The sequence below is a fragment of the Cytobacillus sp. FSL M8-0252 genome (assembly GCF_038007345.1).
In the GTDB taxonomy this organism is placed as follows: Bacteria; Bacillota; Bacilli; order Bacillales; family Cytobacillaceae; genus Cytobacillus; species Cytobacillus kochii.
On the sequence record NZ_JBBOWZ010000001.1, the window covers coordinates 4,323,527 to 4,381,197 of the forward strand.

The 57,671-nt window shown below is 37.9% G+C and carries 54 protein-coding genes and 1 pseudogene (2 of these 55 running past the window's edge); 24 read left to right on the forward strand and 31 right to left on the reverse strand.

The genetic code is table 11. The features are described 5' to 3' along the window. Positions 1-499: the 3' portion of an ArsR/SmtB family transcription factor gene (locus MKX83_RS21930; protein WP_341057984.1), read on the forward strand. The gene continues 188 nt to the left of window position 1, outside the view; 499 of the gene's 687 nt are visible here — the last part of the coding sequence; the start codon falls outside the window, past its left edge; the stop codon is at positions 497-499. A gap of 371 nt (positions 500-870) precedes the next feature. On the opposite strand, the gene MKX83_RS21935 is transcribed toward MKX83_RS21930, so the two are convergent. Beyond that, positions 871-1,140, reverse strand: coding sequence for a hypothetical protein (locus MKX83_RS21935; RefSeq protein WP_095371670.1), 270 nt, complete (start codon positions 1,138-1,140; stop codon positions 871-873). A gap of 10 nt (positions 1,141-1,150) precedes the next feature. Next, positions 1,151-2,512 carry a TRAP transporter large permease subunit gene (locus MKX83_RS21940; RefSeq protein WP_233435189.1) on the reverse strand — a complete coding sequence of 454 codons (1,362 nt, stop codon included), beginning with the start codon at positions 2,510-2,512 and terminating at the stop codon, positions 1,151-1,153. 181 nt (positions 2,513-2,693) lie between these two features. On the opposite strand from MKX83_RS21940, the gene MKX83_RS21945 reads away from it, so the two are divergent. From MKX83_RS21945 to MKX83_RS21955, 3 genes are all read left to right on the forward strand, one after another. Continuing rightward, positions 2,694-3,437 (forward strand): GntR family transcriptional regulator, encoded by a 744-nt coding sequence (locus MKX83_RS21945; protein ID WP_341057987.1) that lies wholly within the window; start codon positions 2,694-2,696, stop codon positions 3,435-3,437. Positions 3,438-3,566: 129 nt separating this feature from the next. Further along, positions 3,567-4,949, forward strand: a complete 1,383-nt coding sequence (locus MKX83_RS21950) for an acyclic terpene utilization AtuA family protein (RefSeq protein WP_095371667.1) — start codon at positions 3,567-3,569, stop codon at positions 4,947-4,949. A 20-nt stretch (positions 4,950-4,969) separates the two neighbouring features. After that, positions 4,970-5,290, forward strand: a complete 321-nt coding sequence (locus MKX83_RS21955; protein ID WP_095371666.1) for a DUF4387 domain-containing protein — start codon at positions 4,970-4,972, stop codon at positions 5,288-5,290. 401 nt (positions 5,291-5,691) lie between these two features. Here the strand turns inward: MKX83_RS21955 and MKX83_RS21960 are convergent. Beyond that, positions 5,692-6,045: pseudogene (locus MKX83_RS21960) on the reverse strand (GDP-mannose 4,6-dehydratase); the annotation flags it as partial. 256 nt (positions 6,046-6,301) lie between these two features. Between MKX83_RS21960 and MKX83_RS24705 the strand changes: the two are divergent. The 3 genes from MKX83_RS24705 to MKX83_RS21970 all read left to right on the forward strand — a co-directional run bounded on the left by MKX83_RS24705 (position 6,302) and on the right by MKX83_RS21970 (position 7,217). After that, complete coding sequence (locus tag MKX83_RS24705) at positions 6,302-6,445, forward strand: oligosaccharide flippase family protein (RefSeq protein WP_445293172.1); 144 nt, start codon at positions 6,302-6,304, stop codon at positions 6,443-6,445. Positions 6,446-6,692: 247 nt separating this feature from the next. Continuing rightward, a complete protein-coding gene (locus tag MKX83_RS21965) occupies positions 6,693-6,905 on the forward strand; it encodes a hypothetical protein (RefSeq protein WP_307316257.1) in 213 nt (70 codons plus the stop codon). A 57-nt stretch (positions 6,906-6,962) separates the two neighbouring features. Then, positions 6,963-7,217: an SGNH/GDSL hydrolase family protein gene (locus tag MKX83_RS21970; RefSeq protein ID WP_328198259.1), complete on the forward strand. Its 255-nt coding sequence runs from the start codon at positions 6,963-6,965 to the stop codon at positions 7,215-7,217. 89 nt (positions 7,218-7,306) lie between these two features. On the opposite strand, the gene MKX83_RS21975 is transcribed toward MKX83_RS21970, so the two are convergent. From MKX83_RS21975 to MKX83_RS22000, 6 genes are all read right to left on the reverse strand, one after another. Next, positions 7,307-8,749 carry an SLC13 family permease gene (locus tag MKX83_RS21975; protein WP_307316261.1) on the reverse strand — a complete coding sequence of 481 codons (1,443 nt, stop codon included), beginning with the start codon at positions 8,747-8,749 and terminating at the stop codon, positions 7,307-7,309. Next, entirely contained in the window at positions 8,746-9,924 is a 1,179-nt protein-coding gene (locus MKX83_RS21980) for a glycerate kinase family protein (protein WP_341057994.1), read from the reverse strand. The genes MKX83_RS21975 and MKX83_RS21980 overlap by 4 nt, the downstream gene beginning before the upstream one ends. A 231-nt stretch (positions 9,925-10,155) precedes the next feature. Continuing rightward, the gene (locus MKX83_RS21985) at positions 10,156-10,695 is read right to left on the reverse strand and encodes a PepSY domain-containing protein (RefSeq protein ID WP_224936698.1); all 540 of its coding nucleotides are present in this window, start codon (positions 10,693-10,695) and stop codon (positions 10,156-10,158) included. A 97-nt stretch (positions 10,696-10,792) separates the two neighbouring features. Continuing rightward, complete coding sequence (locus MKX83_RS21990) at positions 10,793-11,533, reverse strand: PepSY domain-containing protein (RefSeq protein WP_224936699.1); 741 nt, start codon at positions 11,531-11,533, stop codon at positions 10,793-10,795. A gap of 77 nt (positions 11,534-11,610) precedes the next feature. Beyond that, the gene (locus MKX83_RS21995; RefSeq protein WP_224936700.1) at positions 11,611-12,993 is read right to left on the reverse strand and encodes a sensor histidine kinase; all 1,383 of its coding nucleotides are present in this window, start codon (positions 12,991-12,993) and stop codon (positions 11,611-11,613) included. After that, the gene (locus MKX83_RS22000; protein ID WP_251162269.1) at positions 12,990-13,685 is read right to left on the reverse strand and encodes a response regulator transcription factor; all 696 of its coding nucleotides are present in this window, start codon (positions 13,683-13,685) and stop codon (positions 12,990-12,992) included. The genes MKX83_RS21995 and MKX83_RS22000 overlap by 4 nt, the downstream gene beginning before the upstream one ends. Positions 13,686-13,999: 314 nt before the next feature. Between MKX83_RS22000 and MKX83_RS22005 the strand changes: the two genes are divergently transcribed. Next, positions 14,000-14,425, forward strand: coding sequence for a hypothetical protein (locus tag MKX83_RS22005; protein WP_224936702.1), 426 nt, complete (start codon positions 14,000-14,002; stop codon positions 14,423-14,425). A gap of 363 nt (positions 14,426-14,788) precedes the next feature. Here the strand turns inward: MKX83_RS22005 and MKX83_RS22010 are convergent, their stop codons facing one another. The 5 genes from MKX83_RS22010 to MKX83_RS22030 form a co-directional block, all read right to left on the reverse strand. After that, positions 14,789-17,983, reverse strand: coding sequence for a leucine-rich repeat domain-containing protein (locus MKX83_RS22010; protein WP_341058001.1), 3,195 nt, complete (start codon positions 17,981-17,983; stop codon positions 14,789-14,791). Between the two features lie 407 nt (positions 17,984-18,390). Next, complete coding sequence (locus tag MKX83_RS22015; protein ID WP_341058003.1) at positions 18,391-18,861, reverse strand: hypothetical protein; 471 nt, start codon at positions 18,859-18,861, stop codon at positions 18,391-18,393. A gap of 261 nt (positions 18,862-19,122) precedes the next feature. Then, positions 19,123-21,135, reverse strand: a complete 2,013-nt coding sequence (locus MKX83_RS22020) for a penicillin-binding transpeptidase domain-containing protein (RefSeq protein ID WP_341052419.1) — start codon at positions 21,133-21,135, stop codon at positions 19,123-19,125. Between the two features lie 102 nt (positions 21,136-21,237). Then, positions 21,238-22,614 carry an MATE family efflux transporter gene (locus tag MKX83_RS22025; protein WP_341058008.1) on the reverse strand — a complete coding sequence of 459 codons (1,377 nt, stop codon included), beginning with the start codon at positions 22,612-22,614 and terminating at the stop codon, positions 21,238-21,240. 30 nt (positions 22,615-22,644) lie between these two features. Then, a complete protein-coding gene (locus tag MKX83_RS22030; protein WP_341058011.1) occupies positions 22,645-24,648 on the reverse strand; it encodes a hypothetical protein in 2,004 nt (667 codons plus the stop codon). 118 nt (positions 24,649-24,766) lie between these two features. Between MKX83_RS22030 and MKX83_RS22035 the strand changes: the two genes are divergently transcribed. Further along, entirely contained in the window at positions 24,767-25,687 is a 921-nt protein-coding gene (locus tag MKX83_RS22035; protein WP_341058014.1) for an NERD domain-containing protein, read from the forward strand. A gap of 48 nt (positions 25,688-25,735) precedes the next feature. Here MKX83_RS22035 and MKX83_RS22040 read toward each other — a convergent pair whose 3' ends face one another. The 3 genes from MKX83_RS22040 to trhO form a co-directional block, all read right to left on the reverse strand. After that, positions 25,736-25,969, reverse strand: coding sequence for a hypothetical protein (locus tag MKX83_RS22040; RefSeq protein ID WP_341058016.1), 234 nt, complete (start codon positions 25,967-25,969; stop codon positions 25,736-25,738). A gap of 19 nt (positions 25,970-25,988) precedes the next feature. Continuing rightward, the gene (locus MKX83_RS22045) at positions 25,989-26,480 is read right to left on the reverse strand and encodes a hypothetical protein (RefSeq protein WP_341058019.1); all 492 of its coding nucleotides are present in this window, start codon (positions 26,478-26,480) and stop codon (positions 25,989-25,991) included. Between the two features lie 150 nt (positions 26,481-26,630). Next, the gene (gene trhO, locus MKX83_RS22050; protein WP_341058020.1) at positions 26,631-27,581 is read right to left on the reverse strand and encodes an oxygen-dependent tRNA uridine(34) hydroxylase TrhO; all 951 of its coding nucleotides are present in this window, start codon (positions 27,579-27,581) and stop codon (positions 26,631-26,633) included. Positions 27,582-27,867: 286 nt separating this feature from the next. Here trhO and MKX83_RS22055 point away from each other — a divergent pair, with 286 nt between their 5' ends. Both MKX83_RS22055 and MKX83_RS22060 read left to right on the forward strand, forming a co-directional pair. Then, a complete protein-coding gene (locus tag MKX83_RS22055) occupies positions 27,868-28,755 on the forward strand; it encodes a helix-turn-helix domain-containing protein (protein WP_095371653.1) in 888 nt (295 codons plus the stop codon). Between the two features lie 44 nt (positions 28,756-28,799). Continuing rightward, on the forward strand, positions 28,800-29,024 hold the full coding sequence (locus tag MKX83_RS22060) for a hypothetical protein (RefSeq protein ID WP_095371652.1): 225 nt from the start codon (positions 28,800-28,802) through the stop codon (positions 29,022-29,024). A 47-nt stretch (positions 29,025-29,071) separates the two neighbouring features. Here MKX83_RS22060 and MKX83_RS22065 read toward each other — a convergent pair whose 3' ends face one another. Then, complete coding sequence (locus MKX83_RS22065; protein WP_281203165.1) at positions 29,072-29,221, reverse strand: hypothetical protein; 150 nt, start codon at positions 29,219-29,221, stop codon at positions 29,072-29,074. A 382-nt stretch (positions 29,222-29,603) separates the two neighbouring features. Here MKX83_RS22065 and MKX83_RS22070 point away from each other — a divergent pair, with 382 nt between their 5' ends. Together MKX83_RS22070 and MKX83_RS22075 are read left to right on the forward strand one after the other, a co-directional pair. After that, positions 29,604-30,650, forward strand: a complete 1,047-nt coding sequence (locus MKX83_RS22070) for a C40 family peptidase (protein ID WP_095371651.1) — start codon at positions 29,604-29,606, stop codon at positions 30,648-30,650. Positions 30,651-30,741: 91 nt separating this feature from the next. Continuing rightward, a complete protein-coding gene (locus tag MKX83_RS22075; protein WP_095371650.1) occupies positions 30,742-31,053 on the forward strand; it encodes a hypothetical protein in 312 nt (103 codons plus the stop codon). Here MKX83_RS22075 and MKX83_RS22080 read toward each other — a convergent pair. Beyond that, positions 31,050-31,880 carry an alpha/beta fold hydrolase gene (locus MKX83_RS22080; protein WP_307318261.1) on the reverse strand — a complete coding sequence of 277 codons (831 nt, stop codon included), beginning with the start codon at positions 31,878-31,880 and terminating at the stop codon, positions 31,050-31,052. The two genes, MKX83_RS22075 and MKX83_RS22080, sit on opposite strands and share 4 nt — an antisense overlap. 20 nt (positions 31,881-31,900) lie before the next feature. Continuing rightward, complete coding sequence (locus MKX83_RS22085) at positions 31,901-32,107, reverse strand: hypothetical protein (protein ID WP_307318260.1); 207 nt, start codon at positions 32,105-32,107, stop codon at positions 31,901-31,903. 83 nt (positions 32,108-32,190) lie between these two features. Here MKX83_RS22085 and MKX83_RS22090 point away from each other — a divergent pair, with 83 nt between their 5' ends. Beyond that, on the forward strand, positions 32,191-32,535 hold the full coding sequence (locus MKX83_RS22090; RefSeq protein ID WP_095371647.1) for a hypothetical protein: 345 nt from the start codon (positions 32,191-32,193) through the stop codon (positions 32,533-32,535). A 10-nt stretch (positions 32,536-32,545) separates the two neighbouring features. Here the strand turns inward: MKX83_RS22090 and dnaN are convergent, their stop codons facing one another. Beyond that, on the reverse strand, positions 32,546-33,652 hold the full coding sequence (dnaN, locus tag MKX83_RS22095; protein ID WP_341058023.1) for a DNA polymerase III subunit beta: 1,107 nt from the start codon (positions 33,650-33,652) through the stop codon (positions 32,546-32,548). 454 nt (positions 33,653-34,106) lie between these two features. Continuing rightward, positions 34,107-34,739 carry an NAD(P)-dependent oxidoreductase gene (locus MKX83_RS22100; protein WP_322909822.1) on the reverse strand — a complete coding sequence of 211 codons (633 nt, stop codon included), beginning with the start codon at positions 34,737-34,739 and terminating at the stop codon, positions 34,107-34,109. Positions 34,740-34,893: 154 nt separating this feature from the next. Here MKX83_RS22100 and MKX83_RS22105 point away from each other — a divergent pair, with 154 nt between their 5' ends. The 4 genes from MKX83_RS22105 to MKX83_RS22120 all read left to right on the forward strand — a co-directional run bounded on the left by MKX83_RS22105 (position 34,894) and on the right by MKX83_RS22120 (position 39,186). Continuing rightward, positions 34,894-35,313: an Rrf2 family transcriptional regulator gene (locus MKX83_RS22105; protein WP_095371644.1), complete on the forward strand. Its 420-nt coding sequence runs from the start codon at positions 34,894-34,896 to the stop codon at positions 35,311-35,313. A 110-nt stretch (positions 35,314-35,423) separates the two neighbouring features. Then, complete coding sequence (locus MKX83_RS22110; RefSeq protein WP_095371643.1) at positions 35,424-37,004, forward strand: ATP-binding protein; 1,581 nt, start codon at positions 35,424-35,426, stop codon at positions 37,002-37,004. A 2-nt stretch (positions 37,005-37,006) separates the two neighbouring features. After that, positions 37,007-37,705: a response regulator gene (locus MKX83_RS22115; protein ID WP_341058027.1), complete on the forward strand. Its 699-nt coding sequence runs from the start codon at positions 37,007-37,009 to the stop codon at positions 37,703-37,705. A 155-nt stretch (positions 37,706-37,860) separates the two neighbouring features. Beyond that, on the forward strand, positions 37,861-39,186 hold the full coding sequence (locus MKX83_RS22120) for a CitMHS family transporter (RefSeq protein WP_224936721.1): 1,326 nt from the start codon (positions 37,861-37,863) through the stop codon (positions 39,184-39,186). A 60-nt stretch (positions 39,187-39,246) separates the two neighbouring features. Here MKX83_RS22120 and MKX83_RS22125 read toward each other — a convergent pair whose 3' ends face one another. Next, complete coding sequence (locus MKX83_RS22125) at positions 39,247-39,693, reverse strand: hypothetical protein (protein WP_341058031.1); 447 nt, start codon at positions 39,691-39,693, stop codon at positions 39,247-39,249. Between the two features lie 424 nt (positions 39,694-40,117). Between MKX83_RS22125 and MKX83_RS22130 the strand changes: the two genes are divergently transcribed. The 3 genes from MKX83_RS22130 (at position 40,118) to MKX83_RS22140 (ending at position 41,541) form a co-directional block, all read left to right on the forward strand. Further along, positions 40,118-40,531: a VOC family protein gene (locus MKX83_RS22130; RefSeq protein ID WP_341058034.1), complete on the forward strand. Its 414-nt coding sequence runs from the start codon at positions 40,118-40,120 to the stop codon at positions 40,529-40,531. A gap of 21 nt (positions 40,532-40,552) precedes the next feature. Next, a complete protein-coding gene (locus tag MKX83_RS22135) occupies positions 40,553-40,918 on the forward strand; it encodes a hypothetical protein (protein WP_341058036.1) in 366 nt (121 codons plus the stop codon). A 422-nt stretch (positions 40,919-41,340) separates the two neighbouring features. Beyond that, on the forward strand, positions 41,341-41,541 hold the full coding sequence (locus tag MKX83_RS22140; protein WP_224936725.1) for a hypothetical protein: 201 nt from the start codon (positions 41,341-41,343) through the stop codon (positions 41,539-41,541). Positions 41,542-41,543: 2 nt separating this feature from the next. Here MKX83_RS22140 and MKX83_RS22145 read toward each other — a convergent pair whose 3' ends face one another. The 4 genes from MKX83_RS22145 to MKX83_RS22160 form a co-directional block, all read right to left on the reverse strand. Further along, positions 41,544-42,479 (reverse strand): hypothetical protein, encoded by a 936-nt coding sequence (locus MKX83_RS22145; RefSeq protein ID WP_224936726.1) that lies wholly within the window; start codon positions 42,477-42,479, stop codon positions 41,544-41,546. Between the two features lie 58 nt (positions 42,480-42,537). Beyond that, positions 42,538-42,855, reverse strand: a complete 318-nt coding sequence (locus MKX83_RS22150) for a DUF3784 domain-containing protein (protein ID WP_341058037.1) — start codon at positions 42,853-42,855, stop codon at positions 42,538-42,540. A gap of 177 nt (positions 42,856-43,032) precedes the next feature. Continuing rightward, positions 43,033-43,425: a hypothetical protein gene (locus tag MKX83_RS22155; RefSeq protein ID WP_224936728.1), complete on the reverse strand. Its 393-nt coding sequence runs from the start codon at positions 43,423-43,425 to the stop codon at positions 43,033-43,035. Between the two features lie 384 nt (positions 43,426-43,809). After that, the gene (locus MKX83_RS22160) at positions 43,810-44,358 is read right to left on the reverse strand and encodes a hypothetical protein (protein ID WP_341058040.1); all 549 of its coding nucleotides are present in this window, start codon (positions 44,356-44,358) and stop codon (positions 43,810-43,812) included. A 303-nt stretch (positions 44,359-44,661) separates the two neighbouring features. Here MKX83_RS22160 and MKX83_RS22165 point away from each other — a divergent pair, with 303 nt between their 5' ends. Further along, positions 44,662-45,489 (forward strand): DUF817 domain-containing protein, encoded by an 828-nt coding sequence (locus MKX83_RS22165; protein ID WP_322909826.1) that lies wholly within the window; start codon positions 44,662-44,664, stop codon positions 45,487-45,489. Positions 45,490-45,832: 343 nt separating this feature from the next. On the opposite strand, the gene MKX83_RS22170 is transcribed toward MKX83_RS22165, so the two are convergent. Next, entirely contained in the window at positions 45,833-47,107 is a 1,275-nt protein-coding gene (locus tag MKX83_RS22170; protein WP_095371629.1) for an efflux RND transporter periplasmic adaptor subunit, read from the reverse strand. A 14-nt stretch (positions 47,108-47,121) separates the two neighbouring features. Continuing rightward, positions 47,122-47,784 carry a hypothetical protein gene (locus MKX83_RS22175; protein WP_095371628.1) on the reverse strand — a complete coding sequence of 221 codons (663 nt, stop codon included), beginning with the start codon at positions 47,782-47,784 and terminating at the stop codon, positions 47,122-47,124. Between the two features lie 315 nt (positions 47,785-48,099). On the opposite strand from MKX83_RS22175, the gene MKX83_RS22180 reads away from it, so the two are divergent. Together MKX83_RS22180 and MKX83_RS22185 are read left to right on the forward strand one after the other, a co-directional pair. Beyond that, the gene (locus tag MKX83_RS22180; RefSeq protein ID WP_322909827.1) at positions 48,100-49,731 is read left to right on the forward strand and encodes an SWIM zinc finger family protein; all 1,632 of its coding nucleotides are present in this window, start codon (positions 48,100-48,102) and stop codon (positions 49,729-49,731) included. Beyond that, positions 49,724-52,552: a DEAD/DEAH box helicase gene (locus MKX83_RS22185; RefSeq protein ID WP_341058042.1), complete on the forward strand. Its 2,829-nt coding sequence runs from the start codon at positions 49,724-49,726 to the stop codon at positions 52,550-52,552. The genes MKX83_RS22180 and MKX83_RS22185 overlap by 8 nt, the downstream gene beginning before the upstream one ends. 40 nt (positions 52,553-52,592) lie before the next feature. Here the strand turns inward: MKX83_RS22185 and MKX83_RS22190 are convergent, their stop codons facing one another. Both MKX83_RS22190 and MKX83_RS22195 read right to left on the reverse strand, forming a co-directional pair. Continuing rightward, on the reverse strand, positions 52,593-52,838 hold the full coding sequence (locus MKX83_RS22190; RefSeq protein WP_340976798.1) for a hypothetical protein: 246 nt from the start codon (positions 52,836-52,838) through the stop codon (positions 52,593-52,595). A gap of 1,028 nt (positions 52,839-53,866) precedes the next feature. Continuing rightward, on the reverse strand, positions 53,867-57,671 hold the 3' portion of the coding sequence (locus tag MKX83_RS22195) for a S8 family serine peptidase (RefSeq protein WP_322909828.1). Its footprint extends 125 nt past the window's final position; 3,805 of the gene's 3,930 nt are visible here — the last part of the coding sequence; the start codon falls outside the window, past its right edge; its stop codon occupies positions 53,867-53,869.

A 57,671-nucleotide genomic window follows, 5' to 3' on the forward strand; every position in this document is an offset into this window, starting at 1 on the left:
TGAAAAAAATGGCCGATTTCGCTATTTCCGCTTAGCAAACGAGGAAGTGGCCAACATACTAGAAATATTTATGTCCATCTCCCCTCCACCTGAAGTTCGCTCTTTAAAACAATCAAGCCAACTAAAAAGATTAGAAAACGCCCGAACTTGTTACGACCATTTAGCCGGACGTCTGAGTGTGAATTTAACCAATATCATGCAAGAAGAAGGATATATTGAGAAATCCAATAAGAGGTTCATCATAACAACAAAAGGCGAGCACTTTTTCAAAGAATTAGGAATAGATTTAATTGCTCTATCTAGAAAACGCCGCTCCTTCTGCCATGCTTGTCTGGACTGGAGTGAACGTACACACCATTTAGGCGGCGCTTTAGGGAATGGTCTATTTGAAAGATATATCGAATTGGGGTGGTTAGAATCTAGAGAAAACTCGAGGGAAATTGTTATAACTAGCGAGGGAAAATCTGGCTTTAAAGAATTTTTTGGACTATCAATATGACTTCTTTTCAAGTACTATTTCTCATATTATGTTCTAAATAGACAATAACTTCTAAACAAATTACGACATCATTAATCATTTCTCGGGAAATAAGGAAAAAATTTGTCAAATACAGCTCCCATTTTATATAACTAATCACTTATACAACTAAGCGCAGCTTCAGCAATAAAAAAAGTGATAGTTGTAAAGAGAATTACGGTAAACATCTAAACATCACAATACCAGTTGCGGAGAATAAAATGAAAGAGGCTGCTGGTTGGCAGCCTCTTGTAAAATATTATTGAACGTTCCTTTCCTACTATACTATCAAGGTAAGAAAGACAAAATCTCATATGGTTTGTTGGCTCTGCTTATAGGCTTCATATCAAACCTTACATATATAACTTTTCCTCCTCCTTCTTCCCCTCACTCTTCATCGTTAATGAGTGTTCTTTTCGTATATATATATCAATAATGCCGAACAATACTGCAATCGCCGCTAACTTAATGCACCAATTCATAACTTCACCAGCAAAACTGGCTATTAATTCTCCCTGATTCCCACCCATAACAATAGCTATTAGAAAAAGGATTGCCACAATGAACCCCAAAGTTAATGTAATCAATGCAATCATTCCATATATCTTTTTAAATAGACTCATATCAACACCCCTATAACCCTAAGATTGGTAGTATGCCAGTTAGTAAGATCATACACAATATTAAATGAAGAATAACCCATATTACTGAGAGTTTGACCGTTTTTGTAAAATCAGAGTTTGCTATCCCCATCGCCACATACATGCCTAATGCGAGTGGAGGAGTCATTCCCTCAAGCGCACCTGTCATAGCTGGTAATAATGCTGCAAATAGAATAGGGTCGCCTCCAAGTGCACTGGCGGCTGCAATTACGGCACCACCAAGAATAGCTACTTGCGCAGTTCCAGGTAACACCATTCCAAGAACCATAAAGAATATTGGAATAATAATAATAAGGAGCGTAATGTTTAAACCTAATGAGACAAACCATTCTTCAATTGCTTTTTCTGCACCAATTCCAGAGAAAGCCTGTGAAGTAGCATAAGCAAAATAAATGGTAACCGCAATAGGTACTACTTGTTGAAGTGAGCCTGAAAAAGTTGAAAACATTTTTGATAGAAATTCTTTTCTTTTAGCAAACGACTTTCTACCGATAAAAACAGCATAAGCTCCAGCTAAACCAGGGGTAAACATTAATACGGAACTAGAATAGGCCCCACTACCACTTTCCCCAATTCTACCTAATAACCAATCTTTTGCCTGTGCATCTAAGAAAAGGGGGAGGAATATGATGATTGGAATAAATAAAGTAGCCCAACCTGACTTTAAACTTTTACTGAATGAAGGAATTTCTGTAGCAGGAATCGGCTGTACTTTATAAACGCGACAAAGCACATACAACGTTAACCATCTTTGGACGAAGAACCAAACACCAATACTATATGCTGCCACCATCCATCCACTTAATGTGATACTACCAGGCGAAACTTTTTCAAGCACACCATATGTCAATACAATAATTCCAGCTGGAGGGATAATATTACCTAACATACTTGCTGACATCTCTGTTGTTGCTGCAAAATGCGGAGGAAACCCTGTCCTTTTCATCATTGGAATCGTAAACACACCGGTTGTTGCAACATTACCTGGACCTGTCCCCGACAATGATGCCATAAATGTACTCCCTAATAAGGCAACATAGCCTGCTCCTCCTCTAAATCTCCCAACTAAGGAAATCATAATCTGCACAATTCTATTAACAACATTTGTTGCATCGAAAAGTACAGCAATAACCATAAAGGCAAAAATCACATAAAATAAACTACTTGTGGAAGGGTACAATAAATACTCTAAAAACTTATTCCACTGTCCTGTAATCGCAATGATAAAAACAAAGGTAAGAGCCATTATTTCATACATAGGTCGCTTGAAAACAACGAAAAATACAGCTACAAAGACTAATAATGCTAATAGTATCCATAAAGCAGCAGGCATTAACATCCCTCTCTCCCCAATTTGTCATAAGTGGTTATATCAATTTATTTGATATTATAGCAGGTATTTTCAATTTTTCAACAAGTATTCAGAAGTTTCTAAATCTTATTAAAATATGGTAGTTATTTCCCTTTAGATGTTATAATCACATAAACTAAGTTGGATCAGGAAGGTGTTAAAAATGCTTAATCGTCATAGTTCTACACCACTCTACGAACAAGTTGCACAGCTTATTCAGGAAAAAGTAAATGAAGAAACTTGGCAGGCCGGTAAAAAACTCCCTTCCGAAAGGGAACTTTGCGAACTTTTTGCTGTAAGCCGCATTACCATTCGTCAAGCTATTAAACAATTGGAAGACCAAGGTATTCTTTATAGAACACATGGAGTGGGCACTTTTATTTCACGAAAAACCAAGTTACAACAACCTTTAGAGCAAATCAATAGTTTTCAACAAATGTTAGAGCAACAAGGGGTTATTGCTTCAACCAAAATATTAGCAAACAAACAAGTACTCAGTTCTGTCCAAATGGCTAAAATACTTAATCTTCAACCGACCGATTATGTAAGTAATCTTCAACTCATCGGATACGGTGATGAGCAACCAATGGTCTATTATAATAGTTATTTTTCTATACCTGTCGGTCAAACCATCATGCCAAATGCACAAGCAATGGAAACACAAGGTAAACCTTTTTCAACATTGGATCTCTATCAGTTAACAAATACATATCAGCCGACTCACTTAGAACAAACATTTGAAGCTCATACAGCAAATAAGGAACTTGCAACTACAATGCAAATTGAAGAAGGTTGGCCCATTTTCCAAGTAACTTCTATCATGTATAAAGATGCTTATCCTTTAGAATATAGGGAAGCCTACTATCGCGGTGACCAATATCGCTTTTTTATAAAAAGAAAACTGTGAAACCTCCCTAGCCAACTTTTTTGTTGGCTTTTTTTATTTGTTGATTATATTCTGAATTGACAAATAATTTTATCAGTGTATTATATTGTATTAAGTGGTTATAACAATTTTGCTCAAGGAGGAATTTTTATGACAAAAGAACAATTAAGAATTGTTAGTCCAAATGGACATTTAGGATTTGCCCCAACAAAAGAGGAGAGCTTTCATATTGCAGCTGCTACAAAACCTGATTATTATTGTTGCGATTCAGGAAGCGACGATATTGGAGCTGCAGCTTTAGGTGCAGACCGGTCAGTAAGTATGTACCAATGGCAAAAGCATGATCTTGAACTAATGTTGCTCGCCTCACGTGAACAAAATGTACCAATGATTGTCGGTTCTGCGGGTGATTGCGGTACGAAAAGCAGAGTAGATTTATATGTAGAGATCATAAAGGATTTAGCTAAGGAACATCAACTTCCACCTTTCAAGATTGCCTACTTCTACTCTGATGTAGACACAGTATATTTAGCTGACAGAATCAAAGAAGGTACTAGAATTGAAGGTTTAGATAATCGAGAGGATTTAACAAAAGTAGATGTTGAAAAGACAACTAGGGCGGTAGCGGTAGCAGGCATCCACCCTTATGTAAAGGCTTTAGAAATGGGGGCAGATGTTATTATTGGTGGTCGCTCAAGCGATTGCGCTGTTTTCGCAGCGCCAGCTATTTTTGAAGGATTCCCAGAGGAACATGCCTATTATTTAGGTAAAGTTCTCGAATGTGCATCATTTTGTGCAGAACCTTACGGGGCTAAAGAAAGTGTAATTGGTACGATTACACATAATGATGTAAAGGTCACTGCAATGGCACCGCATCAAAAATGTACCATTGCTAGCGTTGCGGGCCATGCAATGTATGAGAGGTCCAATCCTTATTTTGAATACTTTGCCGGGGGTATGCTTGACATGACCCATTGCAAGTACGAACAATATGATGAAAAGACAACAAGAATTACAGGACAAAAATATATACCTATTCAGGGAGACACAAAAATAAAAATAGAAGGCTCTGGTAAAGTCGGTGAAAAATATATTGGCATAGCAGGAGTTCGTGATCCCTATACCATTCAACATATTGATAAAGTCATACAGTTAAGCAAAGAACAAGTAAAAGAAGAATTCCCAACTACAAACTATCATCTGAACTACCGTATATTCGGCAAAAATGGGGTGATGGGTGAAATGGAACCTATTCGAGATATTCAATCACATGAACTCGGCATTGTAGTCGAAGGGATCGCAGACACAAAAGAACTAGCCGAAGCGATCACACTCATGGGCACAAGACAAATCTTCTACGCACGCTTACCAGAAGTAAAGGGAACGGCTGGTACAGCTGCATTTATTGTAGACGAGGTCCTTCCTTCCACCGCTTCTTATTCATGGACCATTAATCATACGTTACCAGTTAAAGACCCTATGTCCCTTTTCGAACTAAACATTGAAACAATCCAAGAAACCATTAAAGTGTAATGAGGAGGAGTGAGTATAACATGAACACAAAACCCTTAGCTGAATTAGCCAAGACCATTCGAAGTAAAAACGCAGGAACCGATCGCATCACATTTGACATTATTTTTCGAGAACAAGAAAACTATGATTTAGTCAAAAAAAGCGGTGTCATAAACAAAGAAAGCATTGCCGCACTCTTCCATATCAACAAAGATCGCATCACTGATTTAGTAGAGTTTGACCCTGCCTACGCCATTAAATTTACAATCAGCAGAACCGCCCCGAGTGGTAGTCCAGGTGAAGGAGATATATTTGGGTGTCAGCAGTATCCTCCTTTGTTGGGGGTGGAGGTACCGGTGTAATTATACAGTCTTATATATAACTCCAAACTTAATTTCACAGGGATATAAGGTTCTGTAGGAGCTATTGTTGCAAACAAGGGGAAAGAAATATGGCATATTAAATTTCTTTATACCAGAGATGTTAGTAAGTAGCCAACTGTAATGAGAAGACAATAGTTACTTCTAAGTTTGGAAAGGCTTGCTGTATATAATAAACCAATTACAAAATAACTCGATAGTTATGTAAACGTGTATTAATAGAGCAATTCATTCAAATTAAACGGTTCATTTAGACATTGAGGCGAATATCATTTTTCACAGGGAAGTGATAATGAGGATTGCATTTTCAGAAAACAGTAAACAACACAATTAAGCCCGCCGAGCCATTAAGGCTAGCGGGTAATTTTTATTTACATAGATATTTATTTGCTTAAATAACCATTGGGGTGAGTCTTATGCCAATTCCATGCATCAGAGATAATTTTTTCTAATGAATTAAATTGTGGTTTCCATCCTAATACCTTTCTTGCTTTTGCCGATGAAGCAATTAGTACAGCTGGATCTCCCGCTCTTCTCTCTTTTACTTCCGCAGGAATCGGATGATTTGTGACCTTTCTTGCTACCTCAATTACTTCTTTAACTGAGTAGCCACTACCATTACCTAGATTAAAAATATCACTTGTATTATCTTTTCTTAAATATTCTAAAGCTAAATAGTGAGCAGATGCTAAATCCATTACATGAATATAATCTCTGATACAAGTACCATCCTCTGTAAGAATATAAATTAGATATAATTTCTTGTGTTACATTATGAAAAATTACATGCTTAACGTCTAAATCTTCTATCTCCAAAAAAACTGTTTAAATGAACCCTCTTGTTCTTAATCTCTCCTTTTGTCGCATCCTTTTACCAAGAGCCAAAGATTCAAGAATTAATTTATTGGTTTCCGGATCATGATTTACTCCTATTTTCCACTAATCGTAGGATATTAGGACCATCAGCTTTAGGTTTAATGGGTAGGATCATGATTGTTTATAGTTGTTTCACAAGCATTTGCTGATATGGGAATGTCTAATGCAATAATTCATAGACAAAGTATCACTAAAAAGCAGCTATCAAGTTTTTATTGCCCAAATATTTTTGCTGGCTTAGTTATTTATTATATTATTTGAGGAGGAAGTCATGGTTGTATTCAGAACAAGGCGAGAGGCTATTAAAATGTATCCCCTTGTAAAGGAATTAAAATCACGAGAAAATTTGGATACTGTTGTTTGCGTTACAGGTCAACATAGAGAAATGTTAGATACCTCTTCCAGTAAATTTTTCATCTTTTCAAAATATTTATAGTCAAATCAAATAACGTAAGCTTTCTACTATACCAAGTAGGCAAAAGAACTCTAAACTACTTTAATAAAAACCTTGATTTGGATCACCATCAACGATATCGAGGAAGATAAAAGTTGGACAAATCAATTAGAACAAGAAATAAATCAAGCCTATCAAAAGACAATAACAGTCGAGATTGTTCCTTTTGATGGTATTTCAGGTGAATTTGATATCGCAGATGTAAGCAAATTTGGACCTGACCTTGTCTTATTAAAACCCTTCTTAAAGAGGGATAATGATTGGTAAGAGGATGTAGAAGCACCGATACATCACATTGAGAAGTGGCTAGAAGCTTTAGAAAAAGTGAACCCTGCAACCACTGTCATATTTCAGCCAGCTAACCCATTTTATTTACCACAAAAATATAACGAGCAAGTCAAGGCACTTAAAGCTTTTGCTGAGGAAAATCATTTAACATATCTCGACCATTGGCAAGCTTGGCCAGATACTAATGATCCATTCATACGAGAGTACTTGGAGGAAGATTACTACCCGAATGAACAAGGTCATCATCTATGGGTAGAATATTTACGAGAATATTTTATAGCAGAAGAGTGATTAAAACTGCACATACATCTCACGCTCAATGATTATAGCTTTACTAATATAATGCAAAAGGAGCCGAATAAAGGCTCCTTTTTTTACACTTATAACCCTGTCCAGTTCCAATAAGTAAAGTAAAACAAAATCATCAATATAAAATAAATCGGCATTAAGAACATATTTAACTTTAATAAAATATTGGCACGATAACTCATCGTGTCATGCTCATAGTATACTAATAATGCCTTCGAACTGACCGGGAAAGTTAAGCAATAGTTCATCCCTACTAAGCTTAAAAAGAGCATGGAGGATGGCTCTAAATTAAGTGTCATACTAAGCATTAATATACCTGGTACCATTACTACCGCCCTTGTCGTATGTGAGGTAATGTAGATGTGACTGGTTATAGCGATGAGGATAATAAGAATCACAAGTCCCCATGCAGGGATAGGGGGAAAAGCTCCTATTAACTGAAATACCCCCTGCTCTATCCAGCTTACCGCACCTGTTTCCACCAGGTTCTTACCTAATGCTGTTGCAGCAGCGACAAATAAAATCAAATTCCACGATACAGCCTGTAAACCCTTCTTCCAGGTAATGACGCCATACTTAGGCAGCATAAAAATAAAGGCACCTACAATTGTAATCAAACCTATTTCATATCCATGAAGTGCTTCTGTTAGCCACAACAAAATCAAGACAGTTAAAAGAATAAGGGTTTGCTTCTCCTTTTTGGAAACAGGCTTTACTTCATATATATTGTTGATATTGTTCGCGTCAAATGGGGCTGCAGTTAATTCCTTTGAAAAAAATAATTTAAAAACAAAATATGTGATGAAACTGATGATCAAGGTAAAAGGGAGCCCCCATATCAACCAATTTATATAAGAGATACTATCTCCTGTGGTCTTCTCTAATATTTCAATCCCGATTAAATGTGAACCCGCTCCTAATAAAGTTGAAGAGGTTGTCATTAAAATAATGACTGGTACGAACAATGCAATGATTTCTCTTTGTTGCTTATTCTTAACAAGATTCGCTATTTCTCTTACAATTGGCAACATGAGTACCGCCCTGCCGGAAGTGGAAGGAATAAAGATAGCCAATGGAAACAGAGACAACATCAAATACAATAATAGTTGGTTTGTGTTTTTAGCTTTATGAATAATCACTCGTGTCATTCGAAGAGATAGACCAGAAGAACTAAATGCTTCTCCAATAATAAAAGCACCAATCATCAACCAAATGATCTCCGAAGAAAAGGACGAATAGAGCACATCTGTATTTGCCCCATTTAATAAAATGAGTAATAGTAATGCACCTAAAGCCACATAAGCGGCAGGAAGTTTTGTACATACCCATAAAGCTAGTGTAATAATGAAAACAATCATAGAAACCTTTGCATCATAAGCTATATTGTCTGTAAAAACAATAAATGAACACACAAATGAGAGAAGAATGACGATGATTTGTGTTACATTTGGCAGCTTAGTTAAGTATGTTTTAGTAGATTGTTGCTTGTTTTCTAGTAAACGATTAGATTTCATATGATACCTTTGCCCAATTTCCTTTCAGCAATACGATAGCCAACCTGAATTTGACGTACAGCTGCCTCTGCACAATCAGCAATTAAATTTGCTGCGTCTTCCATCGCCTTTTCTAATGAAGTTGGCTTCTGAATAATGCTCATATAAGCATCAATCCCACTTGTATAGTTTACCCATGCATCCTTTCCAATGGACCCAGTAATTGCAATCACCGGTATGCCCAATTGTTTTGCTAATCTAGCAACTTCCGCAGGAATCTTCCCGTTTGGAGTCTGTCTATCTATACACCCTTCCGCTGTTAATACAAGGTCAGCACCTTCTAGATGTTCTTCAATTTGAATATATTTCATAATAATTTCATAACGCGGAAATAGTTTTGCACCTGCAAATGCCACTAAACCTGCCCCTAACCCCCCAGATGCGCCACTACCTGGTAGCGTTTTCACATCATGCCCCGTAGCCTTCTCTATTAAATTAGCAAAGTGCGATAAACCATTAGCCAATATCTCTACCTCTAGTAAGGAAGCTCCTTTTTGGGGTGCAAATACGTGCGCCACCCCCTTTGGACCACAAAGTACATTATGCCAATTACACGCGACATGCATTTGCACTTGAGATAATCTTGGGTCTATATTGGTTAAATCCATATATGCAATATCACTTAAGCAGCCCCCTCCCGTTATTTCTATTGGTTGATGATTTTGAGAATAAAATTTAGCGCCCAACGCTTGTGCCATACCCGCTCCACCATCGGATGTACCCGAATCACCACAGCCAAATAAAATATGAGTCGCTCCTGAATCTAAGGCAGCTAAAATTAATTCTCCTACACCATAAGTATGAGTATTTAAAGGGTTACGTTTGTGAAGAGGAACCATTCTAAGCCCAGCAATAGCGGCCATTTCAATTACGGCTGTTTTTACGTTGTTTTCCTCATACAACCCAAAGTATGTCTGTACTTTTTCACCTACAGGATTTGTGGCGTCAATAAATTTAAGTTCACCTTTCTTAATTTTAATAATTGTTTTGACAAAACCTTCTCCACCATCAACCATGGGAATAACATGTGTATCCACAGCGGAATCAAAACGCCTGATCCCTTTATCAATCGCACTCGCTACTTCCTCAGCTTCCAAACACTCCTTAAAACCAGATGGGATAATCACTATTTTCATTTTACTGCCTCCAAGTCATTTTTTTTTAGGAAAATGAGCCATTTCCATTTAAATCCGTCACTTCTAAGCTTTTTCACTTTCCTTGTTATCTTCTATACTAGTTTTTGAAGATGAGAACTCTATGTAAGAACCATGATAGTTAGATTAGAAATCAATAAGAATGAACCCAAATAATCAACCGAAATAAAAAAGACATGTAAATGGTTCTCACCAAATACATGCCAGGCCTCATTAATCCAAATCTTTTTTTATTATCTCTCCAGTTTTTGCATTCATCTCTATTTCCACTTCGCCTTTTTTGGAATCAGCTTCAATTTCATAAACAATGAGACCATCTTCTTCATCCAGTTCAATTTCATTCACTTTACCGTTAGAAGCCTTTTCTGCAATTGCTATCGCATCTTTTTCTTGTATGATCCGTTGCTTGATTAATTGCTTATCATCATCGTTAGCGTCGTCTCTATCTCTTTCGATATCATCATCTTCATTATCTTGATCCCTTTGGATAGAATCACCTGAAGAGGCATCTACTTTTACGTCCTGTACATCATCGTTATCGTCATCGTATCCCCTATCGTCAGATTGATTCTCCCCATCATCTTGTTTACTGATGGCAATGACATCCGCCTCTCCGGCCTGAGATACTTTTTCATCTAATTCTGTATTGATAGAAGTAGCATTTGTTTCATCATTATTTGTAGCCCCAACAGCAACCGCTCCACCCATAATTACACCAGTTATGATTAAACCAACAAAAATTTTATTTTTCATGATTAATATCCTCCTTTAATCTTCTGATTACTTATAATATAATCGCGTAAGATTAAGGAATGAGGTGAGTAACATTAGAATTTGCTAAAAAGTAAGATTAATCATCAAATGAAATAGTAGCTTTCCCTGTTAAAGTATGAACTTGTACGGTTGCCTCATTATCATCATCTGTTTCAATTTCAATGAGATAATAAGTTTGGCCTCCAATATTTTCAATTTCGATATCATCATCGACTGCCCCTTTTACATGTTCCAACGCGATTTTAATTGCTTCATCTTTAGAAATAGCCACTGGACGATCTTCTTCTTTTTGTTTGCCTTCTTCCGGGTTTTCTTCTTTAGGTTTTTCAGCTTTATCTTTTGAAACAATTGAACCTGTTACTGCATCTACTTTAACAATATACTCCTCTTTATTCTCCAGAACTTTAGCTACATAAACATCTTTCTGATTTTCGGTTTTTTTACTAATAGATAAAATATCATCGCTTGACAGTAATAAGATACTTTCTATTTCCTTTTCATTCTTTATCGTTTTATTACGATCATCACCGCCACTTGAGTTATCTCCGAGTTTCTTTAAAGATATTATATCTCCATTTTCTGCATTTAAAGAAACTTCATATATTCCGCTTTCTCTCGTCATTTTTATGTGATAAGCACTTTGTTGTAATTCGATATTTGTTACTTTGCTGCCTTTATACCTTTCCTCAATTAAGGAAAGGGCGTCATCTTTAGTAATTGTTTTCGCAGAAGTAGTTACTCCTTGCCATGTAACAATAATAATAAAGGTTGCGATGACAACTAACCCAAGAGTAATCCATAACCCTTTTCTTCTCATTATTATCCTCCATTCTATATCCCTTTCCTTTATTATCTAATAAAAAAATTAAAAGAAAATGAGAAAGCACTGATCGATTAATTAATTTTTGTTTTCCTATGTTCGTTATTAAACACCATAGTAACCGTTGTTCCTAGATTTTCAACACTTTGTAATTTTATCTCAATGGCTAAAGCGTCGGCAATTTCCTTCGCTAAAGAAAGTCCAAGTCCGACTCCTCCTGTTTTTCTGGACCTTGCTTTATCAATACGGTAAAAACGTTCAAATATTTTGGGAAGCTCATTCTCATCTATACCTATTCCACGGTCAGAAACATGAATAAGTATTTCTTCGTTACTATTCTCACTCAAAGTGATTGTAATTTCATCATTACTATACTTTCTTGCGTTATCAAGGAATATAAAAAGTAATTGCTTTAACTTTTGTTCATCTGAGTAAATGGACGCATTGCCATCAATTTCACTTTCAAAAATAATCCTTCGATTGTAGCCGTTCTGGAAAGCTTTTGCTGAATCTACCAAAAAGTCGCTTAGGCTAATTTTGGTTGTTTCTATATTCCATTGTTGATTATGTTGTGCTAGGAGTAATAGTTGTTCTGTCAAATTTTTCATTCTAATGGCTTCAGAATGTATCGCTTCAATTGATTCTTTAAAAAGTTCCTCATCATGCAATCCTCGTCTTTTTAAAAGACTGGTATAGCTTTCAATTACAGTTAGTGGTGTTTTTAGTTCATGGGAAGCACTTGAAGCAAATTGTTTTTGCTTATCAAAGTTGACTTCGAGTAAATCAATCATATGATTAAAAGTCGTACCCATTTCATGCAATTCGTCATTGGAATCTTTATTTAATGGCAGCCGTTTAAATTTCCCACTTTCTCTAATTTCACTCATCGTCTTAATCATTGAAGTAATCGGCGCAATAATAAGGTTGCCTAATAACCTACTAGAAATAATAACTGGAATCATTGCAACTAAGGTTACAATGATTAAAACCAACCGTAATACTTTTAAATTTTCTGTCGTTCTTACAATGCTTTTGGCGATTTGCAGGTTAGCTATTTCACCATTGCTCAAAATAATCGGAATCGAACCAAAAGTATATGAGGTTTCACCCTCTTTAATCTCGACATTTAATGAGGAACTAAATGATTTCTCTATGTTATGAGCCTCTTTATTAAAAGAAGGATCCACAAATGTACTAGCTGCTTTTTGGCTATCCTCATAAACGATACGAACCATACCGTCGATAGGAATATAAGCCCGAAGTAACGTGTCCATTGGTACCGTGGCAAGTGACTGATCGATTTCAGCAGCATTTCTTTCCAATTCCAGTTTCCCACGGTCAAGTTCACTATTCATCATCATATTGCTAAACAGCAAATAAATAGAGATATTCATGACGATTAGTAATATGATGAACAAGATAGAAGTATATAGATTGATTTTGTTTTTTAACTTCATTTCATCTCCCTTATTACATAACCTACACCTCGTACCGTATGGATAAGCGCAGGGAGATTTTCAACGTCAATTTTCTTCCTTATATAACGAATATAAACATCAACAACATTTGTATCACCAATAAAATCATATCCCCAGACTGCTTCAACAATTTGATCACGATTCAGTACTTGTCGTTTATTTACCAATAAATAAACAAGCAAATCAAACTCCCTCGGTGTCAATTCAATAGATGTATCCCCACGAAAAACTTCTCTTGTTTTCTCATTCACTTTTAAATTAGCAATCGTAAGCACATCTTCTTCATTTTCTACTTCCTCAGTGACTTTATTTCGGAATGCCACACGGACTCTGGCCAGCAACTCTTCTATTTGAAAAGGCTTTGTTATATAATCATTCGCACCTAAATCTAATCCAGAGACTTTGTCTTCAACTGAGCTTTTCGCAGTTAAAAGAATGACCGGTGTATGGTTATCATTAGCCCTAATTCTTCTTAACAACTCTATTCCGCTAATACCCGGAAGCATAATATCTAATAATACGAGATCCCATATTTTGCTTTTATAAGTATGGAATCCTTCTAACCCATCAAGCGCTTTTGTCACTTTATATCCTTCATATTCCAGCTCTAATTCTAATAACCGTGCAATTTTTTCTTCATCTTCAATGACGAGAATTGATTTTTTGTCCATTAAATACCCACCCTTTACAATCCACTTTATGATTGATTGTAGATTCTTTTTATTAAGATTCTATTACTTTATGAATATATTTATATTAATACCTTTCAACCCCAGTTTCTGTTAAAAATCGTGTTTATTAAACGGCCAAATGGCTCATTTCTCATCATTTTTTAAAAGAGGCAATTAAATATGAGCTTTCTTTTTTGAAAGGACTTATCTAGTACAATCGTTTGTTTTTGAATTGAGACTTTTATTGGATGAATTTAACCGGAGCATTTGTTATGGTTAATTAAAATTATATTTACAGGAGATGAAATTGCATCATGTATAAATGGCAACTTGCACTAATTACTGGGATACTGCTCCTCTCTGCTTGTAACAGTAATTCCGTTGAGGAATCGGACATGAATAAAGAGAAGACCCACGAAGTGTCTCAATCATCTGATGAAAAAGAGGCAAACTCAAACTCAGGTAACCATTCAGTCCCTGTACAAAACATAGCAAATGATAAGATTTCTAACGAAAAGGATTTGTCTTCATTACCAGAATACGGCAAAATTATAGAACTAATCGGTGATCAAGATTATCTCTTCACAAAAGAATCAGATACTGGAAGTAAACGCGTGTTTATTATTGAGCAAAATGGTGAAAAACAATATAAAACTATCTTCATCAAGAAAACAAATCGACTTAAAGTGATAAAAATTCACGGTAATGGCGGAGAAGTTTTCAATCAAATATTACCATAAAAAGAATGACAGAAAAGACACTAATAGCAGGTGGAAGTAATGAAAGTCGACTGGACCCTTTGAGGTTATTCTTTAAGTATTTATACATTTCTATGGCATGAAAGAAGTTTAAGGAAATTCGCGCCATGATTTCCTATCCGATTCAAACCAATTGTTTCTAGGTAACTTGCACATCTTCATACCTGTTGTTCGCATTTTGGCTTTGCCCATACCTTTTCCCAAAAGGTATAGGTATAACTTATGCTCATGTGTTTGGTTGTAAAGAGGCTAGAGCAAAACAAACACAATAGAAACTAATTTTCCTCACATTGTTCGCCGGAACTTAATAAAGAGTGACACCATTTTAGTGTCACTCTTTGTTCATCATTTCACTGACGGCTGTTTTTTCCTTGCAAGGAATAACATGATGGTACCTGCTAGTAAGATTGTCATACCCATTGCTAAATAGTTATAGCTGTTGGTTGACGTATTTGGTAGAGACTTACCTGTTTTCTCCTCTGGTTTGGCGCCAGATTTCATTTGTTCTTTTTTCCCTTTGATGACATCTGCTGGTGTTTTACCATCATTTGGTTTTTTATTGCCATTGCCTGGGTCTGGTTTTTTCGTTGGTGGAGGAGGGGTGTTGCCCTCGCCCGTTCCATCTTCATCTACTGTTGTTGTTGCTTCTGCATAAGTATAGCCAAGGATTTCATATTCTTCGTCATATGCCATCAATTCAATAGTATATGTTGTATCTTTTTCAAGTTCTGTCCAAATATGCGAGAGTGTATCTGCATCCACGATTTCATACTCTTCTCCATTTAGAGAGATTTCATATTCATAGACTGCTCCTTCACCATCGTATATCCATTCTGTTTCAATAGAGTCTTCTGTTGCTTCTACTTTTGTGAAGTAAAGATCTTCACTAATCGTGAATACATAATCGAAATAAATTTCAATTTCTTCTCCATCCGCATTTAGTGCTGCAATAGCAACTTCATACGGCGTTCCCGGAGATAGTCCAGTAAATACGTAACTAGATTCTGTTCCTGATACTGTATCTACTGATTCACCATCTATATACAATTCATAAGCTGCTACTTCTTCTTCTCCATTATATTCCCATTCTGCATAGATCGAATCATGCGTCGCTGTTAAAGAGGTAAAGCTTAAGTTCCCCATTTCTTCTTCATAGAAAACTTCCACACCGCGCATTCTTAATTCTTTAATCACTTCCATCGCTTTCGAGCCTTCCGAAATGTCAAGCGTTGGGACCGAGATGAAAGAGACAACAGCTAAGTAAGGTAAATCTAGTAATGGCGAAATATCCGTAATAGCTGTTTCATCCATTGCTAAGAATAATAGATTATTACCATTCTTAAGTGGCGTAATGTCAGTAATAGCATTACCCGAAATAATGAGACCTTGTAAAACATGGGCATTCTCAGAATTTAACCAATCAAGATTCGTCATATTTGTATAATCTGCAAGTAAAAATAACAACTGTAATTTCGCTAGTGATTTGAAATCACTAATTGGATTATCCGATACGATTAAGTATTGCAGATTGGTTGCTTTTTCAATTCCTTTAAGACTTGTTAGTTCATTATCATATAGTGATAATTCGATTAAGCTACTTGGCAAAGCAGGGAGCTTTTTATATCCATTGCTATCAGCTGAAAGCGATTGTAAGTTAGGTAAACCTTGTATTGGTGATAAATCGAGTCCAGGATTGTAGGAAGCAACAAGCATATTCAAGTTTGTTAAGCCCGACAATGGTTTTAAATCTTTCACTTTCGTGTCATCAATATATAATACCGATAATTTACTCAAGCCTTTAATCGCTGTTAGATCACTGACTGGGTTCCCTGTTATCGATAGCTCTTCAAGGTTTGTAGCCAGCTCTAGCCCAGCTAAATTCCGAACACCTTCATAATCAACATACAGTGAAGTTAAATTTTTCATATCACTTTCATATATGTCACGGCTAATGCCAAGAGTCATCTTAATCATGTCTCTTAACCCTTTATCCTTAATCGACACTTTTTTTCCTTCAGGTAATTTTGCCGTTTTCACATCCATTGTTGCCCGACCAATTAATTGTTTACCGTCGTAAGCCTTAATAACGATATCATAGGTTGTATCTGCCTTTAAGTTCTTAAATACATGTTCTTCTAAACCAGATACTTTCGTTTCTTTCCCGTCAATAGAAACAATATAATGATCTGGGTACAAATTGATATTGGCTTCAGGCCAGAAACTCCAATACACTTGGATACTTGATTCATTGACAAATCCACGCTCTACCATCATATTTACATCATCTGCTTCATTGCTGTACACGGTTACGCCTTTTGCAGTTAAATCTTTCAGTACAGCTTGTGCCGCAGCATTTTCACCAATCCAAGGCAGGCCATAAGCATAAACTGTTTGAAGATTCGTTAATTTTTTAAGGAAATCCAAGTTGGCTAGTGAAGCATGAGAGATATTTAATTCCACTAAACTTGTACTAAAAATACTTGTATCTGTAATAGCTAATCCTGTGACATCAAGGTCTTTTAACTTTGTTAATGCTTTGATTGGTGTTAAATCAGCAATGTCATTATAACCGAGATGCAATGTTTCTAAATTTGTCGCAAATTGTAATCCTTCAATAGATGTTACCCATAAATTCGAGATTGATAGACTGGTTAAACGGTCTAAGTCAGCTTGATAAATAGCGCGCTTTAAACCTAATTCATCTTTAATTGCTTGCTCAAGGGCACTGTCTTCGAATGGAATAACTTCTCCTGTCGGTACTGCCGATGTTGTTACTTCTACCTCTGCTGAAGATACTACACTACCTTTTTGAACACCTTCTACTTTCACTTTATATGTATTAGCAGGGGCTAATTTCGTTAATGCATAGGTTGTTTTATTTGGTGAAACGACTTCTTTTAAATTACCATCAACGTATAATCTAAATTCATCAACATCCACTAAACTCCACGAAATGTCAGCTGTTGTATCAGTTATCTTATGAGCAACAATATTTAAGGAAGGGACAGTTTCATCTTTTACTGCTGCTTCTTCATCCGCAACTTGTTCTTCTTCCTCAACAACTGTTTCATCTTCTTTTGGTGACTCTTCGCTAGCTTCCTCTTCTACAACCGGCATTTCAACCGTTAACGTTGTTTCGTTACTTTGCGCCTTACCTTGCGCAATCGCATAAGTCACTGTATCTCCAGGTTTCACCTCAGAATCAATCAATTCATATATACGATAAACGCCATCTTCCCCAGTTTGTTCTTGACTCATTTCTGGTTGGCTGGCAAGAACCGAACGTTCTCCGTTTTTAACGAGGGTGAACAATTCTGCATTCTCATTTGCAGATTCTTCATATTTTACTCGCCATTTCAATTTCACTTGCCCATCAATGTATTCTGGATTTTGCAATTGAATATCTAATGGTTGTTCCACATCAGTTGTTTCTGGTGATGTCGGTGTTTCCTCCGTACTCTCTGTCTCCGCTAGGACGGATGCAGGGATGAAAGAAAAAACGAGCATCATGGATAAAAGTAGATGGATAGCTTTTTTCATTCCCAATTCCCCTATTCTCTCTATTTTTAGAAATATATTCCTTTCAATACAGATGTATCATATAACGAATAGATGGGCTTGTATAGATACTTACGATAAAATATTTTTCGACATCATCCCTTGAGGAAAATAAAGGTTTTTGTCGAAACATGACTAGGCTAGGTTGCTATCCCAATCACCGGAGTACTTGTTTGATAAGCGATTGCGCGGGATACGTCAGAGGATGTTTTGATCGTTGATTTACGATGTAGTCACGGCATGTGCTGCTTATCTCTCCCGAAGATTTGATCGGTTGGGGGTGGTTATAGGAGTGATAAAATTTTTTGAAAGGTAACTCCTCGAGAAAGGAGAATCGTGGATCGGGTTGGTAGCCATAGGGATAAGCTCTGTTGAGGCGATTCTGTCCGTTATCCTACCATTTTTTTTGGCTTACTTTGATTTTTGGTATGTTTCTCGGCTTTTCCTACCATTTTTTCTTGCTCACTCTGGTTTTTGGTTCGCTTCTCGTCGTACCCTACCATTTCTTCTTGCTTGCTCCGGTTTTTGGTATGCTTCTCGCTGTTTCCTTCCATCTTTTCTTGCTCACTCTGATTTTTGGTACGCTTCTCGGCTTTTCCTTCCATATTTTTTGGCTCGCTCTGGTTTTTGGTTCGCTTCTCGTCTTTCCCTACGATATTTTCTTGCTCTCTCCGGTTTTTGGTTCGCTTCTCGGCGTTTCCTACCATCTTTTCTTGCTCTCTCCGGTTTTTGGTTCGCTTCTCGGCTTTTCCTACCATCTTTTCTTGCTCTCTCCGGTTTTTGGTACGCTTTTCGACGAATCCTACCATTTTTTTTGGCTCACCCCAGTTTTTGGTACGCTTCTCACCGGTTCCTACCATCTTTTCTTGCTCTCTCCGGTTTTTGGCACATTTCTCGCCGTTCCCTACCATATTTTCTTACTCACTCCGATTTTTGGTTCGCTTCCCGCCGTTCCCTACCATATTTTCTTGCTCTCTCCGGTTTTTAGTACATTTCCACACACCCCCCCCTCAACGCAGCACCCCTCTCTTTTCCACTACACCCCCATGTTATTACATCAAGCATCTAAAAATAACAAAAGGCTGGAACCACCGAGTCCCAACCTTCAACTTTGTTCTTTATTAGAAACGATCTTTGTTTTTCTCAAATGTATCTTTCACTTTTTCGATGACGATTTTACTGCCACCTTGTTCTTCGACACCTTCAACCATCATTGAGATAAGGAGACGAGGGTCATCCGGGTTATAGGCAACAAACCAGCCGTTTTCTTTACCCTCTTCATCAGCGGTTTGTTTCAGTTCCGCTGTCCCCGTTTTCCCTGCTAGCGGGTAGCCTTCAATACGTGCCGTACGTGCTGTACCGCCTGGTTCGTTCACTACTTTATTCATCGATTCAGCTACAGTTTTAACGGTAGCTTCATCAATTATATTTTCCTTCCATACTTGGCTCTTTTCTTCATCATTCAGGAGCAAGATCGGTTTAATCATTGACCCATTATTGATAAAAGGTGTATAAGAAGTAGCCAAGTGAAGGATGCTCATTTCAACATGTCCTTGCCCGTAACCGGAATCGGCAATTAATGTTTCTTTATCCAGCTCGCCGATTGTAGAAGATTCGAGTGGATAGGCAAAGGGAATATCCTCTGTAAAGCCAAATTCTTTTAACCCAGCAGTTAATTTGTCTTTTCCTAGCTCTAATGCTGCCCTTGCAAAGTAAATATTATCCGAATACATCATAGCCAAATCGAAATTGACTGGCTTTCCAGGATCGCTTACCCTTGTGATTCGGTAATCACCCCAGCGATTATCATCCGGCCACTGCAAGCCCTTCACTTCTATTGTATCTTCAGGTTTAATGGCTCCTTCTTTTAGTGCAAGCGCACCTGTAATTGGTTTAATCACGGAACCTGGTGCATACGTGTGTTGAAAACGGTTCAAGAATGGATTATCACCACTCTCTTCTAGTTCTTCTAATTGCGAGGCAGAGTATCCAAGTGTTGCTTGATTCGGATCGAACCCTGGACTAGAGACAAGGGCCAATGTTTCACCAGTAACAGGGTCAATGGCGGCCGCAGTGCCTGGCTTATGATCCAGTTCTTTATACAAGTCCTCTTGTAATGTGAGGTCAATGGTTAACTGAACGTTGCTACCATTTTCTACTGGTGTTTCGGCCACTACTACCTCTGAACCGTCCTCTTTCTTAATCCCTATTAAGACACCATTTGAACCACGCAGCTTTTCCTCATATACTTTCTCTAAGCCGCGGCGTCCGATGACATCATTACTGCCATATCCTTTTCCTTCGTGTTCCTCCAAGTCGTCAGCCGTCACTTGAGCGACATTACCAATTAAGTGTGAGGCCGCCTCGCCGCCAGGGTATACTCGACCTTCAATATCCTTTTTTAATACACCTGGTATGCTCATCAAGTTATTTAATAGTTCTTCTTGATTCGTCGCAATTTTCTTGATTGGCACAAATTGATTTGCCTGTACCCAACTCGCGCCTAGTTTATCCTTAACAGAGTTCTCTGAGATCTCAAGTAATTTTGCCACTTGCTTAACCGTTTCATCTTCAGAGTCCATTTGTTCTGGAACAATGCCGATTTCTAAAATCGTCCCATTGAAAGCAAGTGGATCGCCTGAACGATCGACAATTTCTCCCCGTTTTGCCTTCACTGTGTTGTATGTAATTTCATCATTCGGGCCAAGTTCAGGGAAAATATAAGTCGTATCCCATTCAATATACCAATTTTCCTCATCGTCTCTCTCTTCTTTAACTAATGTTGCTTGATGATCAAAGGCAATCTCTCCTGCTAAACTATCCATTTTTGCCGAAAAGGGTAGTTGTAATGATTGCTGATCTGTATCTTGTTCTTTCTCTGATTTTTTATGTGAAATGTCTAAGTTAGCAATGCCTAAATCTGTATATACTTTTTCATAGCGACTGACAAAGTCTTCTTCACTAACTGATTCCTTTGCCTCTTTTGAGAGCATGCCATACATTTTTGCGAACTCTTCTTTATTCCAATATTCTATATATTGAGATAACCGTTGTTCTGGATCAACCTCTTTATTGCATGCGCTAAGAATGGCTAAAACCGTAATGGCCACAAATAAATAGACTATCTTTTTCATGTCTCTCCCCCTCATCAACCATTTTAACACTACGGTCACTTTCATACCATATATAGAACAACGGTTTCATGAGAACATTTTATGAACAAAAAACCCGAGCCTTTATGACAGCTCGGATATTCCTACTTGTTTTTCCTTTTCCTTATGATGAATGGTTTTCAAACGAATGTAGAAACCGATTGCCGCTGCAGTTAGCCCTACGGAAATACCAATCCAAAAACCGTATGCATCAAGCTCTGTAAAGGCAGCTAAACCATAGCCAACTGGAATACCAATCACCCAATAGGATATAAAAGCAATGATAAATGGTATTTTCACATCTTTATAGCCTCGTAAGACACCTTGTAACCCCGCTTGAGCAGCATCTGAAATCTGATAAAAAATAGCAATCACAAAAAAGTTAGCCGCAAGTAAAATCACTTGTGGATCATTCGAATAGATGGCGGCAATTTGTTCTTTGAAGAACAACAAGAAGATAGAAGCAAAGCCCATAAATGCCATTCCACCTATAACACCAAGCAAACTGTATTTTTTTGCGTTGTCTAAACGTCTGCCCCCAACAGAGTACCCGATCATAATTGTCATCGCCATTGATAGACTAAGAGGGATCATAAATAATAAGGAAGTGAAACTAAACGCCACTTGGTTGGCTGCTACTGTAATCGTTGAAAACATCATACCAACTAAAAGGGTCACAACCGCAAAAATACTAGATTCAAAGAAAATTGTTAATCCTATTGGAATTCCAATGGATAATTGTTCTCTCCATGCTTTTATTGATGGCTTAAACCAAACTTTCCCAATTTTGTAGTTTCTTATTTTACCGATTTTAAAACTGATCAATATACTAATAATTAGAATGAACCAATACGTAAAGCCCGTTGTATAACCTGCACCAACTCCGCCGAGCCTTGGAAAACCAAAGTGACCAAACACTAAGCAGTAGTTCAAGAATATATTTACTGGTACCGCTAATATGGTAATGATCATCGTGATTTGTGTGAATCCTTGTGCATCAAAGAAGTTCCTTAGCACATTGTATAAAAATAACGGCACAATCCCGATTGATAAGCCAAGTAAATAATGAAAAGCAATATATTCAACATTTGGAGCCAAGCTCATTAAACTTAAAATCGGCTCCAGGAAAAAAATACCGATTAAAAGTATAATAACAGCAATAATAGCAGCTAAGTATAACGCTTGTGTCACACTATAGGATATTTTCTCCTTTTTACCTTGTCCTAGTAAATGCGACACAATAGGAGTTATAGCAAGCATAATCCCATTAATCCCTGTAAATACCGGCATCCATATATTGGACCCAATTGCCACTCCAGCCAAATCATCCGTTCCAACGCGGCCAGACATCATCGTATCCGTTAAATTCATTGCATATAGCCCTATTTGCGTCACCATAATCGGCCATAGCACTTGCAAAAATAGCTTAATTTTCTCATTCCACGTTTCTGCATGATACATCTTGTATTCTATCTCCTGTTTCGTCTGATTTTAACGATTATTTATTTTAGCACTGGAATGATGTTGTTTCAATCGAACATCAGAAGTGGATGATAACATATCACTAGCTGGAGCCCACCTTGCATAAAGAATAAGATCCCCTGTTGTCCCTGCTGGAATAACCGTTACCACCTGCCCCGCAGTATTATACCAATTCACAAATCGGTAACCACGTACTGGTCCTGGTGGATTTAATATAATTGGCAGTTCTGAAGCTGTGTACGTTTGTGGGTTTGGACTCACAGTTCTAAATATATTTTGATAAGTAATTGTATCATTAGGTAATCTGACCAACAGGACTTGCGTATTGTCATCACTTAAACGAATCACCCAATCCTCAAACTCGGTTGTCGGCTTAAAAAATTTATCCGCATCTGATTGTACTAAGATCGGATAAGTTGCGGTCGATTCAGCAACTACGATTGGTGTACCAGCATCATTTGGTGTGACATAATTGGTTAAATCTAATTGCACAACAGTCCCTTGGATAAGCGGTGCGGTAATGTAGGCTACGTTACTTCGACCAACAATATAAAGCCCGTTCGCATCCCCAAGCTGATCTTGCATGAGTAGAATACCACCATTATATATACCTGGTGCAGTTTCAGCCATATTCACACCAATACCCCCAACACTATTACTACCTACAAAAGAAATTTCACCTGTATTAAAAATACCTCCGCCAACTAGGGCAGCTTCATTACGTTCAACTAGAGATTCTGTTATCCTTGTTTGACTATTTGTATTCGTAAATATGCCTCCACCTGTTTCACCAGCATAGTTATCAGTTACTTGAATATTAGTGAGAACGACTTCTGTAATATCATTAACAAACACACCGCCGCCACTTTCAGTTACCCGATTATTTCTTATGATACTCTCAATGATTTGAAGCCCCGCATTTAAATTGACAAACACGCCTCCACCATTAGCAGCAATATTTTCGAATATCGTGCATTGGTCGAATATCGTACTTGTTTCATTATTAAAGTATACCCCACCGCCATTAAGGTTGGCTTGATTAGAGAAAATACGGCAAAGAGATAGAGTAATCGTTGCATTTGAATTGATAAATAAACCAGCTCCATTACTGGCAATATTGTCCGCCACTTCACAGTTAACGATATTTATCACACTATTAATGTTAGCAAAGAAAGCTCCACCATTACTTGATGTCGAATTTCCAGTTAGCAAAACATCGTTAAAGGCGATTTGAGATCGCTGGTTAATATACAAGCCGCCTCCATTTTTTAACGCAGTATTGTTTGCGATGCTACCTCTCATGAAGCTTCCAATAACGTCCGGGTTGATTAAGACCCCACCTGCCCCCCTCGTATCAGTTGGTTCTGTTGATTGATTCCCGATAATATCCGTATCAGCAATAGTAAAACTTGTACCTGTATTAAAGTAAATGCCCCCACCAACGGTCGCGATATTATTGGAGATAACTGACCCATTAATAGTGGCACTTCCTTGGTTCACAAAAATAGCTCCACCAAAGCTAGCACAAACATTCTGCACTAACATTGAATCGGTGATATTCGCATGTGCACTTGAAGCAATATATATACCTCCACCAAACTCTGAGGCATCACAATTATAAATGGTTGAATTGTTTACATTACAAATAGCAGATCCAGTTAGATAGAAGGCACCTCCCCTTGGCACAGAAGAATTTTGCAAGGATGAATCGTTAAGCGTTACAATACCCGTACCTGTACAAAAAACAATCGAAGAGGCGACAGTATTTTGTTTATTACCATCTATAGTTAAACCTTGCAAAAGTAGGTTCCCATTTGTAGCAACATTAAAAAGGTATCCTGTAAACCCCGTAAGTCTGGTCAAGATAATAGATGTATTTTCCCCACTTATCTCCACTGTGTAGTTAATTGATAGAGTTGTTTCAAGATCAAAACTATCCGTAACCGTAATAACATCCTCTTGATTACTAATTGCCGTTTGCAGTTCTGCAAAAGTTGAAACCGAAACCATCATGTTCACTCCTATCTGAGCATGTCCTTTTATAACATATGAAGGACTGGACTTACTGGTGAAAAAGAATGACAGTGGCACTCTTATCGGTTATAATTTTGGAAAAGAAAGGATGATGTTTTTGACTGTTTATAAACCACTCGAAGCTTCGACTACTCTCCGTTTTTATCGAGCAATCCACAGTCGCACCGAATTACCTCCAGAATCTGCGTACTATCTTCAATCTTTACAAAAAGGCTATAATGGTGAGAAGAATTGGGCCACCTATCTGAATGAACTCCCGAAGAACATCCCGATTCTATATGATCTTCAATTTGAAGTGAACCAATCTACGATTCAAATTGATGCCCTCTGTATTCTCCAAAACAAACTAGTACTTTTTGAAGTAAAAAACTTCCAAGGAAATTTTTCAGTAGATGGAGATAAGTGGTATAGCCCCTCTCACAAAGAAATGAAGAATCCCCTCAACCAGATCAAACGTGCCGAACCCTTATTCCATCAATTCTTAAAAAAGTACCAACTTAACATGCCGTTTGACTATTACCTTATTTTCGTCCACCCTACTTTTATCCTCTACGGTGCCTCTCATCAAGAACAACTCATTCTTCCAGGACAAATCCCTGAATTCTTGGATGGTCTCAAACAACAAACCTTTTCACCCCAACGGATGCACACAAAAATTATTGATACCTTATTAACAAATCACATAAACGATATCCACTTGCTCCATAAACCTGAATATCACTTTGATCAGATGGCGAAAGGGCTATTTTGCGGGGTTTGTGGAGGGAAGATGAAAAGAAAACATAAAAAGACATTTTCCTGCATGAAATGTCATCACTCTGCTACAGTCAACGATACTGTCTTATACAATATTCAAGATTATATGGCACTTTTTCCAGAACGTAAGGTAACTACGGCTAATATTTTTGACTGGATTGGTGGAGAGGTTAGTAAAAGATTCATTAACTATTTCATGCTTAACAAATTTGAAAGTCATGGCTTAGGAAAATCTACTTATTATAAACAAAACAAATATTGACTGTAACTTAGGATCTAAGAGGAAAAACCATTTGTTACGATTACGCACCTACCTTTTTGATATCTTACACGCGCGCAATTCCCGTTTTCTTTCCTTTCCCTTTTGCGCGTATCTGCCTGTTACGCGCATTTCTCGGCTTCTTTTCTTTCTCTTTTGCGCGTATCCGCCTGTTACGCGCATTTCCTGCTTTCTCCCCTTTCCCTTTTGCGCGTATCCACCTTTTACGCGCATTTCTCGGCTTCTTTCCTTTCTCTTTTGCGCGTATCTGCCTGTTACGCGCATTTCTCGGCTTCTTTCCTTTCTAATTTTGCGCGTATCTGCCTGTTGCGCGCAATTCCCGGCTTCTTTCCTTTCCCTTTTGCGCGTATCCACCATTTACGCGCATTTCTCGGCTTCTTTTCTTTCTCTTTTGCGAGTATCTGCCTATCGCGCGCAATTCCGGTTTTCTTTCCTTTCCCTTTTGCGCGTATCTGCCTGTTACGCGCATTTCTCGGCTTCTTTCCTTTCTCTTTTGCGCGTATCCGACTGTTACACGCATTTCTCGGCTTCTTTTCTTTCTCTTTTGCGCGTATCTGCCTGTTACGCGCATTTCTCGGCTTCTTTCCTTTCTCTTTTGCGCGTATCCACCTTTTACGCGCATTTCTCGGCTTCTTTTCTTTCTCTTTTGCGCGTATCCGCCTGTTACGCGCATTTCCTGCTTTCTTTCCTTTCCCTTTTGCGCGGATCTGCCTGTTGCGCGCAATTGTGGTTTTCTTTCCTTTCCCTTTTGCGCGTATCCACCATTTACGAACAATTCCTACTTTCTTCCCTTTCTCTTTCGCGCGCAGTATTTACCCAAAATCAACTTTCATTTACATATATCAATCAATTACGCACCTACACAAATACCTTTTCCAAAAACACAAAAACCCCCATAGAATAAAGCCTGCGGGGGTTCCATTAATTATGATAATACTGCTAATCTTTCTTTAACTTCTTCTTCAGTTAACCCGTGCTCTGCGATGTAGCGGTTGCGTGGGTGTGAACGGCATTCTTCGGAACAGCTACGTAAATGTTTGTGTTCATTTTCCTCAGAACAAAGGATTTTTTTGTTACATTCTGGGTTGGCACAGTTGACGTAACGTTCACATGGCTCACCAGAATAGTAATCCTTACCTACAACTACATGTTCTTTGCGGTTGACGGGTACTGCGATTCTTTCATCGAATACATATAATTGGCCATCCCATAGATCGCCTTGAACTTCGGGATCTTTTCCGTAAGTGACGATACCACCATTCAGTTGACCGACATCTTTAAAGCCTTCTTGAAGTAACCAGCCAGAGAATTTTTCACAACGAATACCACCAGTACAATAAGTGACAATTTTCTTCTCGCCTAGCAATTCTTTATTATCTCTTACCCATTGAGGGAGGTCGCGGAAGTTTGTAATATCTGGGCGAATGGCACCACGGAAGTGACCTAAGTCATATTCATAATCATTTCTTGCGTCTAAAACAACTGTATTTTCATCATTTAAGCTCTCGTAGAATTCCTTCGCACTTAAATGTTTACCTGTTAATTGATTTGGATTGATATCGTCTTCTAATCGAAGAGTAACTAGCTCTGGACGATAACGTACTTTCATTTTTGGAAACGCATGTTCATCTGCTTCATCGATTTTGAAAATCATATCAGCAAAACGTGGGTCTGCTTTCATATGCTCGATGTAGCGGTTTGTTTGTTCTACAGTTCCTGAACAAGTCCCATTAATTCCTTCATCTGCAATCAAAATACGGCCTTTTAATCCTAGTTCGTTACAAAATGCTTTGTGTTCAATCGCGAACTCTTCTCCGTTTTCAATTGGTACGTACATGTAGTATAACAATACGCGATAGTTATTCTTTTCTTCCATTTTCTTCACCTATTCTTTTTATATTTGCAAGATATAATGGTTCAATAGGTTTTTTACACCATTTTCTTACTGACAGTATTATAACAAAAAAACGCTAGGAAATAATGTCGATTTATTGACCTTTTTTTGGTATTCTTACCCGACTAACAGTTTATCCACCGCAATATAATTTCATACTTAATATAAAAAATCGAAAAAATACTTAATTTTACCTATATCTGAACATTTAAAATTATTGATAAATATACAAAATTTACTTATTATAAAAGGAAAAGGAGGTATGTTTATGAGCCTTGCACCAGTAAGTTTTGGAGAAATTCTCAGCGATCTTCGTCAATTTAAAAAACTATCAATTGAGGATTTAGCACAAGGAATTTGTTCGTCAGAAGAAATCATCGAATATGAAAAAGGCAAGAAGTATCCAACATTAGATCAGTTATATGAATTGGCTGAACGGTTGAATGTAGAAGTCAGCCATTTCATTGACTATGCATCATCAAGTACCTTCAATTATGTTACGGCTGTTTTTTTATTAATTAAGAAGTATAAGCGTGAACGTGATTATCAAGCGATTTATGGGATTATTGAACAAGAGAGGGACAACCCTTTATTTAAGCAGCGAATTTCTATGCAATTTATGCTTTGGCATGAGGGGATTTGTGAGTATTATTTACACCAAAATGAGGATGATGCGGTAAAACTCCTTTATCAAGCAATCGATTTAACGAACCCTGATAGAAGTAGACTGACAGAGAACGAAATTGAAATTCTTACGAGCTTAGCGATTATTAAACTTGAAGAAAAGGACTTCATATTTGCTTCTAATATGTTTGAGGATGCGTTAGATAATTTGGATTCGCTTCCGCATATACTGGATCCGAAAGTGAAATTGCGGATTTTGTATGGGCTGTCACAAACATTAGCAGCAATGAATAATTATGAGGACTCGTTGAAATATAGTAATTTAGGGATTAATTATTGCATTAATAATGAGATTCTTTATTTATTTGGGGAATTTTACTTCCAATCGGGCGAAAGTTACATCAAAATTGGTGAGATAGATATAGGTACGGAGTATATTAATCGGGCAAAATCTATCTTTTTACTACAAAATGATGAAAAATTTGCCAAATTAGTAGGGATAGAGCTAGATAAATTATTAGAAAAGTGTTAATATTTGTATTGTAAGATATTTCTATATTGAAAGGAGAAAGGAAAATGAAAAAATTCGTTTCTGCATCAGTTGTTGCACTTTCAATGGTTGCTTTCGGAGGATTTGTTGGAGCTGAACCGCTACCGACCCAACATGGCGCTGAACCACTTCCTACTCAGCACGGTGCTGAGCCGCTTCCAACTCAACACGGATCTTCACCACTACCAACTCAACATGGCGCTGAACCGCTGCCGACTCAACATGGTGCACCACTACCTACCCAACATTAATAAGGTTTGAGCAAAAGCACTTTCCCGCCAGAAGGTGCTTTTTCTTGTTAAAAGGAACGCCGTGGGCTTAGTAAGTGTTTAAGGTCCACTGCCAATTGTTCGACATATTTCTCTACATCTACATCCCCTTGACTCATTCCATTTTCGTGCGCCTTCAATAATAATTCTAGTAGATTAATAGGGTTTTCTGCATCCAAACCAAACTATCCTCCTAGTATTTCTTAGGAATATTATACTAAAATTCCCAATATGAATCAATATTAAATTGTCAAAAAATTTCCGTTTTTGTAAATATACTTATATGGAAGCATTTAAATATATCCTTCCACCTAATTTACCCCCATTTTTCAACATCATTTGACATATGTCTGCTCATTCGATGATAGTCGACATTTTTCTTCGACAAGAACTTTATCATAAGCTGTCACATTATGTCGTATGTTTCAAGAACCAAGTCGAAAGTCCTCGAAAATAATGTTTTTTCATCTTATTTTGTAAAAGGTTGTAAAAAATATAATTCTATAGACGATATTATGATAGAATTGACGAAATCTTGGAGTAAAGGAGAGATTACTAGACGTGAAAAAACATATGGTGTCGATGGCCACGATTGCTGTCGTTTCCTCTGCTTTTGCCGCTCAAGCGTCCGCTGACTCAACTCATACTGTAAAACAAGGAGATACATTATGGGATATAGCTAAGAAATACAATACATCTGTTTCTCAGCTAAAAAAATGGAATGATTTAAACTCAGACTTCTTACAAATTAACCAAAAGCTCATTGTCTCTAGTGAAAACTCAGCACCTGCAAAAGAGAATAATTCTTCTAATCAGTCTAGTTCAGGTACATATAAAGTGGTGTCAGGAGATACTTTATCTAAGATTGCCCGCCAACATAATATGACTGTCAAAGCTTTAGTAGATCTCAATAATTTAAAAGGCGATCTCATTTTCCCAGGACAAGCACTTAAAGTGAATGGTTCATCCTCAAGTAATTCTGGAAATGCTTCTTCCAAACCATCAAGCGGTTCAAATGGAAGTAGCGGGAATTCCAATTCCAAGAAGGATACATATGTTATTCAGCCTGGAGACACACTAAGTGGCATCGCTAAAAAGACAAACACGACTGTTAGCAATTTAAAAAAGTGGAATCAGTTAAGTTCTGATTTAATTTTTGCCGGAAAAAAATTATATGTAACCAGTAATAATGCTGGTAAGGATACAGAGACGAAGCCGTCTAATCCAACAAATGACAATATCTCAGGAAATGCCGCTGCCATAATTAATGAGGCTAAGAAGCACTTAAATACGCGCTATGTTTGGGGCGGATCAACGCCAAGTGGGTTTGATTGTAGTGGATTTATCTATTACGTACTGAAGCAAACAGGAACAAACATTGCGAGAACAAACGCCGAGGGTTATTTTAGCCGTTCGTATTATGTAAACGACCCTGTACCGGGTGATATTGTTTTCTTTGAGGGTACTTATAAAAAAGGAATCTCTCACTTAGGGTTTTATATCGGAAATAATCAATTCATCCATGCTTCATCAAGTGGTGTTATGATCACCAGCTTAGACAACCCTTATTGGAGCAAACATTTTGATAGTTTCAAGCGACTTTATTAAACAAGTTTATCTTTACCGTCAATGGTAAATAAATAAAAGGGGGGTCCATGTCAATTCACCCCCTTTCAATTTCTAAAAGAGGTGAATCGAATTGAGTATCTTTATGTTTATTAGCATCATGACATTGATATTGCTTTTAATTAGTTTTCTACTGATCTTTTCAAAGCTCTATCGAAAAACAGCTACACGATTAAGTCTATTGATTTTACTTTTCGGTGCCGTCTCTTTTCCTCTGTTTTCTGTGATGTACCAAGTGAGAACAACGAATTATCTAATTGATTTTTCAACAATCGGAACCGTCTTTTTTCTTACTTGGACTTTAGTTGTCATTACACTTCTTGGAGGTATTTTCTTTCGTTTTCGAGTGAATATTTCCGAAGAAAGTGAGATGTACCGTCATTAATTCAAGGCTTGAACGATTACTTTCTGGAATAAGTCTTTCTCCTCCAAAAATGGATAATGATTGCTATTTTCAAAAATAAATAGCTGTGATTGGGGTATTTCTTGGTGGATTTCCTTCGAATACTCAACCGGGCACTGGACATCATAACGTCCACAACAAATGTTCGTCGGTATGTTGATTTGCTTTAATTTCCTTGTTATATCAAAAAGAACGGCTTCTCTACTGAAAAAATCCAACCTCACCCCTGACATATCCTTACATATGTTGCCCGTAAAATATTGGGTGTATTTTTCGGGTTCAAATAGAGAAAGCTGGATACGTTTCTTTTTTAACTGTTCTTTATCTATTGCAGTTACATTTGGCTGAGTTAATGCAAATTGATACTGTTGCATTTCAGCAAATTTGGGATGTTTTTCATTATAGATGCATGCTGAGGACTCTGTGTAGTCTCTTGCTGCTGAACCCACAATAACAAGTGATTCTAACGAAGACTGATGAAGCAGTGCATAAAGAAGGCCAATCATTCCACCTGTTGAATGACCGGCATAAATCCATCTTTCATACCCTAATGCTACTCTTATTGCCTCTATATCTAATACGCTATCTACCATACTATATTCATATGGCTCATGAGCTTGCTCTGATTCTCCCACCCCGCGTATATTTATTAACGTTACGCAAAAACGCTTAGAGAATGTATCAGCAAAATAGTCTCCTGTTTCATTAAAGACGGCATAAAGATGCGCAACGCATAAAGGCTTTCCAACTCCCTTTTGAAAGATTTCAAACACACCTCTTTGGGTTTGGAGCATTTTTCTTTTCCACATCCTTCTCCACCATCCCTACTTTAATGATACTTGCAAGATACTTCTGAAAATACACCGTTTTTCTCAATCGTTAATGATCGGTCACCTGACTCCTCATAACAGCGCTCAATAATCTGTTCATTTTCGACATGTTGGTTATATATTTTGAGCATAATAACCATTGCAGCACCCAGGATAAACACACTTCCTAATAATAATATAAGTAATTTCACCTTGTCTTTTTGCATTTTCATCCCTCCTTACTCAAACACATAATTAAATAACAAACTGAGCAAACTAAAGTATTCTTTTTATATAGGGAGCTCAACATATGATATTCTTAGCGATTCTATTGATGGTTTGTGGATTATTTATTATCAACGGCATTTATGCCTATCAAACGAAGCACATTGATACCTTTTTTCTTTCTACACTTTGGTACTATATTAAACTTGTTCCTTTATTTATTGCTGCCAGTTTAATGATTGGCTATGGTGTAAAGTTTTTAAGCAAACATGTCGATAACCTTTCTTTTTCCCTCATCGCCTCTAAAGGGATTGAGATTCTTGTTAGTCTAATCATTGGGTACCTCTTTTTTAAAGAAACACCTACTCTTCGGACAGGGTTCGGAATTGTAGTGATATTGGTTGGTTTTTGGTTATTAAAAGGTAAATGAACATGATTTCTTAAAAAGATCGCACTTGCGATATCAGATGTTGGAAATGAGAACCCTTCACTGGTTCAAATAAAACGGGCTTCATCGTTCCACTGTATGTACAGCAAATATATTCATCATCTATTACGCGCAAATAATCTAATAAAAAGTGATTATCAAGAAATACTTCTACATCACCTTTCCCTGATAACTCTTCAATTGGTTGCCATTCTTCAATCCTGCCTATTTGTTTGGCATTGGAAGATATGCGCAGTCTCCCATTTTGTATTTGTAATTTAATATGATGATTCTTTTTAGCATCCGAAAAGAGTGCTGCTCGCTCAATTCCATGTAAAAAGGTTTCAGTATGGATATGAAAAGAACTGACCTTTTGCTTTGGAATAAAATCACTTGTGGCAGGATATCGTCCTTCTATCAGTCTTATATAAAAATGACAATGTTTACTTTTCAAAGCTAGATGGTTTTTAGAAAGTGATAATGTAACCTCTTCCTCTGTATGTAAGCTAAGTTTCGACCATTCAAGTAGACTTTCACTTGGAACAATCATTTCTGTTTCTAACTGTGAAGGTATCGTCAATGAACTAATAGAATAACGATGAGCATCTGTACTTATGAAAGTGAGCTCGCCATGACGAGCAACGATTTTAACACCCGTTAAGACCGGACGATTGTCATGAACAGCAGCAGCAAACACTGTTTGCCGGATGAGCGCATGAAGTTCTGCTGCATTCAATGAAAGGACCCCTTCTGCTGGCACATCAGGAATATTTAGTGTCTTTACGTCTATTAAAGCGAAAATTCTCGTATGAATATCTTCTGATTGAATGTTAATCGTACTGTGCTCACTCAAGTAAATATGTATATTGGCTGGTAACTTCTTAATAATATCAGAAAAGTATTTGGCAGAAATAATAACTGAGCCTGTGCGTTTAATGATGAGCCCTTCTTCTGTTTCGGAGGGTATATTTATTACCATAAGCACATCTTCATTTCCAGCAATGAATGTGACTTGATGATTGCTTACAATTATTTTCATAGGAGATTGACTATTTTTTAACACCTTACTAATATTTTTTAGTATGCGCTGCAACGTAGACTTACAAATGGTTAATTCCATGTTATTCTTTCCTCACTTTATCGCTATGTCTAGGCTATACATTCGGTAGAAACATGTCGAATCCTGCCAGTAAGTACTAATTTTTATCGCCAGAACAGGGAAATCATAATGAAAGATACTTGCCCATTTACAATAACAACAACAGGGTTTTGAAGGTGCGGGATTGTGAGTATGTGATGAGTTTTCGCTATTGAGATGGGCTGGATTTATTTATATACGTACAACTAGTGACTTGCGCGCAAGCTCCTCTACTTTCACGTCCGTTTGTTGGAAAATCAATTTAAACACCTAGGAAAAGAGGATAAGCTCCATACACACCTTACAACTTGAATTTACATTTCACGACTAACCTGGGCTATTTTGTTTCTTCTCCTCTCTTGTGTTCGCATCTTCATTTGCTCATAAAAAATACCCCATCTATATAGAAGGGGTAAATTCATTGTTCTCGATTCCTTTATGCTCTGTCGCCAACAACAGCAATGCGTTCATTTAAATGTTTGCCTTGTTCAGCTTCATCAAGGACAGCGATAGCAAAGTCTGCATAGCTTATATAACTATCTCCTTGATTGTTGAAGAATAGTTTATCTTTTCCTTTTTGATAGCTTCCGCTTCGTTTACCTTCTGCGTCGAAGAAAGCACCTGGGCTAATATATGTCCAATTGACGTTTTGGCTGTTTTGAAGTTGCGCTAAATCTTTCCCCATTTGTGTAGCAGTTGGCAGGTAAGCTTTAGGAAAATCTGCTGTTTCATATAAACGGGTTTCTTCGTCTACATATAGACTGCCTGCACCACCAACAACGATTAGCCTAGATTGCTGACCTTTTAGCGCATCAATCAGTACTTTGCCTGCTTCCACATGTTGTTCCTCTTGGCCTTGAGGTGATTTAAAAGCATTCACAATGATATCGTATTTTTTTACGTCCTTAGCTTGTATATCGAAAATGTTTTTTTCTATCACTTCTACTTGGCTATTATTTATTCTTCCTGCATTTCTTACGATTGCCGTTACTTCATGCTCTCTGGCTACTGCTTCATCCAAAATGAATTGACCTGCTTTTCCACTAGCCCCGATAATAGCTATTTTCATAATAAAAATACCTCCTTGTTGTAATTGAGTTGATTACATGTAATCATTATAGTTACAGGTGTCTTTTTTGTCAATTCTCACCTTTTTCCTTTTCTTGTGATTGCGGTATAATAATATTCACTATGATTCTTCCTTTTAAAGAAAGGTGATAAACATGACCATAAGCAGTCGATTTGCTGTGGGAATTCATATATTAACATTACTTGAATTAAATAAAGAGATTAATACCTCTGAAACGATAGCAGGCAGTGTTAATACAAATCCAGCCGTCATTCGCAAAATTATCGGGATGCTGAAAAAAGCCGATCTCGTTGAAGTCCACCCTGGGAAAGCTGGGGCTAAACTTAAAAAAGGCTTAGCAGACATTACTCTACTTGACGTCTATCAAGCCGTTGAAGTCGTTTCGGAAAATGAGTTATTCAGTCTCCATGACCAACCGAACCCTGATTGTTTTGTAGGGAGAAATATTCAACAAACGATAGAACCTATTTTTATCTCAGCACAGCTTGCCATGGAAAAGGTTCTTTTAAATGTGACGCTTGAAGATGTTGTAAGGGAAATTGATAATAAATAGAAGGCGCCCCGAGGTCCATTTTCGGGCGCTTTCTATTTGTTAAAGTAACGACTATCTCGTGTTATAATATCATTATTTTCACTATTACAAATTCAGTAGGGGCGGAGCAGATGAAGTGGAAAAACTTTGGCTTAAAAGGAAAAATGATTGCTTTAATTAGCTTACTCATTTTGCTTGTATTTTTGATTTTTACTATTTATTTATTTCGCTACCTATCCGATATGGTTGAAGAACAAACAGGACAAAAAGCGTTAAGCTTAGCACATACAGTTGCCAATATACCTGAAATTCAGGATGCCTTTGAGCTAAGTAATCCCGCTTCTACCATTCAGAAAATCATTACACCTATTCAAGAGGCATCAGGAGCTGAGTTTATTGTTGTTGGCAATAGAGATGGCATTAGATATTCTCACCCTAACCCTGATTTTATTGGGAAGAAAATGGTTGGCGGCGATAATAAACGGGCGATTTTGAACGGTGAATCTTATCAATCTAAAAAAGAGGGAACATTGGGATTATCTATTCGGGGGAAAGTACCGATTAAAAAGGATGGGGAAATCATTGGTGTCGTTTCCGTTGGTTTTCTCAACGGGAATATTCAAGAAATTATTCAAGATAAAAGCAAACCACTATTCGTTGCACTCGTATTAGCGATTTTATTAGGTATGGCTGGGGCCGTTTTAATTACTAACTACATAAAAAGAATATTATTTCATATGGAGCCGGAGCAGATCTCTCAATTATATTATCAAAATAAAGCGATTCTACAGTCCACACATGAAGGAATGATCGCTGTTGATCATTTAGGACACATCACTGCCGTTAATAAGAACGCGAGAGAGATTATCGGGACAGATGCCGAAGAAAGCGAATTTATAGGGCGCGAGATTCGCGCATTACTGCCAGTTCCTCAGCAGATAACAGGACTTATTCGTGATCAAGAATTAATATTAGGTGAGACGATTATTCTCCTAAACGGAGTCTCCCTTCAAGGAGAACAGCCTGGGGCCGTTTATACCTTTAGGAAAAAAACAGAGTTAGCAGGCGTAGTCAAAGAATTGAGTCGAATTAAACAATATGCTCATGCGCAAAGGGCATTCACCCATGAATTTTCTAACAAAATGCATATCATTCTTGGACTATTACAAAATAATGAAACGCAAAAAGCGATGTCCTTTATTCGTAAAGAAAATCATTCGCAAATGACCCGTTTAAATTTTTTAACGAAAAGGATTGCTGATCCCCTATTGCAAGCATTATTACAAGGTAAGTACAATCAGGCAAATGAGTGGGGCATCGAGATGACGATCCATGAAGAGAGTAGAATGATGATATCATTTTCGCTAGAAAGACAGAATGCTATTTTAACAGCACTAGGGAATATTATTGAAAATGCCTTAGAAGCTGTAAGAGGCCAAAAAAATGGCGTGCGCGAAGTAAGTATTTATTTTACAGATATCGGAAATGATTGTGTTTTCGAGGTTCAAGATTCAGGTACTGGCATTGAAGACAAGTTGCTGGAGAAAATCTTTGATCAAGGATTTACGATGAAAGAAGGCGACTATCGTGGGGTAGGCTTAGCTATTTCTAAAAAAATGATTAACGACGTAGACGGCGAGATTCTTGTAGAAAGTGGGGAAAATAGTGGAACGAGTTTTATCATTATTTTACCAAAGAAGGGAGAAGAGTAAGGATGGAAAAATACCACGTATTCATCATTGAAGATGATTTCCGAGTAGCAGATATTAACAAAAGTTATATTGAGCAAAATCATCAATTCTCCGTTAAAGAGGTTGCTCGAAGCGCTGCGGATGCACTACTTTATTTAGAAAAGAATGCTCATGAAATTGATGTTATTTTTCTAGATATATATATTCCTGATGTGGAGGGTATGTCATTACTTTGGAAAATACGGTCGCTTTATCCATCCATTGATATCATTATTATTAGTGCTGAGAAACAAGCCCACTCTGTTAGAATCGCATTAAGAGCAGGGGTATTTGATTATGTAGTGAAACCCGTTAGTATGGATCGACTCCTCCAAAGTTTAAATCGCTATGAACGTTTTAGACAACTATGGACAGATGAGCAATTAGATCAAGAACAAGTGGATGAACTAACAAACGTATTTCATATTCATCCTACCCCTGTGGAAGAAGAGCAATTACTCCCAAAGGGCATTGATGCAATTACGCTAGAAAAGATTTTACACTTGTTTGAAGGGTTAGTAGAAGAAGGTTTAACAGCAGTTGAATTAAGTGAGCAAACTGGTATAAGTCGCTCAACCTCTCGTAGATATTTAGAATATCTCGTATCTATGAATCGGGTAGAGACGAGACTCATTTACGGTAGTGTCGGTCGACCACAAAGAAAGTACGTGATCTGTTCATGAAACTTATGAACAAAATAGATAAGAAAGAATAATATTCAGATTATGAACAAAATATTCTTTCTTTTTTCTCCTCGTGTTATTTTCATACTAATCTTATTTTTATGATATTTGAAAACGCATTCATCAATGAATGAACGAAGAGGGGAAGGAAAAAATTGAGTTTGAGTTTAATAGGTATTATTACAATTATAATTATTGTCGCTTTACTGATTAGTGGAAAAGTCAGTCCGATTGTTGCGATGGTGATTCCACCAATTATCGGCGCTATGCTTGCAGGATATAGTTTTGCTGAGGTTGGGGGATTTTTTGAAAGCGGTATAAGTTCTGTTATTAACGTCGCAGTCATGTTTATGTTTGCTATTATTTTCTTTGGTATATTACAAGATGTTGGCCTATTTGATCCGTTAATTAATAAGCTTGTTTCCTTTTCAAATGGAAATATTATCGCTGTAACGGTCGGTACTGTATTGGTCGCAACAGTTGCTCACTTAGATGGCTCAGGTGCATCAACATTTTTATTAACCATTCCTGCACTATTACCTCTGTACAAACGATTAAAAATGAATCCTTACCTATTACTTCTGTTAATTGCGGGAAGTGCAGGGATTGTCAATATGATTCCTTGGGCCGGCCCATTAGGAAGAACAGCGTCGGTATTAGAAATGGATGTAACGGAGCTTTGGCAACCGCTTATTCCTATCCAACTTATTGGATTTGTATTAATACTCTCATTGGCCGTTTATATGGGTATAAGGGAGAAGAAACGTATTACAAAAATGTATGGTTCCTTAGAAGCAGCTGCTGCGATTGAAGTTGCTGAAGACTTCCATGATCAAGAAGCAGAAAAGGCAGCAGCAAATCACCTCGCTAGACCCAAGCTAATTTGGGTGAATGCAATCTTAGCCCTGCTCGTCTTAGGGGTTCTCGTATCAGGTATTATCCCTGCAGGACTGGCCTTTTTAATTGGTGTTAGTATCATCTTACCTATTAACTTTAGAACAGTCGATGAGCAAATGGCGAGAGTTAAAGCTCATGCACCAGGAGCAATGACAATGGCATCCATTATCATCGCAGCAGGTCTATTTTTAGGTGTCCTCAATGGAACCGGTATGTTAACAGCTATCGCTGAGGATGCAGCTAGTATTTTACCTGCCTTTATTGGCCCATTTGTCCATATTATCGTTGGAATACTTGGTGTTCCTTTTGATCTAGTGTTGAGTACTGATGCGTATTACTTTGCTTTATTACCAGTAGTTGATCAAATTGCATCCACATACGGAGTCGCTTCTTTATCAACGGCTTATGCTATGATTATTGGTAATATTGTTGGTACCTTTGTCAGTCCACTTGCTCCAGCTGTTTGGCTTGCCCTAGGTCTTGCTGGTCTTGAGATGGGCAAACATTTACGCTATTCTCTCTTCTGGCTTTGGGGACTAAGTATTGTGCTCGTTCTGACTGCTGTAGTCATTGGTGTGATATAAATATGATTCGTTCGCTACTAATCTACAAGTTCTACTTGTTTGTTGGTAGCGATTTTCTAATTAAATGACTAAGCTTTGATCTGTTTTCAATGCATCCAACCATTTTATCGTCAACAGTTTTGGAAATGGACATTGATGAAACTGGACAAATTTATCGCATTTATAACGAATCTGAGCTTGTTGAATCTCATATACTCGCGCTGTGGTCATTTCTCCATAAACCTCTTTTCTGTTATTATTCGTGATTCTCGCTTTTACGCTACTTATCTTTTCCTTTCTTCTTTTTTTAGTCTGGATTTCTGCTTTTACGCTACTTATCTTCTCCTCTCTTCTTTTATTAGTCGCGATTCTCGCTTTTGTACTACTTATCTTTCCCTCTCTTCTTTTTTTAGTCGCGATTCTCGCTTTTGCGCTACTTATCTTTCCCTCTCTTCTTTTTTTAGTCGTGATTCTCGCTTTTGTGCTACTTATCTTTTCCTTTCTTCTTTTTTTAGTCGCGGTTCTCAATTTTGTGCTACTTATCTTCTCCTTTCTTCTTTTATTAGTCGCGGTTCTCAATTTTGCGCTACTTATCTTTTCCTTTCTTCTTTTTTTAGTCGCGGTTCTCAATTTTGCGCTACTTATCTCTCCCTTTCTTCTTTTTTTAGTCGCGATTCTCGCTTTTGCGCTACTTATCTTTTCCTTTCTTCTTTTTTTAGTCGTGATTCTCGCTTTTGCGCTACTTATCTTAGAAAAAAACGATGTTTAGACGACATTATATTATTTTCTATTTGAAAGAGTCCGAGGGTGAAATGATAGTAAAAATCACTTTCACATCTAATAATTCTTTTTTTCAATTCCATTTATCATCTATCTTTTATTGTTTCTTTTATCCATTTTTAGTACAATTAAGAAAAATCTTACTATTAATCTAGCAGAGGACGTGATGTGCATGAAACCTCAAATCACTGTGATTACACTAGGAGTCGATGATTTAGAGAAGGCTGTTTATTTTTATCATCATGGTCTTGGATTTCCGACAGACGGAATTGCTGGTACAGAATATGAACATGGTGCTGTCGCTTTCTTTGACTTACAATCAGGTTTGAAAATGGCATTGTGGAAACGGGAGGATTTGGCTCATGATGCTCAAATTCAGCAGGGGCCAGCTAGTGCCACGGAATGTTCACTTGGTCACAATGTGAATAGTAAGGAAGAAGTAAATACAATCATGCAGCGTGCAAAAGAAGCAGGAGCGACGATTACAAAGGAAGCGCATGAGACTTTTTGGGGCGGATATGCTGGATATTTTCAAGATCCGGATGGACATCTTTGGGAAGTTGTATGCAATCCAGCTTGGTCTTAATTCATATTGAGGGTTGAAGAAATGAAATGGATAACTGTATTAAATAGTCTGACACTCATATTATTCACCGTTCTTTTCTTTGCTGATTATTTTCCTAAAAGTATAGTAGCAGAGACAATACCACAAGGCATCTTACTCCTTTTGTTAATTGGCATCCTAATTGGGAAGGGATATCTTGACAAACATGCCTACAGTCTGAAAGATCAAATCATTTCCTTTCTTTATATGATCTTTTTAATGAGTCTATTCACTTTTCTAGGGGGGAAATCTCAAATTGGCTTTTCTTTTGATGGTTATCTCTTCTGGTTTTCAAGCATTATTGCCTCTATCAATATATATAAAGAGTGGAAAGAGATGAAACAGGAGGAGGTTATAACAGCTAACTAGAAACGCCATGCTTATTTGTGCCGTTTTTGTTCTTCCTTCTTTTTGAATTTGATCACAGCTTGTCCAATTGTTACTAATAGCAACAATATAACCCCTACACCTATGACTATATAGAGAATCTTAAACCATTACTTATTGTTGTACCTGGCACTAGACCTGAATTCACACTGGAAGGAATGAGACTGACAAATGAATAAAAAAAGAATCAATCCAATTCCACCCTCTGTGATAAAACATCGTACCAGAAAGAAGAATAAATAGCAGCGTTGAATTGCTCGATACACTACCGAAAGCAGTCGACCAATTGTAATAACTAAGGAAATCACCCACTCTTGCCTTTTCTCCTATTGATTTCCTTATTTGTTTGTATCAACATTCATTTTTATACTCTTTACCTACTAGTCATAAGGAGTGAAATACAGATGAAAGAAAAATTCAAAATTGCTATCATATTAATTATGGTTGCCTCACTTGTTTCCTCTTTTGTACTCTTCTTTATCGGATATTACTTTGTCGGTTTTTTTGTTGGAGGGTTATTCATATGCATCGCTAGTATTGTGGGTCAATATGCGAACCAAACAAGTGGGATGTATGTGCAAAAACACAATAGAAGAGACCTATAACGTTACCGCTCAAATATTTGCATACGCTTTTTCTCTATTTCCTGTAGTTTTTTCTGCATGACATCTTTTTCACCTCTAATTTGATGAAGCACTGCCTGCACTTTTCTTTTTGTTTTCTCTGTCTCGTCGTAGCTATCATTGATTTTTCCATGAACGACCCAATCAACAATAATACCATCGAAGAAATAATCAGCAAAGGTTAACAGATTACCGATCTCATGTTGAGAGGAAAAATGATTGTCTATATCCAAAAGCTCTTCTTGGAACTGTCTTAACAACCGTTGTGCAATATGAATCGCTGATTTCGCCTGATCTAAATGGCTATGCTTCATCGCAGTAGAAAGGGCTCCGCCACCGAACATATCAAAAGTGGACCAACTTTTTGACGAAGAGAGTGAATCTAAAGCTTGATCAAATGCTCTTACGGTCCTGCTACCAACTTCAATCGCTTCTTCAAATTCCTTTAAATTCGCGTGCACTTCCGCTTCTTCATTTGCCAAATCAAATAATCGCTTACTTCCCATCTCATCATGAGAATGAATCATTCGCTCTTTTTCTTTTAATAATGACTTATATTGCACATCTGCATCGGCTACTTCTTGCCACTTCCCTTTATATTCAATAAGCTCTGCATTCATATCATCAATCGCTTCAATCGCTTCAGTATATTTCAATTTGGCCGCTAACACCTCTTGTTGTTCTTTATCTAACTTCTCGAGCTTCTGCCCTGTAATCGTATAGAAAATGTTTGTTAAACTAAATCCTTCTAGCTTTTTCACATCTTCTTTTTCTTTTTCTAACTGAATTTGTAATTGTTCCTTCTTCAGGCCCTCTTCTCGTAAGTGGTCTGTCAGACGTTCTATATGCATTTCGTATTTTTGTTTCTTTCTTTGATTATCCTTCGTTATAGCTAAACGCTCATTAATATTTTGAAACATTGCCATCCCCCTTGAAAAGGTTCTAATGATATCTTTACGTTTTAAATGGAATAAAGTTTCATTTTTTAAAACGATCTCCTGTGTTTGCATAAATGATGGTAAAAAGAAGAATGGCTACAAATAGAACCATACCTAGTATATAGAGCCAAGTTAATTTCAGCAGATCACTTAATGCCCATAATAGGATGCTTAAACAGATACCATAGATCACCTTGCTCATGAATTTACACAAAGCGACCCGATTGTATTTAGCTTTCTCACTATCCGACATTGTATTAAAACCCGCAATTAACCATGCACCTTTTCCTTTTGATAGAACAATAGAGAAAATAAGGAATGGGATAAGGATGATGATATAAATGATGAAACTTGTCATCATTGACTCTCCTTTTTATTTTTAGTATAAATCTTCAGTCAAAAGTTAACTAATTACTGATTTAATGAAAAAGAGAAAGGATTAAACGATCGACGAACGGCACTCATTTTATTAGATGGGTGCCTCTCGACGAGCTGAATTCACCTGAAGTTCATTTAACTATGGGAATTTCTCTTATTACATCAATCTCGTAAAAACAACCATTGTCCCAGGAATTGCGATAATCATTGTACTGAAAAGAACAATTAATACTTGGTTCGCGCTCAATTGCCACATACCTAAAGACCCTTGTCCAGTAATTAAGAATAATATCAAAATAACAACAAACAAAATAAAATAATTCGCAGTCATTGCCTTACCAATAATTGCTTTCGCTCGTTCATCCCTAGGAAAAATATGCGGAGATAAATATGCAAAGAAAAGTTGACTCACACCCAATGCCAAGATCATGACAGAATCAACAAACTCCCCTCGAATAAAATCTTCATAAGAGAAATAAATACCTAAAATAGTTAATAACACACCTAAACTTAAGTACAGATAACGATTTTCTTTCGCTTTACCTACCACCTGTGCCACTTCCTTTCAAAACAAAACAATCTAGATAATCTTGTATTTGTTTAGCCATATTAAATGTTAAGTTTACTTTACAATATTTGATTATGCAGAGCAAGGTACAATTGATCGTTTTGTGTACTACATACACCGTTATAATGAAATCTCGGTGAGCACAGAACCCCTATTTTTGCGGGAATGGAATGAATTAAATGGATGAAGATATTGTGAGTGGTTTTATCGTGCCGGTCGCTTCACCTCAGTGAACCTGGACTTACTTTAGGCTAGGAGTTTTGGCAGATAACCTTCCTTTTCTAATGTGATTTACTGCTTTCACGCAACAGAACGAATGTATCTATTGATGTATTGCGCGTATTTTGGTTTTGCACGCAATTGTGCTCAGACCTCCTTTCGCTTTTGCGCGTATTCTAGCTTTTCGCGCAATTCCGCTCGGGCTTCCTTCCACTTTTGCGCGCATCTTGGTTTTGCGCGCAATTCTGCTCGGACACCCTTTCGCTTTTGCGCGTATTCGTGCTTTTCGCGCAATTCTGCTCGGGCTTCCTTCCGCTTTTGCGCGTATTTTGGTTTTGCGCGCAATTCTGTCCGGACTTCCTTCCGCTTTTGCGCGTATTTTGGCTTTTCGCGTAATTCTGCTCGAATTTCCTTCCGCTTTTGCGCGTATTTTGGCTTTGCGCGCAATTCTGCCCGGACTTCCTTCCGCTTTTGCGCGTATTTTGGTTTTGCGCGCAATTCTGCTCGAATTTCCTTTCGCTTTTGCGCGTATTTGAGCTTTTCGCGCAATTCTGCTCGAACACCCTTTCGCTTTTGCGCGTATTCGAGCTTTTCGCGCAATTCTGCTCGAACACCCTTTCGCTTTTGCGCGTATTTGAGCTTTTCGCGCAATTCTGCTTGCCAATCGATCATGTTTTGCGCGCTAGTAGGATTCACGCTCAAAAGGTCTTGGAGATGGCTAATGAAGTTGTAGTTATATAAATATTCGACCTAACACCTAACTTTATTTACACATTCTAAGTAATTGAAGATGGTGACTTGATAGCTTGACTTTCGACTTTAATAGATTTTGTCTTTCTTGATGTGATTCAGTAGAATCTTCCATTATCAGATACGCTGTTGAACCTAGTTAAGTACGCAGCAAAAGAATGATTATTTTTCTTATTTCATTATTTTTTTATTGAAAAACAATAAATAACCTGTTAAAGTAACATTAATAAAATTCGGAGGTATCCATTCATGTTTTTTTCCATACAACAGCTCGTACGATTTGGTTGGTCACAGGCGTTATCTTGTATTTTTCCAGTTGTTATTTTTGCATCATTGGCGATTACGCAGATCATCCCCCTCCCTCTATTACCAAGATACGATTGGCTCCTGCTCATTTGTATAGTGACTCAGTGGTTAATGATTCGCTCTGGACTTGAAACAAAAGATGAGTTGAAAGTCATCACTCTTTTTCATATCATTGGGTTGGCATTGGAGATCTTCAAAGTACATATGGGGTCATGGGCTTATCCAGAGGAAGCTTACTCGAAGGTTTTCGGGGTTCCCTTGTATAGTGGCTTTATGTATGCAAGTGTGGCGAGTTATTTATGTCAGGCTTGGCGAAGACTAGATGTTAAATTGATCAAATGGCCACCTTTTATATTGTCAGTGCCACTCGCTACAGCTATCTATTTAAACTTTTTCACTCATCATTTCTGGATTGATATACGTTGGTGGTTGGGCGCGGCTGTAATAGTTGTATTCTTCAGGACTGCGGTAGCGTATAAAGTTGGTCACAAGTTTTACCATATGCCACTGGCCCTCTCGTTTGTACTCATCGGCTTCTTTATTTGGATTGCTGAAAATATTGCCACCTACTTTGGGGCGTGGCAATATCCAAACCAAACAGAAGCATGGAGTTTAGTTCATTTAGGAAAAGTAAGTTCATGGCTCTTACTTGTTATCGTGAGTTTTCTGATTGTCGCGACTTTGAAAAGAGTGAAGGAAAAGCAACCTACCCTCCGATTAAAAGTGGATGATTATGAATCACTTCACTCTAACAGATTAGGAGAAAACTAAACATATTTGCTCACACTTCTTAATCATTTTGTTTCCACTTGTGTGGGCATTCCCTGTTTGCCCACACTTCCTGCTCATTTGGTACCCTCTTGTGTGGGCATTCCTAATTTGCCATACTTCTTACTCATTTTGTACCCGCTCGTGTGAGTATTACCTATTCACTCATACTTCCTGCTAATTTCGACTCATATTATGTGCTCATTCCCATTCCACTTGATCAGTCTACCCGCTTGGCTTTATCTTTCTTTACCTCTTGACTTATTTTATTTTGCCAACCTCCCTTTTTAGAACCCGCTGGTACCACGAAAAAGCACGAACAAAAAAATTTGCTCGTGCCTCCAATTTATCTAGATAAAAATCCTTTAGAGATTGTTTTAAAGATCTCCATACCTGACATAGCCCCGTAGCTGGCCTTTGTGTTTTTGGTTGGCGAGAGTGGTGTAATGAACGGGTGGTTAGATTTGATTAGTAGTGGACGGTCGAGTACAATTAGTTCTCCTGCTTCTACTCCCTTTTGTACCTCTACTGTATGGTCGAGTTTCATCCCTGTATCCAACTGTCTTCGTTCGACATAACCTCCAGCACCAAGGATATAACTCACTTGTTTTTTATCTGTGTGTTTAATCGTTTTTACGGGAACAGTCGTTGCTCCCTGTACTTCATTGGTAACGATTTTTACGTTGACATGCTGGCCAAAAACGCTTGTTCCATCTTCTGGCTCGGTTAATTGTACCGTATACAAGTAGCTATTCTCCTTGCCAATCTCTGGTGTTTCTTCTGGATATACGGAAACGGTATCAATAGTCCCTTCTAATTGTTTATTACTATTTTCATAAGTAATCAGGACCTTCATGCCCGGTAAGATTTGTTGCACTTCATCCTCTGTTAATTCCCCTTCGATTTTTTGCTCGTTAGAGATGATTGTGAGAATCGGATTTTCAAGCGTATGCTTTAGTTCCTTTACCGTTCCTGAAATCATGCTTTCTGCAGTGAGTTCTATCATGCTTGAATCAGCTGCGGTTAGCATTTCTTCGTATTTCTCGACTTCACTTTCCAACTTACTTTTATCCAATTCTTTATTCTCTATATCGCGAGCGATCGATTGTTGTATATACGCTGTGCTATCAAAGGGCTCTACTTGTACAATAATTGAATCATCATTTGGGGTCTGCAATTGCTGACTCGTACCTGTTGACGAAGCTGGCATTGTGTTTGATGTGGCAAGTAACTGTTCCATCTGAGAAATATGCTGATCTAAACTCGCCACTTCCTGATTGAGACGATCGATTTCCATTTGAAAAGCACTCTTTGTTTCATTAATATTTTGTGGGGAATATTCAAGTACGGCTGTTCCTGGTTCTACTGCCTGACCTTTTTCCACAAGAAAGCCCTGAAAACTCCCTTTATCTTGATCGTGGTAGAAAAACTGCTCTTCCTTTGGCATAAACATACCAGCAACAGGTAGCGTTTCTATTAAATCCTGTTCGTTGGCAACGGTCCATTTTGAAATATAGTTTACGCGGTTAATCTCTTTTTCACTTGTAAATATAAGTGTGATATTCAAAGCAATGAATAACGTAATCACTGCTGCTATCAAAAGCTTCCATTTCAGCTTCATGAGAGAACCCCTTCTTAAATAATATTTTCGAATTTAATGTATGAAAGTAAGGATGATATAACTGCAACAAATAAATAAAAACCTATTAAAGTCCAAATAATAAAACGTGGGGATCGCTCAGATAAGTGGCGATAATACTTATATGTAAGAATGATAGCCCATACTTTGAATAACGTAATATTGGCTAGAAAGAATATAATGAGCTCAATCGAAGTAAACGTTTGGGCGATAATTCCTAGTGAAAATATATTCGATTCAGCACTGATTCCTAAAAACAAATGTACTGGAATGAAAACTAATTTTTCTATTAAAAATATCATCGTAATAATCAGTTGTACAAATAATAATTTACGATAATCTACTTCTAATATGGTCCAAAAAAAGAGTGAAGGAATAAAGATAGCTAATAATATCCAGATGAGTCCCCATGTTACCTGTCCCACAGCAAAAAAAGTTTGATAGGCTTCATATCCACTCCTCGTTAAATCCGGCAATGATCTTGAAACATACTCACTACCTATACCGAAAAAAGCTGAAATGCCTGCAATAATGATACTCGCTAAAGTAAGCCAAACAACCGGTTTCCATAAACCGACAACTTCCTCCTCTTTTCCCAATTGATAAGCGACAAATTGCGGCTGTTTCAATCCACGGAAAAGAGGTACTCGTTCACTCATACTATGTCCCCCAAGCCAAAAATTTCTAGTCTATTTATATTGTAACTGAAAAATCATATATTTGAATAGTTTAAAGGTACCATTAAGGCACGAAAAACCCTTTTATGTCAAGGTTCGACACGATTCGTCATCTATCGTTCTTTTTACATAAATAGACCGATTAAGAAATGGATATTTTCGTTTGATTAAAGAGTATATTTTTACGAAAGCCGTTCTTTCCATAATCCTGCGGGCGGCTTCAACCTTTGCCTAGAAAATGGTATAATGGAGGAATGCTAAAAAGGTACAATAATTGATGTGAATGGAGTGAAGGCTATGGATAATGGGATTCCTGAGCGTTTTTTAGAGCCGTTAGAGGATATGGCACGCAAAGTGAAGGAAGAGCTAGACGCACACGCAGCTACTGATCAAGCACTTGTGCAAAAAGGATTAATTCTATACCGTCAAGGGCTCGTGAAGCAGATTCGCTATGAGTCACACTCCATCACAGCAGCTGTATTAGATGTAAACCGAGTCCAAGTGTCCCTTAATATAGAAGATTATCATATAAGTCGTTGTTCTTGTCCTGCGGAAGATACTTGTAGACATATGATGGCGGTATTCTTTTATCTGTTAGCGAAAAATAACAGTGTTTCTAATTGGATAGAGAGTTGGCGTGCCCCCATTAAGGAACGGAAGACCTTAGCAGACCTTGGCTTGAAGCGCGCACGTGACCTTATGCAAACGAACCCAACAAAACAACCTGATTATGATAATTGGATTCGTACCTTTACAGAGAATTTCCAGCAAATTATGTATCAATCTGGACAATATCCAAAGCCATACGTCGTTTCTGATTTATTTTATATTTATTTACGAAAAATAAATGCCTATGCTCCTATAAAAAAAGAATGGAAATTGCTATACCAATTAATTGGTAGCATGCATACATTTATGCTACTCGAACAATTTGCCACTGAATGTAAACATAGTGAAAAGGAGATAGAACGCCATTATCTCCACCTTTTTCAAGACTTAATGGAAGAGTCCTCTGTCATGATGGAAAGACTTTCCCAGCAAACAGTCCCATTTGCCTTTGATCCATTTATCGAACGGTTAAGAAATGAAGCAACAGCCTTAATAGACCACCGTTCTGAGATAGTTCAATTTGAAAGAATTCAACTATACCGTAGACTTTGGACACAATTTTTCAAACAAAAGAGTTGGCGTGAAGAAGAGTTAGAGAAACTACGTACACTATATGAAACTGATGCCTCGCTATCATGTACTATCGGCATGGCCCATTTACATTTTTTACTACATGATGATCAAAAAGTGTTTCAATTGATCGATGAGGGCGATTATGATTATACACCTTATTTCTTTTATTGGATATATCAACTAAATGCTCAAAAAGAATGGAAACGTGCAGAACAATATATCGAAACACTCCTTCCTTATGCAATTAAATACTTAGAGGAAGAAGATGACTTTCATAAATGCTCAGACCTCGTAAAAATGGTTTTAGAGGTCATTACACCTTATTGCCAACAAACAAAACGGAATGACTTATACGAAAAAGTTTTAACTGAAACATTACCTTATAGCTTTTATTATTACGATGATTTCTTATATGAATATGAACAATGGGAGAAATGGGTTGATCTCCAAGCACTGCTCAGCATCCGACTCACTGACATTTCACAAGAGCGGCTAGAGCGTCTTGAAAAAGCAGAGCCCACATTGCTACTTCCCTTATACCATCAAGCAATCCAACACGATATCCATTTAAAAAGTCGTGAGCAATACCGTCAAGCAGTGAAGAAAATGCAAAAACTTCGTTCACTTTATGAAGAATTATCATTGGCTAGTGAATGGGAACAATTCCTAGAGGAGCTGTTAGAAAGCACAAAACGACTACGTGCTTTTCAGGAAGAATGTAAAAGAGGGAAACTAATTCATGCTTAAAACGAGGATGATCTCCATACAAATAAATATGATTAAAGCGGATGCCTTTTTCATTTTTGCTAAAGATGATAAGGAAAGAACGATACCTCCTGTTGACTGGAAGCCCATGCTTTTTTACTCTCATAGCGAAAGCTTCTTTGGCACGATGATTAATGAAAAAACTATCGATGGTATCAGTGGTTTTCTTTTAGATAGTTGGGAGATTGTTACATTATTTTCCAACGAGCAGTTTAATCGTTTTATTCATTGGAAATGGGATGAAACAGCTGAGATTCTACTAGCTGCTGCTCCAATCCTCAAAGATTGCATCGATGAGCGTCAATGGATGCCCGATTTTGACGCTTGGGAAAGTGACCACTTTCGCTGGGCATTGCCAGCTGATGTCATTAATGAATTTCACCCTGATTTTTGGGAACAGTCATTGTTAGATGAACCAATCAAACCGATGATTCAGCAACTCTTCCATCATGCCCTTGACCATTATTTACAAAAAAACAAGCAGGCGAAAGCGGCGTTCGGAGAGAAGCTACTTGCTTTACGCAACGAATATCTCTCTGCACGAGCATTAGCTGCGTATTTTGATGAAGAAAAGTGGCAGGAATGGATAGGGATAAAAGAAATTCCTACACCATTTTCACTCGGGATTAAACTTGAGGAGCCAGCAGAAGATGACCTCACATGGTCCCTTTCCGTATTTTTAAGAGGAAGAGAAAATCCAGATCTCTTTGTTGATTACAAAGATGAAGGGAATTATCCTCCTGGTTGGCTCGATTACGAGGGGGAAGTAGACAAGGAAATGATTCGTATTCTCGAGATGTTTTCATGGTTAGAAGGAAAGAAACAACAATTGACCACTCAACTTACAGAAGAAGAAGCATGGTTATTCTTAACTGAAGCGAGTGAGACCTTACTTGCTCTTGACGTTGAAATCCTTCTCCCTTCTTGGTGGCAAGCAATGAAAAAGGCAAGCATGAATGTAAAGGCAAAGGTTAAAGCATCAAGCAGTCACAGGCCATCCTTTGTTGGATTGCAGGCTATGCTTGATTATGATTGGCGCTTCTCGATGAATGGTGTCGAACTATCTGAAGAAGAATTTCGGCAAATGGTTGAAGAGAAACGTCGCCTTGTATATATTCGCGGCCGATGGATTAAGCTTGATCCCCATTTTGTAAAGCATATTCAAAGTTTAATGAAGAAAGCCGAGCAAGAAGGACTTCATGTCCGGGATTTAATCGAACAAGAATTGCTTGGTGGGGAAAAAGATGAAGATCAAGCACAAAGCCAACGGGCATTCGCAAAAGTACAAATAGAATTAAATCGTCAATGGAGGAAAATGGTTAATCAACTACGGAATATTCATGATATCCCCATTGAGCCTATTCCAGCTGGATTGGCAGGCGACTTACGACCATATCAAAAACTCGGCATGAGCTGGTTATTATTTTTACGTTCGTTTAAATTTGGTGCCATCCTTGCTGATGATATGGGACTTGGAAAAACGATCCAATTGATTTCATATATACTGGCAGTAAAAGAGCAAGAGGACGGAAACCATACACAACCTGCCCTAATTGTCTGTCCTACTTCTGTTTTAGGAAATTGGCAAAAGGAATTTGAAAAGTTTGCCCCTGATTTAAATGTTTATCTTCATTACGGTTCTTATCGTGCCAAAGGAAAAGTATTAGAAAAAGCAGTGAAGGAAGCAGATGTTGTGCTTACCTCGTATGGGCTAACTCACTTAGATATTGATAGCCTAAAGGAAATCGAATGGAGTTCTGTAAGTATTGATGAGGCACAGAATATTAAAAATGCACAAACAAAGCAATCGCAAGCCGTCAGGCAATTACAGGGAACGCATCATATCGCCTTGACAGGAACACCCATGGAGAACCGTCTCTCTGAGCTTTGGTCCATTTTTGACTTTACCAACCATGGTTACCTTGGTAGTCTAGGTGCTTTTCATAAACGCTTTGTTCTTCCGATTGAAAAAGACCAGGATGAGGAAAAAGTTAAACAACTGCAAGCATATATTCGTCCCTTCCTTTTACGCAGAACGAAGAAAGATGAAGAAGTGGCGTTAAATCTGCCCGACAAGCTCGAACAGAAGGAATACTGTCCACTCACTTCAGAACAGGCTGCTCTTTATGAGCAATTGGTGCAAGATACATTTGCGCAGATTGAAAAGCTAACTGGTTTTGAAAGAAAGGGTCTTATCTTACAGTTACTTAGTCGCCTAAAGCAATTATGTAATCACCCAGCTCTCTATTTAAAGGAAAAAGTCGAAAATCATGCATTAATTTCCCGCTCTTCAAAATTAGAGAAACTTGATGAATTAATTGCTGCTGTCCACGAGCAAGGAGAAAGCTGCTTAGTGTTTACGCAATACATCGAGATGGGTCATATGATTCAGCAACTGCTTGAGAAGAAATATGGCTTTGAAGTCCCTTTTTTAAATGGCAGTGTGCCTAAAGGGAATCGTGATATCATGATTGAACGTTTCCAAAACAAGGAGTTCCCGGTCTTTCTTTTATCATTAAAAGCTGGTGGAACGGGGCTAAACCTTACCGCTGCAAACCACGTCATTCATTATGACCGCTGGTGGAATCCTGCTGTTGAAAATCAAGCGACTGACCGCGCTTATCGAATTGGGCAGAAACGATTTGTCCATGTCCATAAGTTAATATGCACAGGAACATTAGAAGAAAAAATTGACCGCATGCTTGATCAGAAGCAATCACTTAATGAACAAATTATTCAAAGCGAAGCCTGGCTAACAGAATTATCTACGGATGAGTTACGCGATTTGATCTTGCTGTCATAGTGTGTTGAAAAAGCTGCCTTATTCGGGCAGCTTCTTCTTTTTAAACCTTTAATTCCTGCTTACCTTTCTTATGATTACTTAAGAAGATAACCGCTTCGTTACACATAAATAGCGTTTGCTTCAATAACGGATCATTGATGGGAGTAGTTCTTTGGATGGGTGTGCGTTGTTGGAAGGAAACACGGTGGAAATCTTTAGAAGTTGGATTTGAGATTAATTGGAGGGCATCGTAAAAACTAATCGGACATAGAACTTCTTTTCTTTGGTAGACAAGAGGTTCATTCATAACTTCACCTCCTCTCTATAGGTATTTATGACCATTTCGACAAAGTTTGCTGAATATCCTTTTGGAAAATGGTTGTTTTTACTTTTTTAATTAGATGGCAGTTCGGATGGCAGTTCGGATGGCAGTTCGCAAATGTGATGGCATGTCTGTATGGGTTGTGTTACGCTCTCATTTTTGTTTTTGCTTCTGAGGGACTTGCTAAACCTATTTGCGTGGCGCTCTGCTCTGGGTTTTCTTCTGAATGACTCACAAATCCTATTTGCTACGCGCTCTGCTCTGGGTTTTCTTCTGAGAGACTCTCAAATCCTATTTGCAAGGCGCTATGCTCTTGGTTTCCTTCTGAAGGACTCACAAACTCTATTTGCTAGGCGCTATGCTCTGGTTTTTTTTCTGAATGACTCTCAAATCCTATTTGCAAGGCGCTCTGCTCTTGGTTTTCTTCTGAAGGACTCACAAACTCTATTTGCTACGCGCTCAGCTCTGGGTTTTCTTCTGAGTGACTCTCAAATCCTATTTGCAAGGCGCTCTGCTCTTGGTTCACTTCTGAGTGACTCACAAACTCTATTTGCTACGCGCTCAGCTCTTGGTTTTCTTCTGAGTGACTCTCAAATCCTATTTGCAAGGCGCTCTGCTCTTGGTTCACTTCTGAGTGACTCTCAAATCCTATTTGCTACGCGCTCAGCTCTTGGTTTTCTTCTGAGAGACTCTCAAATCCTATTTGCTACGCGCTCAACTCTGGGTTCACTTCTGAGAGACTCACAAACACTATTTGCAAGGCGCTCAGCTCTTGGTTTTCTTCTGAATGACTCACAACTCCTATTTGCTACGCGCTCAGCTCTTGGTTTTCTTCTGAATGACTCACAACTCCTATTTGCTACGCGCTCAGCTCTAGTTTCCCTTCTAAGAGACTTGCTAATACCACTAACCCTTATTTTCATTTAACTACTGTATTGCCCCCTCACCCATTTCTAGTCTTTTCTATACGTAATAAATAAGAGCCTAGCAATCTGCTAGACTCTTACGCTTATTTAGAACCCTATTTTACCACCAATCACAGGTTTTCCTGGTGCAATTGGGTTTGTTGGTAGTGGATTCGGTGCTTTAATGCCACCTCCGCTACCTGGTAGTGTTGGTTTCACAACATTTCCAGGCTTTTCTGGAGAAATCGGGAATTGGTTGTTTGGTCCGTCTCCATTAGGTGCTTCTTCTCCTTCACCTAATTTGTATAATTCCACTGTTTGTACCGTTTTGTTGCCTGCAATGTCAATTGCCTCGAACGTAAATTCATTCGCTCCGTCTTGTAATTCAAGCTCAATATCTGCCACAACATGTTCAAAGCTTCTCATTTCATAAGGTTCTTGGAATTCTTTGAAATAAACCTCATCGCCATCTAAATAAAGACGGATTTGATCAAAATTATCGGCTACTCTTACATCCACAACTGGATTTTCAGCATCATGTTCAATATATTCACTTTCAGGTAATCCAAGTACCTCAACCTCTGGTGCGGTTGCATCTACTAAAATTGTTCGTTTGAACTGGGCCACATTCCCTGCTGCATCGACTGCCTTAATGGCAAAGGAAGGTGCACCGTCTTCAGAATGAAGAATTGTATCAAAAGTATATTGTTTCTTCTCTTGATCATAAGTCAGTTCTACTTCCTCACCTGCAATAGTAAATTCACTAATCTCAGATTCATCAGTAATGGTACCAGTAAATTGAATATCATTTGTATTCACTGTGCTTAAAGCTTCGGGAGTCGTTAAACGAACGGTTGGTGCCTTTTGATCGGCAGGTTTCACTTCTAGCTCCTTCGTTGTTACATTGCCCGCATAGTCAAATGCTTGTACAGTTACAGTCGAACCAACCTCTAATGGTTCTGAGAATGTATATTCCTCTGTATCCCCTGCAAGCGGTGTTTCTAATAAAGACTCACCATCTACTAAAATATCAAGATAAGATACGCCAGAACCTTTTTCATGATCTGATGCATTAATCGTTAACTTTTTATTACCTTCAGTCACTTTGAAAGCCAATTCCGGTGCCTTTGTATCAATGATAACCGGAATTTTTACTGACTGCCATTCGGCATCAGGGAAGTCAATGACAGATTTAATTTCAAAATAATACTTACCATCTGCAGCAAGTTTATTTTTTACTTTTCCATCCCATTTCCATGCTGAGTTAATTTTGTAATAACTACCTTGACCAGCGTCATAATAGTCTTTTCTCAGATCATTGTCTGTTCTCAACTTGCGCAATTGCTTACCATCTTCATCTAATACACTAAATACCACTTGATGGGCATTTCTCAAGAATGAAAGAGCAGGAATGATGGCATCTTGTACACCATCTCCGTTTGGAGAAATTGCTACTTTATCCGCTTTATATGCATCAGCTATCGGGTCATAACCAAGATAATAGTAACTGTCGCCAGATTCATAAACAGCACCACCCATACCATAGAAGGATGATTCATCATACTTTAATCCATCTAATATCGGCGATTGATCCCATTCACCTTTGAATCCTACATATGGTACAGAAAGTTCTGGGTGAGTATCTGCTGAATCAGTTAATGTCACATACCCCTCCACAAAATAACCGTTCGGAAATACTTCATCAACATCAACTGGCGTTGTCCAATTACCCGTTTGGCTCGGTTCAACTACTTGTGCATCACTTACATCGGCTTGAACGGTAAACGTAACTGTTTCTCCTGCAGGAACAGTAATTTCAGCCGATTCTTGACCATCAACAGTGACCTCAACATTCAATAATTCTTGTGCTTCAAGTTCATTTGGATTCCAGCCTAATTCTCCATATGCAGCAAAATCTGTTTGGATATTCGCAGCTGCGTCATAAGTGACGTCTTCATCACTAAAGTTTTCTGCTTGCAATGTGAACTCAAAAGTATCCCCAACTTCTTTTAAGGCTACCTTTGCCTCATCCGTTTCTACCTCTGTTACAACGACTGGTGTAGAAAGAGCTGAGTGCAATTGCATGATGCCCGATCCTTGTCTACGAGGTGAATAAGGAACATCCCACTCAAGTGACTCATTAACAAGGCCTTGATCATCGATTGGTTGAGATGTGTTCATCATAATATTTTTCGCTGTATATACACGATCATAACCAGTTAAATCAAAGTCAGCATCTACTCTTTGTAGAACGAGTGCTGCACCACCAGACACATGTGGAGCTGCCATGGATGTACCACTCATCATGCCGTATTGGCCATTTTCTAATGTCGAGTAAATTTGCCCACCAGGCGCCGTAATTTCAGGCTTAAAGTCTAAGTTCGGTGTCACACCCCATGAAGTGAAGGCACTCATCTTGCCTGCTTCAGGGTTTGGTGCTGTTGTTTTTTCACCAGTAAAAGTAAATGTTACTTCTTCTCCAGCACGAAGCGCTTCAACAATTGGATCACCATTCACTTTTGGCATAAATAATTGTGGAATTGTAATAGCTGGATCTGACTGCATATTGACGAAACCATCTGTATTATTATAGATAATTACGCCAACAGCACCTGCCGCTTGTGCATTTATCGCCTTATCAACGAATGACAATTCTCCACGTTGAATCATTGCATATTTCCCTGTAACTTCTGTTAATTGATCAGGGTAGCCAAGTCCTCCATCTGCAACATCGAACGTTTTTGTGTCGACATCGTTAGGGTGCTTGTCACCAGCTGAAAGAAATGGAGCATCCACCTCTTCGCCATTTATATTCACCTTAATGGCATCGAGATCCATAAATGAATTCTCAGAAGATGCCACTTGTAATGAATCTGTGTATACTCCTGGCGAACCAACTACACCAAAGTCCGGATTTTCTGGCGTTGGGTTGGCAAAGCCATTACCAAAATGAGCAGAGTTACCAGCTGAAATAGACATAAGGACGCCATTATCAACTGCTCGCTCAATCGCTTTATATTCGGCAGATTCTGGCGAGACAAATCCTGCTGTTGACCCAAGACTCATATTTAATACGTCCGCTCCTAAAATAATCGCATCATCAATGGCTTTTACATAGATATCTCCATATGTAGAACCGAATTCAGGATCGTTACCAAATACTTTCAAACCGAGAATTTGCGCTTCCGGTGCAATACCTTTAATTCCACCATCTTCTTCATCTCCATTTGCGCCTACTGTCCCTGATACGTGCATACCATGCATACTTGCTCCTTCAGCCACATCACCGATTACTTCGTCTTCATCCATATAATTGTAAGCATATGGTACTTTTTCAGTATAATAGCTTCCCGGTAGCTCGTTATCTGCTTTTATTCTATTAACCTTAGATTCTGTTAAATCGACTTCCGTCTCATCTGATAAAATCATATCTTGATGATCTGGATCAATACCTGTATCAATAACCCCGACAACCATACCGTTGCCTTTGTAGCCATATTCTCTCCAAGCCTCTTGAGCTTGTACCAATTCTTTACTGTAAACCATGTCAGGTTTTTCCTCTGGGCGTTCATATTCATTCACTATTTCAACAGAGGATACATTTTTTACTTCTTTAATTTTCTCAATATCCCCATACATTACATCTGCACTAAATCCATTCACAACTGTTGTGAAACTTTCATGTTCGACGAGCTTCACTTTGTTGTCTTTAACTTTTTGCTTCACCGCTTTTTGTTCTGCTAGTTTCTCGTTTGTCAGTTTCTTTTTCGTTGCTGCGGGTAGTTCTTTAAATGTTTTTTTTGTTTTCTGTGCGTATGCAATGGTCGGCTCACTATCCATTTCGACAATTACACGAACAATATCAGACTTCTTATATTGTTCCTCGGCATCCGTTTTTTCTATTTTTTGTAGA

Excerpts from the sequence above, each read along its gene's own strand:
- MKX83_RS21935 (WP_095371670.1), bottom strand. The coding sequence starts at position 1,140 with ATGAGTCTATTTAAAAAGATATATGGAATGATTGCATTGATTACATTA.
- MKX83_RS21940 (WP_233435189.1), bottom strand. The coding sequence starts at position 2,512 with ATGCCTGCTGCTTTATGGATACTATTAGCATTATTAGTCTTTGTAGCT.
- MKX83_RS21945 (WP_341057987.1), top strand. The coding sequence starts at position 2,694 with ATGCTTAATCGTCATAGTTCTACACCACTCTACGAACAAGTTGCACAG.
- MKX83_RS21950 (WP_095371667.1), top strand. The coding sequence starts at position 3,567 with ATGACAAAAGAACAATTAAGAATTGTTAGTCCAAATGGACATTTAGGA.
- MKX83_RS21955 (WP_095371666.1), top strand. The coding sequence starts at position 4,970 with ATGAACACAAAACCCTTAGCTGAATTAGCCAAGACCATTCGAAGTAAA.
- MKX83_RS21975 (WP_307316261.1), bottom strand. The coding sequence starts at position 8,749 with ATGAAATCTAATCGTTTACTAGAAAACAAGCAACAATCTACTAAAACA.
- MKX83_RS21980 (WP_341057994.1), bottom strand. The coding sequence starts at position 9,924 with ATGAAAATAGTGATTATCCCATCTGGTTTTAAGGAGTGTTTGGAAGCT.
- MKX83_RS21985 (WP_224936698.1), bottom strand. The coding sequence starts at position 10,695 with ATGAAAAATAAAATTTTTGTTGGTTTAATCATAACTGGTGTAATTATG.
- MKX83_RS21990 (WP_224936699.1), bottom strand. The coding sequence starts at position 11,533 with ATGAGAAGAAAAGGGTTATGGATTACTCTTGGGTTAGTTGTCATCGCA.
- MKX83_RS21995 (WP_224936700.1), bottom strand. The coding sequence starts at position 12,993 with ATGAAGTTAAAAAACAAAATCAATCTATATACTTCTATCTTGTTCATC.
- MKX83_RS22000 (WP_251162269.1), bottom strand. The coding sequence starts at position 13,685 with ATGGACAAAAAATCAATTCTCGTCATTGAAGATGAAGAAAAAATTGCA.
- MKX83_RS22005 (WP_224936702.1), top strand. The coding sequence starts at position 14,000 with ATGTATAAATGGCAACTTGCACTAATTACTGGGATACTGCTCCTCTCT.
- MKX83_RS22010 (WP_341058001.1), bottom strand. The coding sequence starts at position 17,983 with ATGAAAAAAGCTATCCATCTACTTTTATCCATGATGCTCGTTTTTTCT.
- MKX83_RS22015 (WP_341058003.1), bottom strand. The coding sequence starts at position 18,861 with ATGGTAGGAACCGGTGAGAAGCGTACCAAAAACTGGGGTGAGCCAAAA.
- MKX83_RS22020 (WP_341052419.1), bottom strand. The coding sequence starts at position 21,135 with ATGAAAAAGATAGTCTATTTATTTGTGGCCATTACGGTTTTAGCCATT.
- MKX83_RS22025 (WP_341058008.1), bottom strand. The coding sequence starts at position 22,614 with ATGTATCATGCAGAAACGTGGAATGAGAAAATTAAGCTATTTTTGCAA.
- MKX83_RS22030 (WP_341058011.1), bottom strand. The coding sequence starts at position 24,648 with ATGATGGTTTCGGTTTCAACTTTTGCAGAACTGCAAACGGCAATTAGT.
- MKX83_RS22040 (WP_341058016.1), bottom strand. The coding sequence starts at position 25,969 with ATGCGCGTAACAGGCAGATACGCGCAAAAGAGAAAGGAAAGAAGCCGA.
- trhO (WP_341058020.1), bottom strand. The coding sequence starts at position 27,581 with ATGGAAGAAAAGAATAACTATCGCGTATTGTTATACTACATGTACGTA.
- MKX83_RS22055 (WP_095371653.1), top strand. The coding sequence starts at position 27,868 with ATGAGCCTTGCACCAGTAAGTTTTGGAGAAATTCTCAGCGATCTTCGT.
- MKX83_RS22060 (WP_095371652.1), top strand. The coding sequence starts at position 28,800 with ATGAAAAAATTCGTTTCTGCATCAGTTGTTGCACTTTCAATGGTTGCT.
- MKX83_RS22080 (WP_307318261.1), bottom strand. The coding sequence starts at position 31,880 with ATGTGGAAAAGAAAAATGCTCCAAACCCAAAGAGGTGTGTTTGAAATC.
- MKX83_RS22085 (WP_307318260.1), bottom strand. The coding sequence starts at position 32,107 with ATGCAAAAAGACAAGGTGAAATTACTTATATTATTATTAGGAAGTGTG.
- MKX83_RS22090 (WP_095371647.1), top strand. The coding sequence starts at position 32,191 with ATGATATTCTTAGCGATTCTATTGATGGTTTGTGGATTATTTATTATC.
- dnaN (WP_341058023.1), bottom strand. The coding sequence starts at position 33,652 with ATGGAATTAACCATTTGTAAGTCTACGTTGCAGCGCATACTAAAAAAT.
- MKX83_RS22100 (WP_322909822.1), bottom strand. The coding sequence starts at position 34,739 with ATGAAAATAGCTATTATCGGGGCTAGTGGAAAAGCAGGTCAATTCATT.
- MKX83_RS22105 (WP_095371644.1), top strand. The coding sequence starts at position 34,894 with ATGACCATAAGCAGTCGATTTGCTGTGGGAATTCATATATTAACATTA.
- MKX83_RS22110 (WP_095371643.1), top strand. The coding sequence starts at position 35,424 with ATGAAGTGGAAAAACTTTGGCTTAAAAGGAAAAATGATTGCTTTAATT.
- MKX83_RS22115 (WP_341058027.1), top strand. The coding sequence starts at position 37,007 with ATGGAAAAATACCACGTATTCATCATTGAAGATGATTTCCGAGTAGCA.
- MKX83_RS22130 (WP_341058034.1), top strand. The coding sequence starts at position 40,118 with ATGAAACCTCAAATCACTGTGATTACACTAGGAGTCGATGATTTAGAG.
- MKX83_RS22135 (WP_341058036.1), top strand. The coding sequence starts at position 40,553 with ATGAAATGGATAACTGTATTAAATAGTCTGACACTCATATTATTCACC.
- MKX83_RS22140 (WP_224936725.1), top strand. The coding sequence starts at position 41,341 with ATGAAAGAAAAATTCAAAATTGCTATCATATTAATTATGGTTGCCTCA.
- MKX83_RS22145 (WP_224936726.1), bottom strand. The coding sequence starts at position 42,479 with ATGTTTCAAAATATTAATGAGCGTTTAGCTATAACGAAGGATAATCAA.
- MKX83_RS22150 (WP_341058037.1), bottom strand. The coding sequence starts at position 42,855 with ATGACAAGTTTCATCATTTATATCATCATCCTTATCCCATTCCTTATT.
- MKX83_RS22165 (WP_322909826.1), top strand. The coding sequence starts at position 44,662 with ATGTTTTTTTCCATACAACAGCTCGTACGATTTGGTTGGTCACAGGCG.
- MKX83_RS22170 (WP_095371629.1), bottom strand. The coding sequence starts at position 47,107 with ATGAAGCTGAAATGGAAGCTTTTGATAGCAGCAGTGATTACGTTATTC.
- MKX83_RS22175 (WP_095371628.1), bottom strand. The coding sequence starts at position 47,784 with ATGAGTGAACGAGTACCTCTTTTCCGTGGATTGAAACAGCCGCAATTT.
- MKX83_RS22180 (WP_322909827.1), top strand. The coding sequence starts at position 48,100 with ATGGATAATGGGATTCCTGAGCGTTTTTTAGAGCCGTTAGAGGATATG.
- MKX83_RS22185 (WP_341058042.1), top strand. The coding sequence starts at position 49,724 with ATGCTTAAAACGAGGATGATCTCCATACAAATAAATATGATTAAAGCG.
- MKX83_RS22190 (WP_340976798.1), bottom strand. The coding sequence starts at position 52,838 with ATGAATGAACCTCTTGTCTACCAAAGAAAAGAAGTTCTATGTCCGATT.